This is a genomic window from Kitasatospora sp. NPDC001119, assembly GCF_053598475.1.
This window is the reverse complement of record NZ_JBSFKI010000033.1, coordinates 1-57,529: the sequence shown is the minus strand read 5'-3', so window position 1 is coordinate 57,529 and position 57,529 is coordinate 1. Positions and strand designations below refer to the sequence as shown.

General features: G+C 73.7%; 45 protein-coding genes (1 of these 45 cut by a window edge). 23 read left to right on the top strand and 22 right to left on the bottom strand.

Features of this window, described 5'->3' with window-relative positions; all coding sequences use genetic code 11:
• Positions 1-1,997 carry the 3' portion of an FtsX-like permease family protein gene (locus tag ACWDD9_RS32875; protein WP_449813610.1) on the top strand. The gene continues 379 nt to the left of window position 1, outside the view, so only the last 1,997 of its 2,376 coding nucleotides appear in the window; its start codon lies beyond the left edge, outside the window; it ends in the stop codon at positions 1,995-1,997.
• Positions 1,998-2,087: 90 nt separating this feature from the next.
• Here the strand turns inward: ACWDD9_RS32875 and ACWDD9_RS32870 are convergent, their stop codons facing one another.
• The 4 genes from ACWDD9_RS32870 to ACWDD9_RS32855 form a co-directional block, all read right to left on the bottom strand.
• Positions 2,088-2,588 (bottom strand): histidine kinase, encoded by a 501-nt coding sequence (locus ACWDD9_RS32870; protein ID WP_380780228.1) that lies wholly within the window; start codon positions 2,586-2,588, stop codon positions 2,088-2,090.
• A 316-nt stretch (positions 2,589-2,904) separates the two neighbouring features.
• The gene (locus tag ACWDD9_RS32865; RefSeq protein ID WP_375874844.1) at positions 2,905-3,942 is read right to left on the bottom strand and encodes a JmjC domain-containing protein; all 1,038 of its coding nucleotides are present in this window, start codon (positions 3,940-3,942) and stop codon (positions 2,905-2,907) included.
• A gap of 66 nt (positions 3,943-4,008) precedes the next feature.
• A complete protein-coding gene (locus tag ACWDD9_RS32860; protein ID WP_387966913.1) occupies positions 4,009-5,055 on the bottom strand; it encodes a cytochrome P450 in 1,047 nt (348 codons plus the stop codon).
• Between the two features lie 539 nt (positions 5,056-5,594).
• Entirely contained in the window at positions 5,595-7,874 is a 2,280-nt protein-coding gene (locus ACWDD9_RS32855; RefSeq protein ID WP_449813609.1) for a M9 family metallopeptidase, read from the bottom strand.
• A 399-nt stretch (positions 7,875-8,273) separates the two neighbouring features.
• Between ACWDD9_RS32855 and ACWDD9_RS32850 the strand changes: the two genes are divergently transcribed.
• Both ACWDD9_RS32850 and ACWDD9_RS32845 read left to right on the top strand, forming a co-directional pair.
• Positions 8,274-8,876, top strand: a complete 603-nt coding sequence (locus ACWDD9_RS32850; protein WP_049649981.1) for a superoxide dismutase — start codon at positions 8,274-8,276, stop codon at positions 8,874-8,876.
• A gap of 266 nt (positions 8,877-9,142) precedes the next feature.
• Positions 9,143-10,171, top strand: a complete 1,029-nt coding sequence (locus ACWDD9_RS32845) for a glycosyltransferase family 2 protein (protein ID WP_375874846.1) — start codon at positions 9,143-9,145, stop codon at positions 10,169-10,171.
• A gap of 49 nt (positions 10,172-10,220) precedes the next feature.
• Here the strand turns inward: ACWDD9_RS32845 and ACWDD9_RS32840 are convergent, their stop codons facing one another.
• Positions 10,221-11,696: an aminotransferase-like domain-containing protein gene (locus ACWDD9_RS32840; RefSeq protein ID WP_449813608.1), complete on the bottom strand. Its 1,476-nt coding sequence runs from the start codon at positions 11,694-11,696 to the stop codon at positions 10,221-10,223.
• Positions 11,697-11,841: 145 nt separating this feature from the next.
• Here ACWDD9_RS32840 and ACWDD9_RS32835 point away from each other — a divergent pair, with 145 nt between their 5' ends.
• The 3 genes from ACWDD9_RS32835 to ACWDD9_RS32825 all read left to right on the top strand — a co-directional run bounded on the left by ACWDD9_RS32835 (position 11,842) and on the right by ACWDD9_RS32825 (position 15,055).
• Positions 11,842-13,077, top strand: coding sequence for a Tm-1-like ATP-binding domain-containing protein (locus tag ACWDD9_RS32835; protein ID WP_388045182.1), 1,236 nt, complete (start codon positions 11,842-11,844; stop codon positions 13,075-13,077).
• An 80-nt stretch (positions 13,078-13,157) separates the two neighbouring features.
• Positions 13,158-13,982, top strand: coding sequence for a phosphoenolpyruvate hydrolase family protein (locus tag ACWDD9_RS32830; RefSeq protein ID WP_449813607.1), 825 nt, complete (start codon positions 13,158-13,160; stop codon positions 13,980-13,982).
• Positions 13,983-14,221: 239 nt separating this feature from the next.
• Positions 14,222-15,055 carry a phosphotransferase gene (locus ACWDD9_RS32825; protein WP_449813606.1) on the top strand — a complete coding sequence of 278 codons (834 nt, stop codon included), beginning with the start codon at positions 14,222-14,224 and terminating at the stop codon, positions 15,053-15,055.
• 233 nt (positions 15,056-15,288) lie between these two features.
• Here ACWDD9_RS32825 and ACWDD9_RS32820 read toward each other — a convergent pair whose 3' ends face one another.
• Entirely contained in the window at positions 15,289-16,479 is a 1,191-nt protein-coding gene (locus tag ACWDD9_RS32820) for a methyltransferase domain-containing protein (RefSeq protein WP_449813605.1), read from the bottom strand.
• Positions 16,476-16,646, bottom strand: coding sequence for a hypothetical protein (locus tag ACWDD9_RS32815; protein WP_375874852.1), 171 nt, complete (start codon positions 16,644-16,646; stop codon positions 16,476-16,478). Before ACWDD9_RS32815 ends, ACWDD9_RS32820 begins: the two co-directional genes overlap by 4 nt.
• Positions 16,647-16,956: 310 nt before the next feature.
• On the opposite strand from ACWDD9_RS32815, the gene ACWDD9_RS32810 reads away from it, so the two are divergent.
• The 4 genes from ACWDD9_RS32810 to ACWDD9_RS32795 are packed head-to-tail and all read left to right on the top strand — an operon-like array spanning position 16,957 to position 19,003.
• Entirely contained in the window at positions 16,957-17,112 is a 156-nt protein-coding gene (locus ACWDD9_RS32810) for a hypothetical protein (RefSeq protein WP_449813604.1), read from the top strand.
• An 11-nt stretch (positions 17,113-17,123) separates the two neighbouring features.
• Entirely contained in the window at positions 17,124-17,804 is a 681-nt protein-coding gene (locus tag ACWDD9_RS32805; RefSeq protein WP_449813603.1) for a helix-turn-helix domain-containing protein, read from the top strand.
• Positions 17,805-17,818: 14 nt separating this feature from the next.
• Positions 17,819-18,388, top strand: coding sequence for a class IV adenylate cyclase (cyaB, locus tag ACWDD9_RS32800; protein ID WP_449813602.1), 570 nt, complete (start codon positions 17,819-17,821; stop codon positions 18,386-18,388).
• Between the two features lie 33 nt (positions 18,389-18,421).
• Positions 18,422-19,003 carry an HD domain-containing protein gene (locus ACWDD9_RS32795; protein ID WP_449813601.1) on the top strand — a complete coding sequence of 194 codons (582 nt, stop codon included), beginning with the start codon at positions 18,422-18,424 and terminating at the stop codon, positions 19,001-19,003.
• Positions 19,004-19,076: 73 nt separating this feature from the next.
• Here ACWDD9_RS32795 and ACWDD9_RS32790 read toward each other — a convergent pair whose 3' ends face one another.
• From ACWDD9_RS32790 to ACWDD9_RS32775, 4 genes are all read right to left on the bottom strand, one after another.
• Positions 19,077-20,159 carry a hypothetical protein gene (locus ACWDD9_RS32790; protein WP_449813600.1) on the bottom strand — a complete coding sequence of 361 codons (1,083 nt, stop codon included), beginning with the start codon at positions 20,157-20,159 and terminating at the stop codon, positions 19,077-19,079.
• Positions 20,160-20,395: 236 nt separating this feature from the next.
• Positions 20,396-21,382 carry a methylmalonyl Co-A mutase-associated GTPase MeaB gene (meaB, locus tag ACWDD9_RS32785; protein ID WP_049649993.1) on the bottom strand — a complete coding sequence of 329 codons (987 nt, stop codon included), beginning with the start codon at positions 21,380-21,382 and terminating at the stop codon, positions 20,396-20,398.
• 12 nt (positions 21,383-21,394) lie between these two features.
• The gene (gene scpA / locus ACWDD9_RS32780; protein ID WP_449813599.1) at positions 21,395-23,614 is read right to left on the bottom strand and encodes a methylmalonyl-CoA mutase; all 2,220 of its coding nucleotides are present in this window, start codon (positions 23,612-23,614) and stop codon (positions 21,395-21,397) included.
• The gene (locus tag ACWDD9_RS32775) at positions 23,611-25,479 is read right to left on the bottom strand and encodes a methylmalonyl-CoA mutase family protein (protein WP_449813598.1); all 1,869 of its coding nucleotides are present in this window, start codon (positions 25,477-25,479) and stop codon (positions 23,611-23,613) included. The genes scpA and ACWDD9_RS32775 overlap by 4 nt, the downstream gene beginning before the upstream one ends.
• A 562-nt stretch (positions 25,480-26,041) precedes the next feature.
• Between ACWDD9_RS32775 and ACWDD9_RS32770 the strand changes: the two genes are divergently transcribed.
• On the top strand, positions 26,042-27,127 hold the full coding sequence (locus ACWDD9_RS32770) for a C40 family peptidase (protein ID WP_074002559.1): 1,086 nt from the start codon (positions 26,042-26,044) through the stop codon (positions 27,125-27,127).
• A 108-nt stretch (positions 27,128-27,235) separates the two neighbouring features.
• On the opposite strand, the gene ACWDD9_RS32765 is transcribed toward ACWDD9_RS32770, so the two are convergent.
• On the bottom strand, positions 27,236-27,751 hold the full coding sequence (locus ACWDD9_RS32765) for a MarR family winged helix-turn-helix transcriptional regulator (RefSeq protein WP_380739659.1): 516 nt from the start codon (positions 27,749-27,751) through the stop codon (positions 27,236-27,238).
• 55 nt (positions 27,752-27,806) lie between these two features.
• Here ACWDD9_RS32765 and ACWDD9_RS32760 point away from each other — a divergent pair, with 55 nt between their 5' ends.
• From ACWDD9_RS32760 to ACWDD9_RS32750, 3 genes are all read left to right on the top strand, one after another.
• Positions 27,807-28,883 carry an ABC transporter substrate-binding protein gene (locus ACWDD9_RS32760; RefSeq protein WP_449813597.1) on the top strand — a complete coding sequence of 359 codons (1,077 nt, stop codon included), beginning with the start codon at positions 27,807-27,809 and terminating at the stop codon, positions 28,881-28,883.
• 127 nt (positions 28,884-29,010) lie between these two features.
• Positions 29,011-30,525: an APC family permease gene (locus ACWDD9_RS32755; RefSeq protein ID WP_449813596.1), complete on the top strand. Its 1,515-nt coding sequence runs from the start codon at positions 29,011-29,013 to the stop codon at positions 30,523-30,525.
• Positions 30,522-31,541: an acetamidase/formamidase family protein gene (locus tag ACWDD9_RS32750; RefSeq protein ID WP_049649998.1), complete on the top strand. Its 1,020-nt coding sequence runs from the start codon at positions 30,522-30,524 to the stop codon at positions 31,539-31,541. The genes ACWDD9_RS32755 and ACWDD9_RS32750 overlap by 4 nt, the downstream gene beginning before the upstream one ends.
• Before the next feature lie 171 nt (positions 31,542-31,712).
• On the opposite strand, the gene ACWDD9_RS32745 is transcribed toward ACWDD9_RS32750, so the two are convergent.
• The 3 genes from ACWDD9_RS32745 to ACWDD9_RS32735 form a co-directional block, all read right to left on the bottom strand.
• On the bottom strand, positions 31,713-32,081 hold the full coding sequence (locus tag ACWDD9_RS32745; protein WP_049650008.1) for a BlaI/MecI/CopY family transcriptional regulator: 369 nt from the start codon (positions 32,079-32,081) through the stop codon (positions 31,713-31,715).
• Between the two features lie 215 nt (positions 32,082-32,296).
• Positions 32,297-35,038, bottom strand: coding sequence for an FtsX-like permease family protein (locus tag ACWDD9_RS32740; RefSeq protein WP_449813595.1), 2,742 nt, complete (start codon positions 35,036-35,038; stop codon positions 32,297-32,299).
• Positions 35,035-35,835 carry an ABC transporter ATP-binding protein gene (locus ACWDD9_RS32735; RefSeq protein ID WP_117486990.1) on the bottom strand — a complete coding sequence of 267 codons (801 nt, stop codon included), beginning with the start codon at positions 35,833-35,835 and terminating at the stop codon, positions 35,035-35,037. Before ACWDD9_RS32735 ends, ACWDD9_RS32740 begins: the two co-directional genes overlap by 4 nt.
• A 360-nt stretch (positions 35,836-36,195) precedes the next feature.
• On the opposite strand from ACWDD9_RS32735, the gene ACWDD9_RS32730 reads away from it, so the two are divergent.
• Together ACWDD9_RS32730 and ACWDD9_RS32725 are read left to right on the top strand one after the other, a co-directional pair.
• Positions 36,196-36,930 (top strand): MgtC/SapB family protein, encoded by a 735-nt coding sequence (locus ACWDD9_RS32730; protein WP_449813594.1) that lies wholly within the window; start codon positions 36,196-36,198, stop codon positions 36,928-36,930.
• 113 nt (positions 36,931-37,043) lie between these two features.
• Positions 37,044-37,721: a YoaK family protein gene (locus ACWDD9_RS32725; RefSeq protein ID WP_380777896.1), complete on the top strand. Its 678-nt coding sequence runs from the start codon at positions 37,044-37,046 to the stop codon at positions 37,719-37,721.
• 161 nt (positions 37,722-37,882) lie between these two features.
• Here ACWDD9_RS32725 and ACWDD9_RS32720 read toward each other — a convergent pair whose 3' ends face one another.
• On the bottom strand, positions 37,883-38,539 hold the full coding sequence (locus ACWDD9_RS32720) for an Rv1733c family protein (protein ID WP_380739672.1): 657 nt from the start codon (positions 38,537-38,539) through the stop codon (positions 37,883-37,885).
• 417 nt (positions 38,540-38,956) lie between these two features.
• On the opposite strand from ACWDD9_RS32720, the gene ACWDD9_RS32715 reads away from it, so the two are divergent.
• From ACWDD9_RS32715 to ACWDD9_RS32705, 3 genes are read left to right on the top strand one after another with little or no spacing between them, the layout of a single operon-like run.
• Positions 38,957-39,481 carry a PadR family transcriptional regulator gene (locus ACWDD9_RS32715; RefSeq protein ID WP_049656925.1) on the top strand — a complete coding sequence of 175 codons (525 nt, stop codon included), beginning with the start codon at positions 38,957-38,959 and terminating at the stop codon, positions 39,479-39,481.
• Entirely contained in the window at positions 39,478-40,170 is a 693-nt protein-coding gene (locus ACWDD9_RS32710) for an ABC transporter ATP-binding protein (protein ID WP_074002566.1), read from the top strand. The genes ACWDD9_RS32715 and ACWDD9_RS32710 overlap by 4 nt, the downstream gene beginning before the upstream one ends.
• Complete coding sequence (locus ACWDD9_RS32705) at positions 40,167-42,395, top strand: FtsX-like permease family protein (RefSeq protein ID WP_449813593.1); 2,229 nt, start codon at positions 40,167-40,169, stop codon at positions 42,393-42,395. The genes ACWDD9_RS32710 and ACWDD9_RS32705 overlap by 4 nt, the downstream gene beginning before the upstream one ends.
• A 26-nt stretch (positions 42,396-42,421) precedes the next feature.
• On the opposite strand, the gene ACWDD9_RS32700 is transcribed toward ACWDD9_RS32705, so the two are convergent.
• Positions 42,422-42,955, bottom strand: a complete 534-nt coding sequence (locus tag ACWDD9_RS32700; RefSeq protein WP_117486986.1) for a nucleotide triphosphate diphosphatase NUDT15 — start codon at positions 42,953-42,955, stop codon at positions 42,422-42,424.
• Positions 42,956-42,976: 21 nt separating this feature from the next.
• On the bottom strand, positions 42,977-44,395 hold the full coding sequence (locus ACWDD9_RS32695; RefSeq protein WP_234348576.1) for an SDR family NAD(P)-dependent oxidoreductase: 1,419 nt from the start codon (positions 44,393-44,395) through the stop codon (positions 42,977-42,979).
• Between the two features lie 462 nt (positions 44,396-44,857).
• On the opposite strand from ACWDD9_RS32695, the gene ACWDD9_RS32690 reads away from it, so the two are divergent.
• Positions 44,858-46,297: a GuaB1 family IMP dehydrogenase-related protein gene (locus ACWDD9_RS32690; protein WP_049656920.1), complete on the top strand. Its 1,440-nt coding sequence runs from the start codon at positions 44,858-44,860 to the stop codon at positions 46,295-46,297.
• On the opposite strand, the gene ACWDD9_RS32685 is transcribed toward ACWDD9_RS32690, so the two are convergent.
• Positions 46,258-47,259 (bottom strand): DUF5995 family protein, encoded by a 1,002-nt coding sequence (locus ACWDD9_RS32685; RefSeq protein WP_449813592.1) that lies wholly within the window; start codon positions 47,257-47,259, stop codon positions 46,258-46,260. The two genes, ACWDD9_RS32690 and ACWDD9_RS32685, sit on opposite strands and share 40 nt — an antisense overlap.
• Before the next feature lie 207 nt (positions 47,260-47,466).
• On the opposite strand from ACWDD9_RS32685, the gene ACWDD9_RS32680 reads away from it, so the two are divergent.
• A complete protein-coding gene (locus tag ACWDD9_RS32680; protein WP_449813591.1) occupies positions 47,467-48,306 on the top strand; it encodes a poly-gamma-glutamate hydrolase family protein in 840 nt (279 codons plus the stop codon).
• A 38-nt stretch (positions 48,307-48,344) separates the two neighbouring features.
• Here ACWDD9_RS32680 and ACWDD9_RS32675 read toward each other — a convergent pair whose 3' ends face one another.
• A complete protein-coding gene (locus ACWDD9_RS32675; protein WP_449813590.1) occupies positions 48,345-48,722 on the bottom strand; it encodes a DUF3224 domain-containing protein in 378 nt (125 codons plus the stop codon).
• Between the two features lie 193 nt (positions 48,723-48,915).
• The gene (locus ACWDD9_RS32670) at positions 48,916-50,007 is read right to left on the bottom strand and encodes a PP2C family protein-serine/threonine phosphatase (RefSeq protein ID WP_449813589.1); all 1,092 of its coding nucleotides are present in this window, start codon (positions 50,005-50,007) and stop codon (positions 48,916-48,918) included.
• A gap of 204 nt (positions 50,008-50,211) precedes the next feature.
• On the opposite strand from ACWDD9_RS32670, the gene ACWDD9_RS32665 reads away from it, so the two are divergent.
• Positions 50,212-51,189 carry a pseudouridine synthase gene (locus ACWDD9_RS32665; protein WP_387966943.1) on the top strand — a complete coding sequence of 326 codons (978 nt, stop codon included), beginning with the start codon at positions 50,212-50,214 and terminating at the stop codon, positions 51,187-51,189.
• A 77-nt stretch (positions 51,190-51,266) separates the two neighbouring features.
• Positions 51,267-52,073, top strand: a complete 807-nt coding sequence (locus ACWDD9_RS32660) for an SDR family NAD(P)-dependent oxidoreductase (RefSeq protein WP_449813588.1) — start codon at positions 51,267-51,269, stop codon at positions 52,071-52,073.
• A gap of 83 nt (positions 52,074-52,156) precedes the next feature.
• Here the strand turns inward: ACWDD9_RS32660 and ACWDD9_RS32655 are convergent, their stop codons facing one another.
• Positions 52,157-55,840 (bottom strand): SpoIIE family protein phosphatase, encoded by a 3,684-nt coding sequence (locus tag ACWDD9_RS32655; RefSeq protein ID WP_074002572.1) that lies wholly within the window; start codon positions 55,838-55,840, stop codon positions 52,157-52,159.
• Between the last annotated feature and the right edge of the window lie 1,689 nt (positions 55,841-57,529).

Here is a 57,529-nt window from a genome sequence, read left to right as displayed (position 1 = left end):
ACATCACCCTGGTCCAAGGGAGTTGGCCGCAGCAGCCGGGCGAGGTGGTGATCGACGCCGGGTACCACGACCAGCCGAGGGGGCTGGGCGGCAGCCTGCGGGTGCCCGGCCTGCCGGGGGCGCCGACCCTCAAGGTCGTCGGCCTCGCCCGCTCCGTCAGCCGTACCGCCGACGCCTGGGTGACCCCGGAGACCGTCGCCGCCCTCACCGCGCCCGGCAGCACCCCCGGCTACCAGATGCTCTACCGCTTCAGCGACGCCGGCAGCGCCGACGCCATGGCCGCCGACCGGGCCGCCGTCACCGCCGCCGCCCCCGCCGGGGCGCTCACCGGCGCCCAGTCCTGGCTCACCGCCAAACAGGGCTCGGACCGCAACACCGCGCTGTTCCTGCCCTTCATGGTCGCCTTCGGCCTGCTCGGCATGGCGATGTCCGTGCTGGTCGCGGGCAATGTGGTGGCCGGCGCGGTGGGCACCGCCACCCGCCGGATCGGCGTGCTCAAGGCGCTCGGCTGCACCCCCGCCCAGGTGGTGCGGGCGTACGTCGCCCAGGCGCTGGTCCCGGCCGCCGCCGGCACCCTGCTCGGGGTCGTCGTGGGCAACGCGCTGACCGTCCCGGTGCTCGCCACCACCGGTTCGCTGTACGGCACCGACACCTCCGGCCTCGCCCCCTGGGTGGACGTCGCGGTGGCCGGCGGCACCCTGGCCGCCGTCGCGCTGGTCGCCTGGGCCGCCGCCCGGGCCGGCCGGCTGCGCACGGTGGACGCGCTCGCCGTCGGCCGGACCGCGGGCGGCACCCGGCGGGACGTCCTGGCCGCCCGCGCCGCCGCGGTGGCCGCCCGGCTGCCGCTGCCCCGGCCGCTCAGCCTCGGCCTCGCCCAGCCCTTCGCCCGCCCGGCCCGCGCGGCCGGAACGCTCGCGGCGGTGCTGTTCGGCACGGCGGCGGCCGTCTTCGCGGTGGGCATGGGCGGGACGATGAGCTGGGTGCAGGAGGCGAAGACCCGCGACGCGGGGGACGTCGCGGTGCACCCGGTCCGGCCGGACGGCCCGCCCGGAACGGCGCCGGCCAGGCCCGTCCCGGCCGACCGGGCCGTCGTCACCGCCGCGCTGGACGCCCAGCCGGGCACCGCCGGGTACCTCGGCAACGGCACCGAGGACGTCACCGTCCCCGGGGTGGCCGGCGCCACCACGGTGACCGCCTTCGACGGCGACTCCTCCCGGGCGGGCTACAAGATGGTCAGCGGCCGCTGGTACCGGGGCCCGGGCGAGGCCGTCGCCCCGTCCACCTTCCTGACCGAGGCCTCCGTCAACCTCGGAGACCAGGTGACCTTCACGACCCACGGCCGGGCCGTCACCGTCCGGATCGTCGGCGAGGTCTTCGACCCGCACGTGCAGACCAACGAACTGCTCACCGACGCCGGCAGCTACCCGCCCGGAACGGCCCCGACCCCCGACTTCTGGTTCGTCAAGCTGAAGCCGGGCACCGACCGCGCCGGCTACGCCGCCGCCCTCACCGCCGCGCTCGCCCCGGCACACATGACCGCCGACACCGGCGGGCCGCACGGTTCCAGCGGCTCGATCGCCGCCCTGAACTCGCTCACCGCCACGCTCACCCTGCTGCTGCTCGTGGTCGCCGGGCTCGGGGTGTTCAACACCGTCGTCCTGGAGATCCGCGAGCGCACCCGGGACACCGGCGTCGCCAAGGCGCTCGGCATGACCCCGGGCCAGACCGTGGGCGTCGTCCTCGCCTCGGTCCTGCTGACCGGTGCCGTCGGCGGCGCGATCGGCCTGCCGGTGGGGCTGCTGCTGCACGGCCTGACGGTGCCCGCGATGGGCCTCAGCGCCGGGCTGAACTTCCCGCCCGCCGCGCTGGACGTCTTCGGTACCCCGGCGCTGGTCCTGCTCGGGCTCGGCGGCGTGCCGATCGCCCTGCTCGGCGCGCTGCTCCCGGCCGTATGGGCGGCGCGGGCGCGCACCGTGGACGCGCTACGGGCGGAGTGACGGCGGGGGCCGTACGGGACCGGACGCCCGGTCCCGTACGGCCCCCGCGGCTCAGGAGGCCCCCGCGCGGCTCAGAAGGCCCCGTGCCGCTCAGGAGGCCCCCGCGTCGTCCGCCTTCTGCTCGGCCGCCCGGACCCGCTCGGCGAACTCGCGCGCGTCGATCCGCTCGACCGAGGCCCCGTGCCGGGCGGCCAGCTCGTCCGCCGGGGCGGGCGAGGACTCCCGGAGCTCCACGGCGAGCAGCGCCCCGCCGTCCGGCACCCGGGGCGAGAGCATGATCAGCCCGGCGCCGCCCTCGCTCGCCTGGTGCTCCTCGGCCGCGTTGCCGAGCGCCGCGCCGGCCGCGAAGCCCAGCAGCACGCCGACCGGCCCGCCGAGCAGCCCGATCAGGCCGCCCAGCACACCCGAGCCGACGGTCGCCACCCCCGCGCCCCGGGTGAAGGTGTCCGCGACCTCCAGCAGCCCGTCGGCGCTGCGCTCCATCGCCGCCACCATCCGCAGGCCCGGCAGGTGCTGCGCCTCGTCGAAGGCCGGGCGCCAGGCGGCGGCCTCGGGGAAGGTCAGCAGGACGACGTTGTGCTGGTCGCTCATCGCGCTCCGATCGGACCGGGGCCGGAGGTGGCCGGGCTTCCATCGTGACCCCCGGTGCGGGGCGCTGCCACCCCGGCGGCCCTCAGCAGCCGCACCAGGCCGTCGTGGCAGCTGCCGGGGCCGTGCCCGATGTCCTGCTGGAGCCAGTCCTGCCCCAGCGCTACCCGGACACGCGCCTCCCGGGAACCCGCCTCCCGGAAACCAAACGGCCGTCGGTCCGGGGTGGCTCCACGGTCCCGAAGATCAGTCAGTCGGATCAGGCTTGGCGGTTGATCAGCCCGATGCGGATTCCGTGCGCCGGGCGCGTCGCCGCAGGCTACCCGGCCGCGCCGCGCAGGCGGCGCCAGGTGCGGCCGACGGAGGCGAGCCCGGGGCGGCCGTCGGCGGGGGTGGCGGACTCCCAGGTGCGGGCGGCCTCGGTGAGGGTTTCCGCGGGTTCGGCCGGGGCTGCCGGGGCGTGGGGGGTGCCGGTCCGGGCGGCGCGGGCGGCGCGCAGGAGGTCCTCCGGTCCGAGGGCGTCGAGCCTCGTCCGGGCGTGGGCGAGCAGGGCGGCGCAGGCGTCGGTGATCGCGGGCTCGCCGAGCGGGCGGGCGGGCAGGCCGAGGCCTTCGGCCAACTGCCCTTCCAGGGCGGTGCGCAGGTCCTGGACGGAGAGGTCGCGGACGGTCAGCGACAGGTGGGCGGACAGGCCCCCGGCGCCGACCGCCCGGTGGGCGAAGCCGCGCGGGATGTAGAGCACGCCGCCGGGTTCCAGGACGCCGTGCAGCCGCAGCGGGGAGCGCTCGTCCTCGGGGAGTTCGCCGAGCCGCCAGTCCGCCGTCGTCGGCGCGTCGTGGACGTACCAGGTCTTGCGTCCGGCGGCCTGGAGGACGAACACGTCGGCGTCGTCGCGGTGCACGGCGAGGCCCTGGGCGCCGGCCGGGGTGACGAAGAAGAAGGCCTCCACCCGCCGGTCGAGTTCCTCGGAGAGCCGCGCCACCAGTTCGCCGGTCGGGCGGTGCCACTGGTCGACGCAGCGCAGCAGCAGGGTCGCCCCGCGGCGCAGCTGGGCGAGCACCTTCGCGCGGTCCGCGAAGCCGTGGTGCGCCGTGCCGTTGACGGTGCGCGAGGTGGTGAAGGCCTCCGGCGGGATGGTCACCTTGTCGGAGCGGACCATCTCCAGGTAGGGCGTGCGCAGCAGCCCGCCGTCGAAGGCGGCGTCGAGTTCGTCGAGGTCGAACGGCGAGGCGGGCGCAGCGGGCGAGGCGGGCGCCTCCGGGGCCTTCCGGGGGAAGAGCGCGGGCTCGCGCTGCCACTGGCGGCCGGTGAAGCCGTCGACGTCGCCGACCCAGTCGGCCAGTGTGGGCGATTCCATGGTGTGTCCCGTGGTGTCAGGGGTCTTCCGGGGCGGCGGGGGTGTTCCGGAGGCGGCGCCGGGGCGTCAGGCCCGGACCCGCGCCTCGAACCGTACGGCGAGCAGCGAGCGCAGCGGCACCTGCGCGTCCTGCCGCGGGCTGTGGACGACCAGCCGGTTGTCCAGGGCCGCGGTCAGCAGCTGCTCGGCCAGCGGCACGATCAGGTGCTTGGCCCAGCAGCGGGCGCCGTCGAAGCCGAAGGGCATGAACCCGGGTGTCTTCTCCGGGTCCGCGACCCCGTCCCAGCGCTCGGGGCGGAAGTCCAGCGGGTCGGACCAGTAGTCGGGGTGGCGGTGCATCAGCAGTGGGAAGAGCGCGACGTCGTCCTCGGGCCGGATCTCGGGGTGGAGTTCGGTGTAGGCCGCGCCGCCGTTGCGGTAGAGCATCCAGGCGGGCGGGAGCAGGCGCAGGGTCTCCCAGAGGACGTCGGTGAGCTTGGCGCGGTGCTCCGGCAGGTCCCGTTCCGGGCCCATGAGCCACAGGGCGTTGCCGGCCAGGGCGGCCACGCCGTCGCAGAGGGTGGCCGTCGCCCGCCGGTACATCGCGATGGCCTGCTTGCGTTCCAGCGTCTCGTCGGCGCCGCGGATCAGTCCGGCCAGTTCGGTGCCCCCGTCCTGGTCGGCGGAGCCGGGCCAGGCGGTGACGGCGCGGTCGACGAGCCGGGAGAGGGTGTCGGAGCGGGTGACGCCGCGCTTCGACAGCAGGGAGACCGGCAGCGGGTCGTCGGAGAACAGCCAGCGGCGCAGGTAGGAGGTGCCCGCGTAGGGCCAGGAGCCGGCCATGCCGCGCGCCGGGGGCGGCGGCTTGCGGATGCCCGCCATGGCGTCCTGCCCCAGTGCGCGGATGGTGCGCGTCGCGCTGTCGTGGGGGATGTCGGAGCCGGCGGCGGGCTTGTAGACCGATCGCTCGGTGGAAAGGACGGGGCGGGCCGCGACGATTTCGGCCATCAGCCGGGAGTCCGAGACGCCGACCTTCGACGGGTCGATCCGGAACACCTTCTCGTCCCTGGCCAGCAGCTCCTGAATCCTCGGGGCGAACACGAGGGAACGGCTGCGCGCGGTTGCCGTCGCCATTTCTTCCACGGGAATCCGGCCTCCAATGCGCAATGGCAGGTCAGTGTGTTCGGCGCGGCGCGCGGAGGAATCCCGGACGCGCCGTGGCGCCGGCGGGGGCACGGCCGACCCGGCCCCCGCCAGCGGCTGGACACGTTAGATAACGTGCAGCACCCACGCGTGGTTCGCGAGGTCGTCGTTCTTCTTGAACTTCTTGACGAGCGCCTTGACCATCTTCATGACTAACTCTCCATTCCGGGGATTGGCGGGTGTGGCGAGAATGCCGCACCCGAGCCGTCAGAGATATTCGGCATTCCGTTGCCGGAGGCCGAACCGGTTGATCTGTTCATGGACACTAACCGAAACTTCGCCGCCCGGACACCCCCTCGGCAGAGGAATATGCGATCTCTTACGGGCCGTTGACGGCCTATTCGATGGCCGAATCGTTATAACCCCTGGATATCCCTGGGCGGGGGGGTCGGAACGGGAAAGCGAAAGGGCCCCGCGAAGTCGCGGGGCCCTGCTGCCTGCGGCAGTCGGTCGGTCGTGGGGCGTCGGTGTCAGTTGTAGGTCGTGGTGACCGTGATGCCGCCGAAGCCCTGCTGGGCGTAGAGGCTGAAGAAGACGTAGCCGGCCGGCGGGTTGGTGATGGTCAGGGTCTCACCGTTGCCGCCGGTGGCGGACTTGGCCGTGGCGGAGCCGGTGGTGGCCCAGGAGCCGGCGTTGTAGTAGAGGTCGGCGTTGCCGGTGCCCCCGCTGGTGGTGATGGTCAGCTGCTTCACGCCGGCCGGCAGGTTCAGGAAGCTGTAGCTGTAGTTCCCGGTGGTGGCGGCGACGTTGTCGCGGCGGCAGTTCTTGTCGTACTGCCGGGCGTCGGTGGCGGTGCAGAGCGGGGCCTTGGGCTGCTCGGTGGTGGGCAGCGAGCCGCAGTTGTCGGCGGCGCAGGCCTTGAGCCAGGTGGCGAAGTCGGCGTCGTACGCGGTGCCGATGGTGGTCTTCAGCAGCGTGCGGGCGCCGTTCCAGTCACCGGCGCGGTACTTGGCGAGCAGCGCGTCGACGTCCTGCGGGTGCGACTGGAGCATGTAGCGGACGGCCAGGTAGCCCCAGTTGTAGATCCGGGTGGAGTCCGCGTTGTCGTAGGTGGTGTCGAACAGGGTGCTCAGCGCGTAGGTGCCCTTGCCGGCCTGGGCGACCGCGTCGTCGTAGTGGGCGCCGCGGTAGCTGTAGGAGACGTACTCGGCGAGGCCCTCGACCCACCAGATGGTCGGGGTGGTCATGCCGGCCTCGAAGTCGCCGTACATGTCGTAGCGGCCGTCGAGGTAGTGGGTGTACTCGTGGTTGAGGTTCCAGATCTGGAACTGGGGGCGCAGCCAGGAGGCCTCGTGGGCGATGAAGCGGGCCTGGTTGCCGACCGTGGCCGGGTTGCCCTCCTCGTACATGCCGCCGTTGTCGACGTCGATCTTGTACATCTCCCAGGCGTACAGGCTGTAGTTGTAGTAGTCGTCGAAGACGACGACCTCGAGGTTGGTGTTGTTGTCGTTCGGGACCGGGCCGTTGTCCTTGACCACCTTGTGGAAGAACGCGTCCTGGTTGACCAGGCTGGTGCAGGTGTCGGCGAGCTGCTGCGCGGTCATGTCCTGGGCGCGGATGCGCAGGTTGGCGTTGCAGGTGTGGTCGACGGTGAGCACCAGCGGCACGAGCTTGGCCGGGACGTCACAGGTGCCGTAGTAGGAGCAGTTGCCGGCGTCCTTCTTCTCCGTGAACCAGAGCAGGTTCATGGTGAGCGGACCGGTGTTGCCGACCAGCGGGTAGCGGTTGATCAGGTCCTTGACGATCGGCCGGCCCTGGGCGCGCAGCGCGTCGTTGGCGACCAGGTTGCCGAGCTGGATGCCGATCTTGGTGACGGTGTCGCCGCCGTTGAGCTGGCCGCTGTTGCGGGTGACGAAGGACGACACGGTGGTCGCGAAGGTCGGGTCGGCCTGGAGGGCGGAGACGAACTCCGGCAGGTCGAAGCCGCGCTCGATGACGGTCTCGGTGTTGGCCACGGCGGTGGCCATCGTGGCGGGCCAGCTGCCGGTGTAGTCGTTCAGCAGCCGCTTGACGACGCCGGTGTAGCGGGCGTTCTCCTGGGCGCTGTCGATCAGGGTGACGGCCTCGGCGAGGGTGGCACCGTTGGCGTCGGTGGCGTCCTTGCTGTGCGGGGCGGCGTAGAAGGCGTCCAGCGCACCGCGGATGGCGGTCTGGAGGCCGGTGCCGTACGGGCCCACGACGTCCTTGTTGTACCACTGCACGTAGTAGCCGGCCCGCAGGAAGAGCACCAGCTGCCCGGCGGAGGTGGAGTTGTCGCCGGGGTACGTGGCGGCGGTGTCGCGCAGGGCGTTGGCGACGGTGACCATCTGGGCCTCGTTGAAGGCGCCCTTGGCGTCGTTGCCGGTCAGCGTGAACAGGGTGTTGACGCAGTCGAGACCGGCCCCCTTGACCTGCTGGACCAGCGCGGCACCGGACTTGCCGGTGAAGGCGGAGACGTCGCAGGCGGCGGCGGTGAGCGCCCGTGCCGACCTGGCGGCGCCGACGGTGCTGCCCGCCGTCGGGGCGGTGGCCTTGGCCTGCGGGTCCGAGACCAGCGGACGGGCGTCCTTGGGGGTGTCGGGGGACTTGGGCACCGGGATCGTGCGCGGTGCGGCGGTCTGGCCGGCCGAGGTGGCGGGCTGACCGGCCGGGGCGGCCGCGGGGGCGGCGGCCTGCGCCGCGGGTGCGAACAGGCCGAGCGAGAGGAGGAGGGCGGTGCCGAGCGCAGGGAGTCTGCGCGCGCCGTCCTTCGCTATCGAGGAGGGACGCATCTGTGGGGGCCTCCGGGGCCGTTGAGGGTGGGGGTGGCCGCGCTGCGTGGGGCGCACGGGCCTTGCTGTGTGACATGTAAAATGGCACAACGGCGAACACGGAGGGAAGCCCCGGGAACGGATTGCCGGTCTACGAGACCGAAACGTTGCCGGAGGGGCGCCGGTGCGGCGGAGTGACGGGCCGCCGGGGTGACGGGGCGTACGGGCCGGGCAGGTCGGCCGGGTCGGGCGGGCGGGGCGAGTCGGCTGGGCCGGACGGGTGGTCAGCGGCGGTCATTGTGCCCGACGGGACGTGCGGGAATAAGCAGGAGCCCATGCTTCGTTCTTGCAACTGATACGCAATAGTGTTGTCCCGGCACGATCACCACCGTTCAACCCGCCGAAAGGGGCCGTGTCCTGATGGGCACCTACACGCTTCCCGACCTGCCGTACGACTACTCCGCGCTGGAGCGGGCGATGTCGGCCGAGATCCTGGAGCTGCACCACTCCAAGCACCACGCCGCGTACGTCAAGGGTGCCAACGACACCCTGGACCAGCTGGCCGAGGCCCGCGACAAGGAGCAGTTCGGCGGCCTGGTCGGCCTGCAGAAGACCTTCGCGTTCCACCTGTCGGGCCACGTGCTGCACTCGCTGTTCTGGCAGAACCTCTCGCCCGAGGGCGGCGACCGCCCCGAGGGCGAGCTGGCCGACGCCATCACCGAGCACTTCGGCAGCTTCGACGCCTTCAAGAAGCAGCTCACCACCGCCACCACCGGCGTGCAGGGCTCCGGCTGGGGCATCCTGTCCTGGGAGCCGCTCGGCCAGCGCCTGATCGTCGAGCAGGTCTACGACCACCACGGCAACGTCGGCCAGGGCACCACCCCGCTGCTGGCCTTCGACGCCTGGGAGCACGCCTACTACCTGCAGTACCGCAACGTCCGCCCGGACTACGTCACCCGCCTGTGGGACGTCGTCAACTGGCAGGACGTCTCGGACCGCTTCGCGGCCGTCAAGAGCGCCTGACCCGGTTCGGGTGACGGAGGGCCCCGGACCGGTCGGGCGGTCCGGGGCCCTCCCCTTGCGCCCCAAGGGGCGTCCCGCGCGGGCGGGTTGACGCCGGGCGCGGCCGACGCCCCGGCGGACCGGTGATTGCACCGTTCCGCTCGCTCGATTCAACCCGGCGTTCGCCCGCGGGCCGCATACGGTCCGTATGCTCGGGCCACTGTCGGTGACCGGCGGTCGACGGCCGCCCGGCCCGTCCGCTCGTGTCCTGAGCGAAAGGCCGTGCGATGGCCCCGCGTCTCTCCCTCGTCGTCCCGATCTACAACGTCGAGCGCTACCTCGGGGAGTGCCTGGACTCGATCGCGGCCCAGACGTTCGAGGACTTCGAGTGCGTCCTGGTCGACGACGGCTCGACCGACGACGGCCCCGTCATCGCCGAGGAGTACACCGAGCGGGACGGGCGCTTCCGACTGGTCCGGCAGCGGAACCAGGGCCTCGGCGCCGCCCGCAACACCGGCTGGCGCCACCTCACCCCCGGCACCGAGTACCTGGCCTTCGTCGACAGCGACGACGTCGTGCCGCCGCACGCCTACCAGCTGATGATCAGCACCCTCGACGGGACCGGCTCCGACTTCGCCGCCGGCAACGCCCTGCGGCTGCGCACCTCCGGCCTCAGCCCCTCGCACGCCCACCGCCGCCCGTTCCACGAGACCCGGCTGCGCACCCACATCGGCGAGACCCCCGCCCTCGTCACCGACCGCACCGCCTGGAACAAGGTCTACCGGCGCTCCTTCTTCGACGGCGCCGGCCTGACGTACCCCGAGGGCATTCTGTACGAGGACGCCCCGGTCAGCGTGCCCCACCACTTCCTCGCCGCACGCGTCGACGTGCTCGCCGACCCGGTCTACCACTGGCGGGTGCGCGAGGACGGCGACCTCTCCATCACCCAGAAGAAGACCGACCCGCGCGGTGTCGTCGACCGGGTCCGCTCGATGGAACTCGTCCGCGAATGGCTGCTCGCCCGCCCCGAACCCGCCTTCGCCGAGCACCTGCGCGCCTACGACCGCAACTGCCTGGTCGAGGAGATCCCGATGTTCTTCTGGACCGTCCCGGACGGCGACCGCGCCTACCGCGCCGCCTACCAGCAGCACGTCGCCCGGCTCCTCCGGGCCATCGGCCCCGAGGCCCAGGCCGGCCTCAGCCCCCAGCTCCGCCTCAAGTACCGGCTCACCCAGGCCGACTCCATGCCCGCCTTCGTCGCCGTCCAACGCGCCCACCGCCTCGCCCGCCGCACCCGCCAGGCCCTCCGCCGCTGAGCCGGGGGGCATTGGTCGGCGGGTCGGGCGGTTCGGCGGGTACGGCGGCTCAGCGGACCGGGCCGGCGCGGTCGGCGCTGTGCAGGAGGACGGGCAGGGCGGCGGCCAACCGGTCGTACTGGTCGAGCGGGTCGAGCGGGTCGTGCCGGGCGGCGAACGGCAGCCGCAGGCGGCTGCGGAAGCCGTCGACGGCGGAGAAGGCGGGCCCGGGCACCACCAGGACCCCGGCCCGGCGAGCCAGTTGGGCGGTGGCCTCGGCGTCGGTGCCGGGGAGCTCGACCCACAGCGCGGAGCCGCCGGCCGGCCGCTCCCAACGCCAGTGCGGCGCCTGCGCGGTGAGCAGCCGCTCGGCCGCGGCGAGGCGCTCGCGCAGCTGCGCGCGGCGCCGGGCCCGCGCCTCCGGCAGCCCCTGGAGCAGCCGCACCGCGAGCAGCTGCTCCACCACCGGGCAGGAGAGGTCGACGGACTTGCGGAGCTCGGCCAGGCGGTGGATGACCGGGCGGGAGGCGCGGATCCAGCCCAGCCGCAGGCCGCCCCAGTAGAGCTTGGAGAGGGTGCCGATGGTCGCGGTCGTACCGTCCGGCAGTTGTGCGGCGAGCGGGGGCGGCGCGCCGTCCTCGGACAGGGACAGCTCCGCGTACGCGTTGTCCTCGACGGTGTACAGGCCGCGCTCGGCCAGGACGGCGGCCCAGGCCCGTCGGGTCGGCCCGCTCATGGCGCGCCCGGTCGGGTTGTGCACGGCCGGCTGGAGGTACACCAGGCGCGGGCGGATCCGGCCGGTCAGCCGGGCCAGGGCGGCGGGCCCGTCGTCGTGCACGTCGGTGGCGCGGGCCGCGCCGGAGCGGGAGCCGTACGCGGGCAGCGGTACCAGGCGTGCGCCCCGGGCGCGCAGCGCCTCCAGGGCGCCCCGGTAGGTCGGGTCCTCGACGACCACGGTGTCGCCCGGCTCGACCAGTCCCTGGGTGATCAGCCAGAGCGCCTGCTGGGACCCGGCCGTGACCAGGATCTGGTCCGGCGAGGTCGGCAGGCCGGCCGCGCGGTACTGCTCGGCCAGCAGCTCGCGCAGCCGCGGCAGCCCGTACGGGAGGTAGCCGTCACCGGCGAGTGCGGCGGCGAGGTCCCGGCCGGACAGCGAGTCGAGGGCGTCCGCCACGGCGGGCAGGCCCTCCAGCGCCCCGCTGGAGAGGTCGACGACGCCGTCCCGGGTGCCGAAACTGGCGAGCCGCCCCTCGCCGACGGGCTCGCCGACCGCCCCCGAGGCGCGCAGCCGCGAGCCGCTGCCGTGCCGGCTCTCCAACCGCCCCTCCGCCTCCAGCAGCCCGTACGCGGAGGTGACGGTGGAGCGGCTGACCCCGAGGGCCGAGGCCAGCGCCCGCTGCGAGGGCAGCGCGGTGCCGGGGGCCACGTCGCCGCGCTCGGCCAGTTCGCGCAGCGCGTCCGCGAGCAGCCGCGGCAGGGCCCCCGGGCCGTCGGCGGCCCAGCCGGTGAGCAGGCGCGACAGGCGGGTGGCGGGGATCCGGTCCATGCCGTCCATGATGCCCCGGTGGCCCCGGCCGCCATCCGGCCCGGTGACCGGCGCCGATGGCAGGCCACTTGCCCGCAAGTGGTCTTGGCCGCCGTCCCGGCCCCGCCGGATGATCGGGGAACCGTCCGTTCAAAGGAGCAGGGACATGGCGACCGTCGTACTGGTCGGGACACTGGACACCAAGGGCGCGGAGTACGCGTGGCTCGCCGAGCGGCTGCGGGAGGACGGCTGCGAGGTGGTCATGGTCGACGCCGGCGTGCTGCCGCCGCCCCCCGGCACGCCCGCCGCCGACCTCGGCCCGGAGGAGGTCGCCCGGGCCGCCGGGCACGACCTGGCGGCGCTGCGCTCCGCGGGCGACCGCGGGGCGGCCGTGACGGCGATGGCTCAGGGCGCCGAGCGGCTGGTCGGCGAGCTGTACCGGTCGGGCCGGCTGCACGCCGTCCTGGCGGTGGCGGGCAGCGGCGGGTCGTCCATCGCGGCCCGCGCGATGCAGGCGCTGCCGGTCGGCGTGCCCAAGCTGCTGGTGTCCACCATGGCGGGCGGGGACGTGGCACCGTACGTGGGCAGCAGCGACGTCACCCTGATGTACAGCGTGGTGGACGTCGCGGGCATCAACTCGGTGTCCTCGCTGATCCTCGGGAACGCGGCGGCGGCCGCCGCGGGCATGGCCGTCCGGCACGAGCGGGTGCTGGCCGCCCCGCGTCCGCACGGCCGCCCGCTGGTCGGCGCCAGCATGTTCGGCGTGACCACGCCCGCGGTCGACGCCGCCCGCGAGCGCCTGGACGAACTCGGCTACGAGGTCCTGGTGTTCCACGCCACCGGGGCCGGCGGCCGGGCGCTGGAGAAGCTGGCCGCGGGCGGCTTCCTGGCCGGCGTCCTGGACCTGACCACCACCGAACTCGCGGACGAACTGGTCGGCGGCGTGCTCAGCGCCGGGCCCGACCGGCTGACCGCGGCCGGACGGGCCGGCATCCCCCAGGTGGTCGCGCCGGGCGCGCTGGACATGGTCAACTTCGGCCCCCGGGAGACCGTTCCGGAGCGCTTCGCCGAACGTCGGCTGCTGGTCCACAACCCCACCGTGACCCTGATGCGCACCACCGCCGAGGAGATGTCCGCCGTCGGCGCCGACCTCGGGCACAAGCTCAACGCGGCGCGCGGCCCGGTGACGGTGCTCTGGCCGCTCGGCGGGGTGTCCGCCGTGGACGCGCCGGGCGGGCCGTTCCACGACCCGGCCGCCGACCGGGCCGGCCTGGCGGCGCTGCGCTCGGCGCTGGCCGACGGCCCGGTCGAACTGCGCGAGCTGGACGCCCACCTGAACGACCCGGCCTTCGCCGTCGCGGCCGCCGACCGGTTGCACCAGCTGATCACCGCGCACGCCTGACCGTTGCCGTTACCCCCCACCGAACGACACCCACCGAACGACACCCACCGAACGGCACCCACCGAACGAGGAGCCCACCCGTGAACCGCACCGAAGCCCTGGCCCGCCTGACCGCGCAGATCACCGCCGGGAAGCCGGTCATCGGAGCCGGCGCCGGCACCGGCCTGTCCGCCAAGTGCGCGGAGGCCGGCGGCGTCGACCTGCTGATCATCTACAACTCGGGCCGCTACCGGATGGCCGGCCGCGGCTCGCTGGCGGGCCTGATGCCGTACGGCGACGCCAACGCCATCGTGCTGGAGATGGCGGGGGAGGTGCTCCCGGTGGTCCGCGAGGTGCCGGTGCTCGCCGGGGTGTGCGGCACCGACCCGTTCCGGATCATGGGCAACTTCCTGGACCAGCTGAAGGCCGTCGGCTTCACCGGGGTGCAGAACTTCCCCACGGTCGGACTGATCGACGGCACGTTCCGGGCGAACCTGGAGGAGACCGGGATGGGCTTCGGCCTGGAGGTCGACATGATCCGCCAGGCCCACGAACGCGAACTGCTCACCGCCCCCTACGTGTTCGACCCGGAGCAGGCCGCCGACATGGCCCGGGCCGGCGCGGACGTGCTCGTCCCGCACGTCGGGCTCACCACCAAGGGCTCCATCGGCGCGGCCACCGCGCTCACCCTCGACCAGGCGGCGGCCGCCGTACAGGAGATGCACGACGCCGCGAAGCGGGTCAACCCGGAGATCATCGTGCTCTGCCACGGCGGCCCGATCGCCGAACCCGAGGACGCCCGCTACGTGCTGGAGCACACCACCGGGATCGCCGGGTTCTTCGGCGCCTCCTCGATGGAGCGGCTGCCCACCGAACGTGCCATCACGGAGCAGGCCCGCGCGTTCAAGTCCCTGCCGCTCGACTGAGCGCGGCGGGCGGTGGTCGGACGGCGGCGTACCCGGGAACGGGAGCGCCGCCGCCCCGCACCCCCGGCGGCGGGAGATCCCGGCGACAGGAAGTCCCGGTGCCGGCGCGGTCCGCGTCCCGACCGACGACCGGTCGGTCGAGGACCTCGCCCAGGACGTCCTCCGGGCCGCCGCCTGGTAGCGGCGGGACCCCGCAAAACGGTTGGCAGGCTGCCGCCCGCCCCGGTGAGAATGGGCGGATGATCGCCGCCGCGCCCCAGGGCCCCGTCCAGCCGCCACCCGTCGTCACCGAGCTCGCGGCCGGACGGCCGGTCCGGGCCGTCTGGGAGAACGAACTCGGCGGACTGACCTTCCAGCTCGGCCACGGCGACACCCGGCAGTTCGTGAAGTGGACGCCGGCCGGCAGCGGCAGCGGCAGCGGCAGCGACACCGGCACCGGCATCGACCTCGCGGCGGAGGCGGTCCGCCTGCGTTGGGCCGCGAGGTTCGCCGTGGTGCCACCGGTCATCGGCGAGGGCGCCGACGAAACCGGATCCTGGCTCGTCACCCAGGGCCTGCCCGGCCGGTCGGCCGTGGACGACCACTGGAAGCGCGACCCCGCCACCGCCGTCCGCGCCATCGGCGCCGGCCTGCGGGCCCTCCACGACGCACTGCCCGTCGCGGACTGCCCCTTCGACTGGTCCGCCGAAACGCGCCTGACGAACGCCCGGGCCAAGGCGGAAGCAGGCCGCACCCACCCGGCCGACTGGCCGGAGGAACTGCGCCACCACGGCACCGTCGAACGCGCCCTGGCCACCCTCGCCGACATCCCCCCGATCGACCACCTCGTCGTCTGCCACGGCGACGCCTGCGCCCCCAACACCCTGATCGGCGACGACGGCACCCACACCGGCCACGTCGACCTCGGCACCCTCGGCCTCGCCGACCGCTGGGCCGACCTCGCCATCGCCACCTGGAGCACCCAGTGGAACTACGGCCCGGGCTGGGAGCAGCCGCTGCTCGACGCCTACGGCATCGCCCCGGACCCGGAGCGGACCGCCTACTACCGGCTGCTCTGGGAACTGACGGACTGAGCCCCGCATCGGCCAGGAGGTAGCCGCTGCGATTCTCGAACAACCGGGGCCTGGCGAGATCCCGTACCGCATCCGCGCATGAGCGATAGGTGGTGGCCGTCCTCTCGGAGTGGCCGGACATGGTCGAGTTCCGGCTCACTGCCGTCCAGGCGGACGCGCTCAAGGGGCACCAGCTGCTCCGGAACCCAGAGCCGAGGGGGCGCGCAGGGGTGTGCCCGGGAGCGGGTGCGGTCCTACCGGAAGGGCCACCCGTTCGCCGGGTCGTCGAGCCAGGCGGTGTGCCCCTCGGGCGTGACGGTCAAGCCGAACCGGTCCGGCCCCGGGCGGTCGTTGTCGAGCCACCAGCGGTGAGCGGCCTCGACCTCCTCCCAGAGCCGGCGCCGGCCGTGCTGCCACACCGTGTAGCGCTCGGTGTTCTCGCGGCCGTCCCAGTCGACGGCCGCCCAGGAGCCGCCGTCGGTCGTTGCCACCCAGAGGCGGGTCACCACGCCTTCGACCTCGGGGCCGTGGTGCCAGGCGTACCAGAGGTCGCCGAGGCGGTGGCCGAGGGCGAACTGGGTCTCGAAGGCGGAATCCGCGACGGCCCACGGGTCGAGGGCGGTCGTGGACTCGGTGGGCACGTGCTCGTCCAGGGCGACGTCCCGGAAGAGCCGGAGGTCGAGGCGCTGGGTACGCATCAGCATGAAGGCGCTGTCAGGGGTGTAACGGCCGCTGGCGGTCCCGTCGTCGCCGACGGTGAGGCGGAGCAGTCCGCCGTGACTCCAGTCGTTGCACCACGGGGTGAGGATGACTCCGCCAGGCTGACTCTGGCGGATCCAAGCGTACGGAACCCGCCGTACCGAGCACGTGGCCACCACACGGTCGTATGGCGCTTGGACGCCCCATCCGAGACCTCCGTCACCCCGGACCACGGTGGGGGCGTAGCCGGTGGCCTTGAGGTTGGAACGAGCGAGTTCGGCGAGGACGGGATCGATCTCGATCGTGGTCACGTTGGCGTCACCCAGCCGGTGGGACAGGAGAGCTGCGTTGAACCCGGTGCCCGTGCCGATTTCGAGGATTCTCATCCCCGGTTCGACGTCCAGGAGTTCGAGCATCCGGAAGACGATCGACGGGGCGGAAGCCGAGGAGGACGGAAGGGCGTCGGACAGGTCCTTCACCTCCTGCCCGTCGTTGATCTGCGTCACGACCGGCTCGTCCGCGTAGGCGGCGGCCAACCACCGGTCGGGCTCGCGTCCACGGTCGCACGGTGTGAGGGAGCCGCCGTCGGGCCCCAGCCAAATGTGGTCAGGGAGGAAACGGTGGCGCGGGGCCGCTTCGGCCGCCTTGCGCCACTCCGGGGCCACGTCGTGGCCGAGCTGGCGGGAAACGGCCTGCAGCAGGCCGGTCGTTCCGGCCTGCCGCAGACTCTTCTGGCTGGTGGTCACTTCTTGTCGTTGTCCTTGCCGTGCTTGCTGGTGGACTTTCCCGACTGGTGATCCTGGTTCTGCGGCGTCGTGTTGAAGTCCTTCTTGCCGGCGTGCTTGCCCTGACCGCCGTCGTTGGCGCCGCTGCCGCCGCCGGAGCTTCCGCCCTTGCCGAGGCCCCATCCCATGGGAGTCTCCTACCTGGTCGTGGTGGTCGTCGTGGAGTTGCGGCCGGTCGGCCCGCTCACCGGCATGTCCGGCCCGGGGCCGGGAGGCGCCGGCGGCCTCGGGGGTTTGGGCTGCGGGGTGGTCATGTGTCCGCTCCTGTCGTTCGCCGCGTCCGTGTGTCATGGCCGTTCTGGGACTGCCGAGTTCGATCCGGTGCGCCCTCGTCCGCACTGTCGGCCGCGCATCCAGAATCGCGTCACCGAACGCAGTCGGCGATATCCAGACGGTAATCTCACGGTGGAATGGATCGATTGACGAGGGGTTCGCCTCATGGGCACTGCGCTCGAACCGATCAGGCTGGCCGACCTCGCCTGGCAGAACGAGCAGGTGCGGTGCGCGCTGCGGGACCGCGATGTCGCCGCGCTGTTCCGCTATGTGCAGCACCACAGCGGCGCGAGTCAGGCCCGGCGGTTCAGGTGGGTATGACGCAAGGCCGGGTGAACGAGATCCTCAACGGCCGTCGGCTGGTGACGAAGCTGAACGTCTTCGAGCGGATCGCCGACGGGCTCAACCTTCCCGACGATGCGCGGCGGCTACTCGGGCTGGCACCACGGTCGACCTGCCGACGGACGTCCGGATCCGCCTTTGATCTGGCGGCGTTTCCCGAGATCGTCCGTGTGTACGGCGACCAGGAATCGGCCTCCGCCGAGATCCAGTGTGCGGCGGGATCGGCAGCCGAACTGGACGTCCTGGCCGTGCGTGGCCTTGGTCTCCTCGCCCTGCGCGATTCTCTGTTGCGTCAGCACCTGCGCCGCGATGGCGGCCCCGCCCCCCGTCTGCGGGTGTTGCTCCTTGATCCGGAGTCGCCGGCTGCCGAGTTCCGTGCCGCCGAGATCGGAGAATCCACGGCTTCGCTGGCCGGAGGTATCCGACTGGCGGAGGCCCGGCTGCGGGAGCTGTCCGACTACGGACAGGTCGAGGTCTACCGGTACCGCACGATGCCTGTGTGGCGGATCATCCGGCTGGACCGCACCCTGTTCGTCGGAGCCTTCGACGCGGATTGGGAAGGGCACGAGTCGGCAACCTATAAGGTGCTGCCCACTCCGCACGGCCCCTTGTACCGGGGCTGGTGCCGGCAGTTCGATGCCATGGTGGACAGTGCCGAGCGTGTGATCTGAGGGAAGGCAGAGGGATGGCGATCGAAGCGGAGCTCAAGGCGATCGTGCGGGACCCGGAGGGCGTGCTCAAGCAGCTGGAGGAGCGGTACGGTTCCGGCCGGGCCGAGGTCTACCGGGACACGTACTATGACGCGCCGGACGGCAGTCTGATGGGCGCTGACCGGGAGCTGCGGATCCGTACCGTGCACAGCCGGGACGACACGCGCACCGTGCTGACGTACAAGGACGCTCGGGTGGACGAGGCGTCCGGGTCGAAGCCGGAGGCCGAGACCAGGGTCGCGGATGCCGACGCGATGCACGAGATCGTCCGGGGCCTCGGCTTCACCCCGCGAATCGCGTTCGAGAAGCGGTGCCGCAACTACAGCTTCCAGCAGGACGGGTGGCCTGTGCTGGCCACGCTCGTTCGCGTTCCGGAACTGGATGGCGCGACGTTCATCGAGGTGGAGACATCGGTTGCCACGGCGGCCGAGCTCACCCCCGCCCTCTCCCTGGTCCGTGCCGTACTCGGAGAACTCGGCATCGGCGAGGACGACTTGACCACCGAGTTGTACACCGATGCGGTTGCGGCGGCGCGGCCCGCTTGACCTCGGTCGTGGCGTGTGTGAGAGGAGTCGGCAGTGACGGACGATCTGGGCTCGGTGGCGAGGTTCCTGTTCGAAGCCGGGACGCTCAAGCAGACCAAGCGCACGGGCTGGTGGATGGCCGGTGTCCGTGACCCCGAGTCGGTCGCCGAGCACTCCTGGCGGGCCGCGTTGATCGCCTCGGTCATCGCCAGGCTCGAAGGCGCCGATCCGGCGCAGGCCGCGTTCCTGGCGGTCTGGCACGACTCCCAGGAATCGCGCACCGGGGACGTCAACCACCTGGGCAAGAAGTACGCGTCGAGTGCGGATCCGGTGGCGGTGACGGCCGACCAAGTCGGGGGAATGCCGGACGTCCTGGCCTCGACCATTCGGGACCTCGTCGCGGAGTACGAGGCGAAGGAGTCGTTGGAGGCGGTCTGCGCCCGGGACGCGGACAAGCTGGAATGCCTGATCCAGGGCGTCGAGTACAAGGCGCAGGGCTATGCGAACGCCCAGCGGTGGATCGACAACAGCCGCGGCCGGCTCACCACGAAGACCGCGAACGACCTCGCCGATGCCGTCCTGGCGACCGATTCTCTCGACTGGCTGCGGGCCGCTCTCGGCGAGAAGCCGATGTGACGCGGTCAGCGGCGGGCTCCCTCCGGCCAGATCACCCCGACCGGGACGCCTTCATGATGCGGAGGCTCATGGCTCACGCGGCCTTCTGCTGTGCGACCTCGCGGGTGCGCTCCCGGAGGCGGCGTACCGTGCCGTTGGCGGCGTGGGGCGGGAGGGCGGTGTTCAGGGCGCGGAAGTGTTCGTCGCCGCGGACGGAGCTGAGCGTGACATAGTCGTCCAGGAAGGTGTCCCAGGTGGCGCAGGCGGCTTCGACGTGGCCGAGTTCCATCTGCCGCCGGGCGAGCAGGCCGTTGCCGTGCACGCGGCCCTGCTTCTCGTTGGCGGGGCGGGCCCGGTTGGAGAACTGGAGTTCCTTGATCGCCCCGGGGAGGTCGCCGAGTTCGTACAGCACGTGCGAGACGTGGAAGTGGTACGCGCTCTGGTCGTAGCCGCCGATGGAGTCGTTGCGGCCGTCGGCCTGGGCCAGCGCCGTCTCGGTCTCGGCGAGGCGTGCGAAGGCCTGGCGCCGGTCCTTCACCATGGCGGCGCCGTGCGCCTGTTGGCCGGTGAGGAAGGCCCGCAGGCGGGGGCCGGAGGCCGGAGCGGCCTCGGCGGCCGAGTCGGCGAGTTCGAGGGCTTTTGGACCGTAGCCGAGGTTGGACGCCTGGAGTGCCATGCCGCGCAGGGTGCGGCAGTACGTCACGTGGTCCTGGGCCTCCCGCGCGAGCTTGAGGGCCTGGACGTAGTACTTCTGGCCGAGGCCGTGGGCGGTCTCGTACATCGCCATGCAGCCGGTGAGGTAGGTGAGATCGGCGGCTGCCGACAGCAGGTCGGCCTTCACCTGGGTCGTGCCGGACGCCTGGAGCCAGGGCCCGACCGAGTTGACCAGGAACGCCGCAGCCATCGGGCGGGCATGGGCGGCACCGAGCTCGTCGAGGATGCCGGAGATCCGGTCGGTCACCGTCCGTACGGTCTGGACCTCGCCGTTGCCGACACGCACGGTTCGGCCCGCGGCGGCACGGGTGATCCGCTCGGGGCTCTCGTCGAACTCCGGCAGAGTCAGGGTCAGTGAGTAGAGACCGGCGGTCAGTACGCCACGGCGTGAGGGGTCCATGTCGGACCTGCCGATCGACCGGGCGGCGAGCTCGGGGTTGGGTGTGCGCGGTTGAGGGGTCATCGCGGTCCCGTCCTCTGTTCGACCGGTTCAACGGCTGCGTCAGCATCTCCGGTTCTCCACGTCGATGTACCCGTGTTGACTCATTGTCAGCCGTTCGGGCGACGGAAGAGGGCCAGAACGGGCCTGGCATGGCGTGGAGTTGTCGGGCTGCGACCGGATGGGATTCCCAGGAGAACCCGAGAAGTGCCGTGCCCCACGCGGGGGTGGGGCACGGCGCTCGGCCTCAGCAGTGCGGGTCAGGCGAAGAAGGCGTCCAGGATCTGCTGGGCCGCCAGCCCTGCCGGGAGGGTGCCGGCGCGGACCTGGGTTTCCAACTCGGGGGTCAGGCGCCGTACTTCGGGGTTCTCGTGGAGGCGGGCGTAGAGCTGGTCGTGGACCATGGACCAGGTCCACTCGACCTGCTGGTCGCGGCGCTTCGCCGCCAGCGCGCCCGTGGCGTCCAGCACCTTGCGGTGCTGCTGCAGCCGCTCCCACAGGACGTCCAGGCCCGCGCCATCGAGGCCGCTGCAGGTGAGCACCGGCGGCGTCCAGGCGGCGTCCGGAGCCTGCAACAGCCTTAGCGCGCCCGCGAGTTCGCGGGCCGCCGCCTTGGCGTCGCGCTCGTGCGGGCCGTCGGCCTTGTTGACGGCGATGACGTCCGCGAGTTCCAACACACCCTTCTTGATGCCCTGGAGCTGGTCGCCGGTCCGCGCCAGGCTGAGCAGCAGGAAGGTATCGACCATCCCGGCCACCGTCGTCTCCGACTGGCCGACGCCGACCGTTTCGATGAGGACGACGTCGTACCCCGCCGCCTCCATCACCACCATGGACTCACGGGTGGCCTTGGCGACTCCGCCGAGGGTGCCGGATGTGGGGGAGGGTCGGACGAAGGCGGCAGGGTCGACGGCGAGGCGCTCCATCCGGGTCTTGTCGCCCAGGATGGAGCCGCCCGTCCGGCTGGAGGTCGGGTCGACGGCGAGCACCGCGACCCGGTGGCCCTGGCCGGTCAGCATCGTCCCGAAGGCGTCGATGAAGGTCGACTTGCCGACGCCGGGCACGCCCGTGATGCCCACCCGGACCGCGCCACCGGCATGCGGCAGCAGCCGTTGGAGCAGCTGCTGCGCGAGTGCGCGGTGGTCGGGCCGGGAGGACTCGACGAGGGTGACGGCGCGCGCGATCCAGGCGCGCGAGCCGTCGAGTACGCCCGTCACATAGCTGTCGAGGTCGATCGTCCGCGGAGGCATGCGTTCAGGCAATCACAGCTCGTGGCCGAGGTCGGCCGCCAGGGACTTGAGCAGGTCGTACGCCGCGTCCGGGATGACCGTTCCCGGGGGGAAGACCGCCGCGGCGCCGGCCTCGTACAGGGCGTCGAAGTCCTGCGGCGGGATGACTCCGCCGACCACGATGGTGATGTCCTCCCGTCCCGCCGCGGCGAGTTCGGCGCGCAGCGCGGGCACCAGGGTGAGGTGTCCGGCGGCGAGCGAGGACACGCCGACGATGTGCACGTCGGCCTCGACGGCCTGGCGGGCGACCTCGGCCGGGGTCTGGAAGAGCGGGCCGACGTCCACCGTGAAGCCGAGGTCGGCGAAGGCGGTGGCGATCACCTTCTGGCCGCGGTCGTGGCCGTCCTGGCCCATCTTGGCGACCAGGATGCGCGGACGGCGGCCCTCGGCCTGCTCGAACCGCTCGACCAGGTCGCGGGTGCGCTGGAGGGAGGCCGACGGGCCCGCTTCGTCTCGGTACACACCGGAGATGGTACGGATCTGGCCGGAGTGGCGGCCGTAGACCTTCTCCAGGGCGTCGGAGATCTCGCCGACGGTGGCCTTGGCCCGGGCCGCGTTGACGGCCAGGTGCAGCAGGTTGCCGTCCAGTGAGCCGCCGCGCTGCGGGCCGGCCTCGGCGGCGGCCGTCAGCGCGCGCAGCGTGTCCTGGCACGCGGCCTCGTCGCGTTCGGCGCGCAGCCGGCGCAGCTTCTCGACCTGCCGTGCCCGCACCGAGGAGTTGTCGACCTTGAGCACGTCGATCTGCTCGTCGTTCTCCACCCGGTACTTGTTGACGCCGATCACCGGCTGGCGGCCGGAGTCGATCCGCGCCTGGGTGCGGGCGGCGGCCTCCTCGACGCGCAGCTTGGGGATGCCCGCGTCGATGGCCTTGGCCATGCCGCCGGCCGCCTCGACCTCCTGGATGTGCTCCCAGGCCCTCGACGCGAGGTCGTGGGTCAGCTTCTCGACGTACGCGGAGCCGCCCCACGGGTCGATCACCCGGCAGGTGCCCGACTCCTGCTGGAGCAGCAGCTGGGTGTTGCGGGCGATCCGGGCGGAGAAGTCGGTGGGCAGGGCGAGGGCCTCGTCCAGGGCGTTGGTGTGCAGCGACTGGGTGTGGCCCTGGGTCGCGGCCATCGCCTCCACGCAGGTGCGGGTGACGTTGTTGAACACGTCCTGGGCGGTGAGCGACCAGCCCGAGGTCTGCGAATGGGTGCGCAGCGACAGGGACTTGGGGTTCTTGGGGTCGAACTGCTTGACCAGCTTGGCCCACAGCAGCCGGGCCGCGCGCAGCTTGGCGACCTCCATGAAGAAGTTCATGCCGATCGCCCAGAAGAACGACAGCCGCGGCGCGAAGGCGTCCACGTCCAGGCCCACGTCCAGGCCCGCGCGCAGGTACTCCACCCCGTCGGCCAGGGTGTAGGCCAGCTCCAGGTCGGCCGTCGCACCGGCCTCCTGGATGTGGTAGCCGGAGATGGAGATCGAGTTGTACCGGGGCATCTTCTGCGAGGTGTACGCGAAGATGTCCGAGATGATCCGCATCGACGGCTGCGGCGGGTAGATGTAGGTGTTGCGGACCATGAACTCCTTGAGGATGTCGTTCTGGATGGTCCCGGCGAGCTTCTCCGGTGGTACGCCCTGCTCCTCGGCCGCGACGATGTACAGCGCGAGGACGGGCAGCACGGCGCCGTTCATGGTCATCGACACGGACATCTTGTCCAGCGGGATGCCGTCGAAGAGTTGGCGCATGTCGTAGATCGAGTCGATCGCCACGCCCGCCATGCCGACGTCGCCGGTGACCCGCGGGTGGTCGCTGTCGTAGCCGCGGTGGGTCGGCAGGTCGAAGGCGACGGACAGGCCCTTCTGGCCGGCCGCGAGGTTGCGGCGGTAGAAGGCGTTGGACTCCTCGGCGGTGGAGAAGCCCGCGTACTGGCGGACGGTCCAGGGCTGGTTGACGTACATGGTCGGGTACGGCCCGCGCAGGTACGGGGCGATGCCCGGGTAGGTCTCCAGGAAGTCCAGCCCGGTGAGGTCGGCCCCGGTGTACAGCGGCTTGACGCCGATGCCCTCGGGGGTGTCCCAGAGCAGCTCGTCGACGTCCTTGCCGGTGGACTGGCGCCAGGCGGCCCGCCACTGCTCGTCGGTGACGCCAGGGCCGCCCGTGAGGCTGCCGCCGGCGCCGTCCAGCCCGATTCCGGTGAAGTCGGGGATCATCGAGCGGCTCCGATCTGGTCCAGCAGGGAGGTCAGGACGGCGACCGCGTCGCCCCCCGCGAAGATGAACTCGTCCACGCCGTCGGGTACTTCGGCGGGTCGCCCGGCGAGCAGCACCCGTTCGGCGCCGGCCGCCTTCAGGGCGCCGGCGACCGGGGCGGCGTGCTCGGCGTACAGCGCGTCGCTGGAGCAGAGGCAAGCGACGGTCGCGCCGGAGGCCCGGAAGGCCTCGGCGAAGGCCGCCGGGTCGACGGACTCGGCCGAGACCGTCGCGATGCCGCCCGCCTGGAACAGGTTGGCGGCGAAGGTGGTGCGCGCGGTGTGCGCGGAGGCGGTGCCGATCGAGGCGAGGAAGAGGTTCGGGCGGGCGCCGTGCGTGGCGGCGTGGGCGTCCGAGCGGTCCCGCAGGGCCTCGTAGGCCTCGGCGCGGCACACCTGCGGCAGCCCGCCGCCGGGTGCGGCCGGGGCCGGTTCGCGGACCAGCGGCTGCTCGTCCAGGTGCGGGAACTCGCTGACGCCGGTGACGGGTTCGCGCCGCTTGGCGAGCCGTACCGAGCGCTCGGCCCAGGTCGCGGCGATCCGCTCGCCGACGAGACCGGACTCCAGGGCGGCCCGCTGTCCGCCGGCCCGCTCGATCTCCTGGAACCAGGCCCAGGCGGCCCGGGCCAGCTCCTCGCTCAGCTGCTCGACGTACCAGGAGCCGCCGGCCGGGTCGATCACCCGGGCCAGGTGGGACTCCTCCAGCAGGATCGCCTGGGTGTTGCGGGCGATCCGGCGGGCGAAGGCGTCCGGCAGGCCGAGCGCGCTGTCGAAGGGCAGCACGGTGACGGCGTCCGCGCCGCCGACCCCGGCGGCCAGGCAGGCGATCGTGGTGCGCAGCATGTTCACCCACGGGTCGCGGGCGGTCATCATCACCCGGGAGGTGACGGCGTGCTGGCGCTGTGCCGAGGCGGCCGCACCGGCCCCCGAGACCTCGGCGACCCGGGCCCAGAGGCGGCGCGCGGCACGGAACTTGGCGATGGTGAGGAACTGGTCGCCGTCGGCGGCGTAGCGGAACTCCAGCTGGCCGAGCGCGTCGTCGACCGGGAGGCCGGCGGCGGTCAGCGTGCGCAGGTAGGCGACGCCGGTGGCCAGCGAGCAGCCCAGCTCCTGGGCGGGGGAGGCGCCCGCCTCGTGGTACGGCAGGGCGTCCACCGTGAGCGCCCGCAGGCCCGGGTACCCGGCGGCGCAGCGGGCGGCCAGCGCGGTGGCCTCGGCGAGCAGCGCCCCGGTGCGGTCGGTCCGGCCGGTGCGGGCCTGGAGGCCGAGCGGGTCGGCGCCGAGGTTGCCGGCGGCGGCACCGGGGGAGACCTCGCGCTCCTCGTACAGGTTGAACAACTGCTCGGCGGCGTCGGTGAATTCGGCGCCGGCGTCGAGCGCCACGGCGGCCAGGTCCAGGTACACGCCGGTGAGTGCCTCGGGCAGGGCGTCCACCGGGAGGCCCGCGCCGCCCAGCTCCAGCCAGAGCGAGCCCACGCCGTGCTCCAGGTCGGCCAGGACGGCCTCGTTGGCGCGCCGGCGGTCCGGGTCGGCGTGCCGCTGGCGGACGTCCCAGCCGGCCACGGCGGAGCCCTGCGGACGGCCGCCGCGCACGAACGGCGGGAAGCCCGGGTAGCCCGGGTCGGCGTCGGTGTCCTCGGCGGTGTACAGGGGGCGTGCGCTCAGCCCGTCCTGGAGCCGGGTGGTGAGCGCCTGCTCGGCGGCGGGACCGTCCTCGGGCTGGGCACCGGACTTGCGCAGCACGCCCTGGACGAGCTGCTGCCACTGCTCTCGGTGCGCGGCCGGGAACTCGGCAGCGAGGGGGAGCCCTTCGGGCGGGACCTTCATGTGCGCAGGTTAGCGCCCGTGCGCGGGGCTGCAGGAGAGGAATCTCATGTGACCTTTCCCTCGGTTCGGCCGCTCGCGAGCACTCTCCGGGGCGGGGGGTGCCATGGCGTGCGGGGACGGCTGGCACCCGCGGCCGATAGGGGTGTCGGCAGGGGGTCGGAGGTCAGGGGGTCGGAGGCGCCGGGTGGGGTCGTCCGGGGTGTCCGCGGAGGCGGGCGGCGCGGTCATCCGAGCGCGTCGTCCGGGGGGCGTCCGGGCCGCCGTCGGTGGTCCGCCCGGCGGTCGTCGGGTGGTGGGAGGTGTCCGCGGTGTCCGGAGGTGTCCGAGGTCAACGCCGATGGCACGGAACGCGATCGATGTCCTGTCATGCTGTCAAAACGTCATGATCAGGGGGATTGCGGAACCCGGCCCCTCATCTATTAAGTTACTTCGAAGAAGGTGGGCGGGGCAGCACCCCCCCGTTGCTCGTCCTGCCCGCCTTCGTCGTCCCCAGGCACCGGCCGAGCCGTCCCCCCGCTCCGCCCGGACCGTCCCGAGATTCCCCCGAAGGAGAGCGACCGCCATGGGAAAGCGCCGCAAGCCCAGCCCCCCGAGCCGGGCCCGCATGGCGGTCCTCACCACGGCCATGGCGGCCGGCGGCGCGGTCCTCGCCTCCGGTACCGCCCACGCCGAGCCGACCCCGAACCTCGCCACCGTCAAGGAGCAGGTCGACCAGCTCAACGAGGACGCCGAGCAGGCGATCGAGAAGTACAACGGCTTCCAGGCGAAGCAGCAGAAGCTCCAGGGCGAGGCCAACCAGATCCAGGAGAAGGTCGTCCGGGGCCAGGAGGCGATGAACGAGCTGCGGACCCGGCTCGGCGCGGTCGCCGCCGACCAGTACCGCACCAACGGCATCGACCCGTCGGTCCAGCTGATGCTCGACTCCGACCCGGCCGCCTACCTGGAGCGCGCCTCGGTGCAGAACCAGGTCTCCGACTCCCAGGCGAGCCTGCTCAAGCAGGCCCAGGACGAGCAGCGCAAGCTCGACCAGGACCGCGCCGAGGCCACCGCCACCCTGGCCGCGCTCGACTCGGTGGGCACGCAGCTGGCGGAGCAGAAGAAGGACATCCAGACCAAGCTGGCCCAGGCCCAGGGGATGCTGAACAAGCTCAGCGCCGAGGACCGCGCCAAGATCAACGCCCAGCAGAACGCGGAGAAGGCCAAGGCCGAGGCCCAGCAGGCCGCCGCCGCGGCGGCCAAGGACCGCGCCTCCCGCTCCAGCGACCGCCCGGACATGAACGCCCCGGTGCCGTCGGCCAGCGGCCGGGCCGGCGCCATCATCGCGTTCGCCCAGGCCCAGCTCGGCAAGCCCTACGGCTGGGGCAAGACCGGCCCCGCGACCTTCGACTGCTCCGGCCTCACCAGCCAGGCCTACCGCGCGGCGGGCGTCACCATCTCCCGGACGTCCGAGGAGCAGTGGAAGGACGGCCCGCACGTCGACCGTGCCAACCTCCAGCCCGGTGACCTGGTGTTCTTCTACGACGACCTGCACCACGTCGGCCTGTACATCGGCGACGGCAAGATGATCCACGCCCCGTACACGGGCAAGAACATCGAGGTCCTGCCGATCTCCGTGATGCCCTACAAGGGCGCGGTCCGCCCGGCCTGACCGCGTCCGATCGCGTGCCGCGACGGCCCGCTCCCGCTTCGGCGGGGGCGGGCCGTCGTCGTCCGTGGGTGCCGTTGTCGTGTGCCCGGGGCGGCCGGGGCGGGCCGGTCAGAGCGCGGCGAGCCGCCGCAGCACGTGCGCCGGGTCGGTGAGGCCGCAGGCCCGGCGCACGGCGGCGTCGTGGGCGGCGGCGAGGGCGTCCAGCCGGGTCAGCCGGGTGCGGCCCTGGCGGGAGAGGTGGGCGGTGATCCGGCGGCGGTCCTGGTCGTCCTGGCGCCGGTAGACCCAGCCGGAGTCGGCCAGCGAGTCCACCAGCCGGCTCAGGCTCGCCTGCGGGATCAGCAGGGCCTGGGCCAGCTCGCCCATCGCGTGCCCCCGGTCGTCCGCGAGGACGCGCAGCAGCCGCCACTGGTCGACGGTGCAGTCCTCCTCGGCGAGGGCGGCGGCGAGGCCGCCGGAGAGCCTGCGGTGGGCCAGGGTGACCAGCTCGACCAGCAGCGGCTCCGGGGCGGCCGGGGGGCGCGCCGCGGCGCCGACGGTCTGCTCGGCGGCCGGGGCGGCGGTCCGGGCGGCGGGATCGCCGGGACGGCCGTCGACCCCCGGTGCGGCACCAGCTGCGGTCATCGGACCCTCCCGTTCCGGCCTTCCCCGATATCGGCGGTACGACGATACTCGCACCGTGAGCATCGAGGTGAGGGTGATCGATCCGCTCGATGCGCTGCACTCGGCTCGGGACGGGGCGGCGTTCCGGGTGGGCCTCGTCGTGCCGCAGTCCGGCCCGCTCGGGCTCACCGGCCCGTCCGCGCTGGACGGCGCGCTGCTCGCCGCGCACGAGGTCAACGCGGGCGGCGGGGTCCTCGGCCGCCCGCTGGAGCTGGTGCTGGTCGACGGCGGCGGCGCGCCGGGCCCGGTCGCCGGGGAGGTGCGGCGCCTGCTGGACGCCGGGGCGCTGGACGCGCTCGCCGGGTGCCACACCAGCGATGTGCACCGGGCGGTCGAGACCGTTGCCGCGGGCCGTCTCGCGTACGTCTTCACCCCGCCGCACGAGGGCGGCTCCCGGCTGCCCGGCGTGCTCTGCACCGGCATCGACCCGGCCCGCCAATTCGGTCCGGCGATCCAGGAGTTGACGGATCGTCACGGGATCGGCCGGTGGGCGCTGATCGGCAACGACTACATCTGGCCGCGCTCCGTCCACCGGGCTGCCGAGGGGCTCGCGGCGCGGGCCGGCGCCCGGGTGGTGCTGGAGCGGCGGGTCCCCTTCGGGGCGGTCGAGGAGGCGCTCGACCCGCTGCTGGACGCGCTGCGTTCGGCCCGCGCGGACGCCCTGCTGCTCAGTCTGATCGGGCGCGACCTGGTGCAGTTCAACCGGGCGCTGCGGCGCAGCGGGCTGGACCGCGGGCTGGTGCGGCTCTCCGGCTCCCTGGAGGAGAACGGCCTGCTCGCGCTCGGCGGCGACGACACCGGGACGCTGTACGCGGCGATGCCCTCCTTTGCGACGCTGGCCGAGGAGCGCCGGCAGCGCCTCGCCGAGCGGCACCGGGCCCTGTGCGGTCCGTGGGCGCCGGTCCTGGACGCCTACGCGGTGGGCCTGTACGAGGGCCTGCGCCTGCTCGCCGACCTGGCGGCCCGTCGGGCCCTGGCCCCGGACGGCCTGCTGGCGGCCGCGGGCCGGCTGCTGCACGGCGAGGCCGCGGGCCGGGCGCCGATCCACCTGGCCCGGGCCGAGGGCCTCGGCTTCGCCGTCCTGCCCCGGTAGGTCCGGCCGGCTCCCGGGTGCTCCGTTCTCGTCAGGTGGAATGTCGGAACGAAACCCTTCCATCTGGAAATAGTTCCCTCTACAGTCTCCCCACACCCCCTCAGGGTCGTCACGGAGAGAGAGCACCATGGCCGACACACCCGCACCCCAGGGCATCGAGAGCTACGGCTACCAGCAGGAACTGCGCCGTTCGCTCGGCTTCACCGACCTGCTCGTCTACGGGCTGGTGTTCATGGTGCCGATCGCACCGTTCGGCATCTTCGGCGGCGTCTTCCAGGGCTCCGGCGGCATGGTGGCCCTGGCCTACGTCCTCGGCATGGTGGCGATGATGTTCACCGCCCTGTCGTACGCCCAGATGTCCCGGGCCTTCCCGATGGCCGGCTCGGTCTACACCTACGCGGGCCGTGGCATCGCCGCCCCGGTCGGCTTCCTGTCCGGCTGGATGATCCTGCTCGACTACGTGCTGGTGCCCGGGCTGCTGTACCTGATCGCCGGTGTCGCGATGAACTCGCTGGTGCCGTCGATCCCGGTCTGGCTCTGGCTGATCGGCTTCGTGCTGCTCAACACCGTGGTCAACTACCTGGGCATCGAGACCACCAACCGGGTCAACAAGGCGATGCTGATCGGCGAACTCGTCGTGCTGGCCCTGTTCGTGGTGGTCGGCGTGATCGCCCTGGCCAACGGCAAGGGCCGGGGCTTCGACTTCACGCCGCTGTACAACGGGCACACCTTCTCGTGGAGCCTGGCCTTCGGGGCGGTCTCGATCGCGGTGCTCAGCTTCCTGGGCTTCGACGGCATCTCCACCCTCTCGGAGGAGAACCGGGACTCCGCCAAGGCCATCGGCCGGTCCATGGTCGCCGCGCTGCTGCTCGCGGGCACACTGTTCATCGTGCAGACCTGGGTCGCCTCGCTGCTGGTCGCCGACCCCGACGCGCTGATCCGGGACGGCGACCCGAACGGCACCGCCTTCTACGACGCGGCCCGCACCGCCGCCGGCGGCTGGCTCGCCACACTGACCGCCGCCTCCACCGCCGTGGCCTGGGGCTTCGCCAACTCGCTGGTCGCCCAGGCGGCCACCTCCCGGCTGCTGTACGCGATGGCCCGCGACCGCCAGCTGCCCGCCTTCCTGGCCCGCATCCACCCCACCCGCCGGGTGCCGGTCAACGCGACCCTGCTGACCGCCGGGATCTCGCTGGTGCTCGGCCTCTACACGGCCTCGCGCGAGGACGGCATCACCCTGCTGAGCACCCTGGTCAACTTCGGTGCGCTGTCCACCTTCCTGGTCCTGCACGTCGCCGTGGTCGTCCACTACCTGGTCCGCAAGCGCAGCAAGGACTACTGGCGGCACCTGATCGCCCCGGCGCTCGGCTTCGCGATCCTCGCGTACGTGGTGGTCAACGCCAACATCGCCGCCCAGCGGCTCGGGTTCGTCTGGCTGCTCGTCGGCGGGATCGTGCTCGCCGGGCTGGTGGCGACCGGGCGCAGGCCCCGGCTGGCCGTCGCCGAGACCGAGGCCGATGCCGAGGCCGCCGCCACCGATGCCACGGCCGGGAACGCCACCACCACGAACACCACTGCTACGACCACCACTGCCGCGAACAGCACCGCCATGAACAGCACCCCCGCCGAGGAGAAGCAGTGAGCCTGCCCGAGACCGTCCGGCTGTCCCCGACCCCGGAGGACTACGCCTACACCTTCGGCGGCCGCGCCCCGCTGGTCACCGTCCAGCCCGGCACCGTCGTCGAGTTGACCACCGAGGACTGCTTCGGCGGCAAGGTGCGCGGCACCGGGGACCTGCCCAGCCAGGTGTGCGTCTTCCCCTACCTCAACCCGGTCACCGGCCCGATCGCGGTGGCGGGCGCCGAGCCCGGGGACGTCCTCGCGGTGCACTTCGCGGAGATCACCCCGGCCCGGGAGTACGGCGTCTCCAGCACCTTCCCGCACTTCGGCGCGCTGACCGCGACCCACACCACCGCGATGCTGCACGCGCCGCTGGAGGAGCGGGTCTGGGTCTACGAGCTGGACGCCAAGGCGGGCGTCTGCCGGTTCCGGGCCCGCAACAGCGGGTTCACGGTGGACCTGCCGCTCGACCCGATGCACGGCACGGTCGGTGTCGCCCCGGCGGCCGGCGAGGTGCTGGCCTCGATCACCCCGGGCGCGCACGGCGGCAACCTGGACACCCCCGAGATGCGGGCCGGCACCACCGCCTACTTCCGGGTCAACGTCGAGGGCGGCCTGCTCGCCATCGGTGACGGCCACGCCCGCCAGGGCGAGGGCGAGGTGTGCGGCACGGCGGTGGAGGCGGCGATGCGCACCACCGTGATCGTCGACCTGGTCAAGGGCGGGGGACCGGCCTGGCCCCGGCTGGAGAACGACGACTTCCTGATCAGCACCGGCTCCGCCCGTCCGCTGGAGGACGCGTTCCGGATCAGCCAGCACGACCTGGTCGGCTGGACCGGCGAACTGCTCGGCCTGGACCAGCTGGACGCCTACCAGCTGGTCAGCCAGGCCGGCTTGGCCCCGGCGGCGAACGTCTGCGACACCAACTACACGATGGTCGCCAAGCTGCCGAAGACCCTGCTCGGCCGGGCCCGCGCCTACGACGGGCTGCACGACCGGCTGCGCCGGACGGCGGAGGCGTACCTGCGGCACCGCTGACGACGAGGCGCCGCCGGCAACGCGGGCCCGGGCGCGCCGGTTCAGGCGCGCGGGTCAAGGCCACGGCAAATCCCACGAACCCCCACCCCCCACCCCCACCCGGGGCCCGTCGGTACCCCCACGCCGACGGGCCCACGGGGGTGTGTTCGGGGACGGATCCGAGCGCGAGGACTACCCGGCCTCCCGGGACCTCGCGTGTTCGAGGGCGGCGAGCAGGGCCGAGGCCTCCGCCCCGCTGATCCGGTCGACGAAGTGGAGCAGCGCGCCCGCCCGGTCGGGGGTGGTCTCCAGCGCCCGGTGCATCAGCCGGGCGGTGTACTCCTCGCGGGTGCAGCTCGGCCGGTACACCCAGGCGCGGCCGACCTTGTCGCGGCGCAGCCAGCCCTTGGTGTGCAGGATGTCCGCGACCGTGGTGACGGTGGTGTACGCGACGGCCCGGTCCCGCTGGAGGTCGTCGACCACCTCGCGCACCGTGGCGGGCCGGTCCCAGGACCAGAACCGGTCCATGATCTCGGCCTCCAGGTCCCCGAACCCCCGCAGCACCGCCCTCTACTCCCTCTGCTCCCTCGCCGAACCGGACGCCGACGCCCTTGGCCCGCCGGATCGCGGCCCATGGTACGGCGAGCGCCGGGCGCCCGCCCCCGGGTGAAGGGGACGGACGCCCGGCGCGTAACGGTCGGTGCCCGGGTGGTGCCCAAGCGGTGTCAGCCGGTGGTCGGTACGTGTGCAAGACGTGTCCGAGGCCGACGGGGCCGTCAGGACAGCCGCCGCCCGAGCGGGATGCGGGAGCGGGTGAAAAGCGCCGCGAGCAGCCCCGCGACCACCGGCAGCACCAGCACGATCAGCAGCAGCTCGCCCCAGGGCGCGGTGATCAGCGCCGGCTTGGCCCCGAAGCCGCTGGCCCGGGACTTCAGCAGCCCCACCGCCGGCACGAACCCGTTGACCGCCCCGAGCAGCGCGCCCAGCAGGGCGATCAGGGTGCACTGGAGGCCCGCCATGCTCCGCCGGATCCGCGGCGGCGCGCCGACCGCGGCCAGGGTGGCCTGGTCCTGCCGGGAGTCGGCGGCCGCCAGGCCGGTGGCGATCCCGGCCGCGCCGAGCACGACCAGCGCGGCGAAGCCGGTGAGCGCCAGGCTGAGCGCGTCGCCCGTGGGCTGGTAGCCGCGCTCCACCTCCAGCGTGGCGAAGCGGTCCAGCCGGACGGCGGCCGCCGCGGCGCGCTGCTGGGCCTTGCGGTCGGGCGGCGTGGCGGGCAGCCAGACCGAGCCGGACGGCCGGGACGTGAGCCCGAGCGCGGGCAGCGCGGAGGGCAGCGCCAGGCCCTGGGCGAAGTCGGCGGCGGCCGGGTTGTCGACCAGCACCGCGTCGACCGGGACCTCCTGGACATCCGGCTTGGGCACCTCGCCGGGCTGCAGCGGAGCGCCGCCCCCGCCGCGCAGGACCATCACGGCCTTGCCGTCGGCGCCCACCAGGGACCGGTCGAAGACCAGCAACTTCCCTGCTGCCAGCGCCTGTTCGGCGGCCGGGTCGTGGACGGCGAACAGGTTGTGCAGCACGGTGACGTCACCGGCGGCGATGTGCGGCGGCGAGCCCAGGCCGCGGCGCTCCGGCGGGCCCTGGAGCTGGACGACGCTGGAGCAGTTGTCGCAGAAGCGGTACTCCACCTGGCCGAGGTCGCCGCGCGGGCCGAGCCCGGACAGCTGCTTCTCCAGCTCGGCCCGCTCCTCGGTGAGCCGGGGCCCGTCGACGTACGTCATCAACTGGACGGCGCCGTACGGGGCCTGCGGCCGGTAGTCGCGCCGGTCCTCGGCGTCGGTGCTGGTGGAGTAGACGCCGATGGCGACGGCGCCGGCCACCGCGGCCATCACCGCGGCCACCGCCGGAGCGGTGCGCGAGCGGTGCCGGGCGGCGTCGCGCAGCGCCAGCCGGGGGCCGAGCGGCAGCCGCCCGGCGGCCCGGCCGATCAGGGCGACCAGCATCGGGGTGCACAGCAGCAGGCCGATCTCGGCGGTCACCGAGCCGCCCAGCACGGTGAGCGTACGGGTGTCGTAGCCGCCCGCGCCCGGCTGGTCGCGCTTCACGGCGCCCGCGCCGTACATCGCGAGCACGGCGCCGAGGACGAGCAGTCCCAGGCCGGCGAAGGTGACCAGCCGGCTGGGGGCGCGGACGGTGTCCCGGCCGGTCAGCCCGGCGGTGACGCTGCGCCGGGCGGCCTGCAGCGCGGGCAGCGCGGCGGCGAGCAGCGCGGTGGACAGGCCGATCCCGGCGATCGCGAGGAGGTCCAGCGGCGGCACGGCGAAGTGGCCGAAGCGTACGCCGCCGAACTGCTCGATCCGCGGCCGCAGCAGGGCGACCACCGCGGTGCCGAGCACCACGCCGACCACCGCCCCGGTCGCGCCGAGGACGACGCCGCCGCCGAGCACCACCGCGCCGACGTGGGCCCGGCTCCCGCCGGCCGCGCCGAGCAGGGCGAGCTGGCGGCGGGAGCGGCGGGCGCCGACCGCGAAGGCGGGCCCGGCGAGCAGCGCGATCTCCAGCAGCGCCATGCCGCTGACGACGGCGACGACCATCTTGGTGTTGTTGGCGGCCGTCGGGTCGTGGTAGCGGTACGCGTCGCGGTAGTAGGGGACGGCCTGCTCGGGCGGCGGGGCGATCGCCACCGAGCGCGCGGTCAGGGTGTAGCCGTGGGCGTTGAACCGCTGGACGGCGGCCCAGTCGAGGGAGGCCCCGGACGGCAGCCGGACCAGCCAGCCGGACCGGGTGGCCGAGGGCTTCTCCGCGACGGGCCCGCCGGCCGCCAGCGCGGTGTTCAGCGGCTCGATCAACTCGCCGGGCCGGGCGACGAGTTCGACCCGTCCCAGCTCGCTCGGGTGCTCCACCACACCGGTGATGGTGTAGGTGGTGCGCTCCAGGCCCTGGAGGGTGGTGGTGGCGCCGGTCTTGAGCCCGGAGCGGTCCAGGAAGGCCCGGGTGACGGCGACTTCGTGCGGGGCGCTCGGGGCGCGGCCCTCGACCAGGTCGAGTCGGCTGCGCCAGATCGGGTCGCCGAGGTCGGCCTCGGTGGTGAGGGTGCGGACCAGGCCCTCGGGCGAGTCCGCGCCGGCCTCCGGCCCGGGCCGGGCCGGGGTGAGCGCGCTGCCGGGCGGCAGCAGCGCGGCGACCAGGGCGGCCGGGTCGGTGCTCGCGCCCTTCTCCTGCTCGGCCGTCGGCTTGTCGCCGGGGCGGGCCGGGACGGTGAAGGCGCCGTCCTCGGCGATCGGGGCCTGCTCGACCGGTGTGCCCGGGGCGAGCGAGGTGACCAGGGCGTCCGCGCCGCCCACCACCCGCTCGACCCGTTCGGCCGGGGTCAGCTGCCCGCTGCGGTGGACCACGTCGGCGCCGGTGACGCCGAGCACGGGCAGCGCGATCATGGCGGCGATCAGCGCGCTGCGGCCCTTGGCGCGCAGCGCGTCGCGGCGGGCGATGCGCAGGGCGACCCGCCAGGCTCCGAACCTCACTGCGCCACCTCGCCGACCGCACCGGAGGGGTGCACCGCGGCGAGGCGGGCGGAGGAGCGGCGGCCGGGGGCCTCCGAGGCGACCGCGCCGTCCCGCAGGTGGACCACCCGGTCCGCCCAACTGGCGTGGGCCGCCTCATGGGTGACCATCATCGCGGCGGCGCCGGCGTCGCAGCGGGCGCGCAGCACGGCGAGCACCGCCTCGCCGGTGGCCGAGTCGAGGGCGCCGGTCGGCTCGTCGGCGAGTACCAGCCGGCGCTCGCCGATCAGGGCGCGGGCGATGGCCACGCGCTGCTGCTGGCCGCCGGACATGTCGTCGGGGAAGCGGTCGGCGAGCTCGCCGATGCCCAGCTCCTCCAGTGCGGCCAGCGCCTCCCGGCGGGCCCGGCGGCCCGGGACGCCGTCGAGTTCGCGCGGCAGCGAGATGTTCTCGGCGGCGGTCAGGGCCGGGATCAGGTTGTAGTCCTGGAACACGTACCCGATCGAGCGCCGCCGGAGGTCGGCGAGCCGGCCGCGGCCGAGGCCGCCGAGGGCGACCCCCTCCACCAGCACCTCGCCGTCGCTGGGCTGGTCCAGCCCGCCGGCCAGGGTCAGCAGGGTGGACTTCCCGGAGCCGGACGGGCCCATGACGGCGACGAACTCGCCCGGGTGGACGGCCAGGTCGATGCCGCGCAGGGCGTGCACCTCGGCGGCGCCCCGCCCGTGCACGCGGGTGACGTTGGCCAGGCGCAGGACGGGTGCGGGCCGGTTCGGATCGGTGTGGGACACACTTCCCCCTCGTGAGCTGCTCAACTGCATATGTCGGTGAACTATATATGCCGGAGGACGTGACGCAAGGCGGGCCGGTTCCCGGGCGGCGGTGATCGGATTCGGTCAAACTTCTACAAAGCTGTCGAGGAAGAGCGGGAAACCCCTGCCCCGGTCGTTCGGAGGCGGTCTATGCTCGGGACGGCTCACGGCTCCGGAGGCGCCCGAGACCCCCGATGCGCCGACGCGCCGTCACGTTGTCCGGGGCCGACCGCACGGCCGGCCCCCGCGCCCTGCGCGCCTCCCCGCCGACCACCGTGGCGATGGCCATCATCGAGGTCGCCCGGCCTGCCGGGAGCATCGACCGCGTGCCACCGTCCGTACCCCTCCTCCCGTGAAGGAGGTGCCGTCGTGCACACCCTGACCACCGTCGACTTCCTGGTACGGCTCGCCACCGGCGTCGCCTGCGGCGCGCTGATCGGCGTCGAACGCCAGTGGCGGGCCCGGATGGCCGGCCTGCGCACCAACGCCCTGGTCGCCGCCGGCGCCACCCTGTTCGTGCTCTACAGCGAGGCCGTCGGCGACGCCGCCAGCCCCACCCGGGTCGCCTCCTACGTCGTCTCCGGCATCGGCTTCCTCGGCGGCGGCGTCATCCTGCGCGACGGCGCCGGCGTACGCGGCCTCAACACCGCCGCCACACTCTGGTGTTCGGCCGCCGTCGGAGTGCTCGCCGCCTCCGGCAAACTGCGGTTCGCCGTCCTCGGCACACTCGCCGTCCTCGTCGTCCACCTGGTCCTGCGCCCCGCCGGCCGACTCCTCGACCGGGCCCCACAGGCCGGCAGCGACCCCGACTCCACCACCCGCGCCACCGTCCACCTGGAATGCGACCGCAAGTCCGAGACCCACATCCGGGCCCTGCTGCTCCAGGCCCTCGCCGGCTCCGGACTCGCCCCGACCGGCCTGCGCGCCCGCCGCACCGACAACGGCGACGCCACCAGCCTGCGGGCCACCGTCGCGATCACCGGGCAGGTCGCCCCGGCGCTCGAACAGGTCGTCACCCGGCTGTCCTTGGAGCCCGGCGTACGCGACCTGCACTGGCACCTGGAGGACGAGCCGGAGGACCCCGGCAACCCGGCGCTCGCCTGACGGGCGGCGCGGACGTACCGTCACCACCGGGACCGCGTCGCCGGACCGTGTCACCGGACCGCGTCACCCGGACCGGGTCACCCGAACCCCCGCCCGAACCGACTGGAGGCAGGATGCCGACCCCCGATCCCGAGCACGGGCCGCTGGTGCCGATGCTGCTGGTGCTGACCGTGGTCACCGGAGTGGTGGACGCGGTCAGCTACCTCGAACTCGGCCACGTCTTCGTCGCCAACATGACCGGCAACGTGGTGTTCCTCGGCTTCGCCCTGGCCGGCGCGGCCAACCTCTCCGCCACCGCCTCGCTGGCCGCCCTCGCCGCCTTCCTGCTCGGCGCCCTGGCCGGCGGCCACCTCGCCCGCCGCCTGCCCGGCCACCGCGGGCACCTGCTGACCGCCGCCGTCGCCGTCCAGTCGGCGCTGGTCGCGGCGGCCACCGTGCTGGCGGCCGTGGCCGGCCACACCTCCGAGCCGGCCCGCTACACCCTGATCGGGCTGCTCGGCTTCGCCATGGGCGGCCAGAACGCGGTGGTCCGCGCCCTGAAGGTCCCCGACCTCACCACCACCGTGCTGACCATGACCATCACCGCCCTCGCCGCCGACCGCACCGGCCCCCGCCGGCTGGCCTCCGCCGTCTGGATGTTCGCCGGCGCCCTCCTCGGCGCCCTCCTGGTCCTCCACGCCGACATCCCGCTCGCCCTGGCCCTGGCCCTCGCGCTGCTCCTCGCCGTCGCGGCCCTCACCCACCGCGCCGCCAGGACCGTCCCCGCCCCCGCCTGGACCCACCCGCGCTGACCGGGCGTCCGGTGATCCGCCGCCCGCCCATGGCCGGTGCCGGGTGCGGGCCGCGTCGAATTCCCGCCCCGCCCCAGGGGGTTCGGGATGCCGCACGGTCACCGACGGCCCGGAGGGCGCCCCTGGCGGCGTCGACTTCCGGGGTGTCACCGGTGGCCGGCTCAGTCCTCGCTGCGGTGGCCGGCGCGGCCGCTCCAGAGGGGTTCGAGGCGCTCCCACTCGGTGCTCCAGGCGGCCTCCGCCCGGCGGTCGAGCGCCTGGAGGCGCAGGCGGAGGGCGAGGGCGAGCAGGGCCAGCAGGACGAGGAGGCCGCCGGCGCCGGTGCAGGCGGCGGAGACGGCGAGGGCCACCCGGTCGGCCGGGGCGACGGAGACGGTGCCGGCCGCGTCGACCCAGACGGGGATCCGGCTGCCGGTGACGGCGGAGTGCGGGGCCTGGACGGTGCCGTGGCGCGGGCTGCCGTCGGGGGCGGTCCAGTCCGCGTCGACGTCCACCTGGTTGCTGTAGCCGCCGGCGAAGCGGCTGCCGGTGGCGGTGGTGCGGTCCGGGACGCCGCTGACCACGGCGTCGACCTGCTGCAGCCGCCCGCGGTCGGCGTCGGCCCGGTGCGCGGTGGCGCGGTAGAGGAGCAGCGAGCCGCCCGCGCACAGGGCGAGGGCGAGCACCGCGCCGAGCACGGCGGACAGCCAGGCGCGGGCGCGGGAGCGGTCGAGGGGGCGGGCGAGCGGCTCGTGCCGGGCACCGAGTGCCCGCCGCAGCCGCCGGCCGGTGCGCCGCGGGAGCGACGCGGGCAGGGCCGGACGGGGAGTGCTGGACACGGTGAGGGCTCCTCAGGGGCGCGGGGACGCTGGGCGGTTACGCCCCAATGTCCACCCGGCGGCCCCCCGCGCACAAGAGTCGTGCGCGTTCGGAGGACCGCCGGTACCTACCGGTCAGGGCCGGTCGGCCCAGTGGCCGGGACGTTCGGCCCTCGGCATCCGCACCCGGTCCGGGCAGGCTGGGGTGTGGCGGCGTCCTCCCGGTGCTTGGGCGCGGCCGTGGCCCGGTCGGCCGTGGGGGCGCCGGGCCGAGGTACGGGGCAGGGGGTGGTCGTGGGGCCACCCCCTGCCTGTGCCGTGTCCGGCTCCGGCCCGTTCTCCGCCCTTTCCTCGCCGATGGACTGACGATGTCCCAGGTCGGGGCCGTATTCTGCCCAGATATACACTCGGGGTATACGCCGGGTGTATGTTTCCCCCATGAGTGTTCCTTTGACCCTTCTGGGGCTGCTGGAGCGAGAGCCGAGCCACGGCTACGACCTCAAGCGCGACTACGACGCCCTCTTCGGCCGCGGCAAGCCCCTTCCGTACGGCCAGGTCTACTCGACCCTCGGCCGGCTGGCCCGCGACGGCAAGGTGGTGGCCGGCGAGGCGGAGCCCGGCGACGGGCCCGAGCGCAAGCGGTACGTCATCACCGAGACCGGGGCGACCGAGTTCGAGACCTGGCTCCAGGAGCCGGTCGCGCCCGAGCCCAACCTCCAGTCCGTGCTGTTCACCAAGGTGGTGCTGGCCCTGATGCTGGGCCGGGACGCCGAGCACTACCTGGACACCCAGCGCGCCGCCCACCTGCGCCGGATGCGCGAGCTCACCGAACTGCGCCGCACCGGAGCCCTGGTGGACGCCCTGCTCGCCGACCACGGCCTGTTCCACCTGGAGGCCGACCTGCGCTGGATCGACCTCACCGCCGCCCGCCTGGACGCGCTCGCCGCGGAGGTGAACGCGTGACCGCCGTGATCGAGGCCCGGGACATCGCCCTCGCCTTCGGGGAGACCCCCGCCCTGCGCGGGGCCAGCCTGTCCGTCCAGGCCGGCGAGGTGCTCGCCATCATGGGCCCCAGCGGCTCCGGCAAGTCGACGTTACTGCACTGCCTGGCCGGCATCCTGGTGCCCGACGCGGGGGAGGTGCTGTTCGACGGGCAGCGCCTGGACACCATGCCGGAGGCCCGGCGCAGCGCCCTGCGCCGGGACAAGTTCGGCTTCGTCTTCCAGTTCGGCCAGCTGGTGCCGGAGTTGACGGCCGAGGAGAACGTCGCGCTGCCGCTGCTGCTGAACGGCGTGCGCCGCTCCGCCGCGCTGGCCCAGGCCCGTCCCTGGTTCGCCCGGCTCGGCCTGGACGGCATGGAGCAGCGCCGCTCCGGCGAGCTGTCGGGCGGTCAGGCACAGCGGGTCGCGCTGGCCCGCGGCCTGGTGGCCCGGCCGCGGGTGCTGTTCGCCGACGAGCCGACCGGCGCGCTGGACTCGCTGACCGGCGAGCAGGTGATGGAGCTGATGGTCGCCTCCGCCAAGGAGCAGGGCACCACCGTCATCCTGGTCACCCACGAGGCCCGGGTCGCCGCGTACGCGGACCGCGAGGCGGTCGTCCGCGACGGCCGGGCCCGTACGCTCTCGGCCGGCGCCGGAACGGTGGCCCCGTGATCGCCTTCTCGCTCCGGCTGGCCGTCAGCGGTGGTCGGGAGGCGGTGGCCCGGCTGCTGATGATCGCGGCGGCGGTCGCGGTCGGCGTGGGGCTGCTGCTCTCGACCTTCGCCGGCGTGAGCGCGATCGACCGGGCCAACGAGCGGCAGCTCTGGATGAACACCGGCGTCAAGGGCGCGACCGCGGTCACCTCGGCGGACCCGCTCTGGTGGGGCGCCCGGATGGACTACTACCGGGGGAGGACCGTCTTCCGGGCCGATGTCGCCCCGACCGGTCCCACCTCGCCGCTGCCGCCCGGCCTGAGCCGGCTGCCCGCGCCCGGCGAGTACTACGCCTCGCCCGCGCTGGAGAAGCTGCTGCGCGACACCCCGGCCGTCGAACTGGGCGACCGCTTCCCCGGACGGCAGGTCGGCACCCTCGGCGAGGACGGGCTGCCCTCCCCGGACACCCTGGCGCTGGTCGTCGGCCGCACCGCGGACGAGGTCAAGGCCCTGCCGAGGGCCACCACCGTCACCAGCCTCGCCACCGTCCTGCCCCACGACTGCGAGTACGACTGCTACGGCGCGGGCGTGCACGGCGACGCGATGGTCCTGGTGCTCACCGTGGTCGCCGCCGCGCTGATCTTCCCGGTACTGGTCTTCATCGGCACCGCGACCCGGCTCTCCGCCGCCACCCGGGAGCAGCGCTACGCCGCGATCCGCCTGGTGGGGGCGACGCCCGGCCAGGTGTCGGTGATCTCGGCGGTGGAGTCCACCCTGGCCGCGGTGATCGGTACGGCCCTCGGCTTCGGCCTGTTCGCCGCGCTGAAACCGGTGGTGGCCGACGTGCCGTTCACCGGCGACCGCTTCTTCGCCTCCGACCTGACCCTGACCCTGCCGCAGGCGGCCGGGGTGGTGCTGGGCGTGCCGGTGGCGGCCGCGCTCGCCGCCCGGCTCGCGCTGCGCCGGGTCACCGTCTCGCCGCTCGGGGTCTCCCGCCGGGTCACCCCGAAGCCGCCGAGTGCCTGGCGGCTGGCACCGCTGGTGGCCGGCCTCGCCGAACTCGGCTACTTCGTGGGCAACCGCCCGGAGACCACCGACGGGCAGTCCACGGCCTACCTGACCGGTTTCGTGCTGGTGATGCTCGGGCTGGTGGTCTCGGGGCCGTGGCTGACCATGGCCGCGGCCCGGGCGGTGGCCCGGCGCACCCGCCGTCCGGCCGCCCTGATCGCGATGCGCCGCCTGGCGGACGACCCGGGGGCGGGCTTCCGTTCGGTCGCCGGCGTGGTGCTGGCGCTGTTCGTGACCACCGCGACCCTGGCCATCATGAGCACCATCAACGCGAACCAGGGCATGCTCAACGGCGCCCCCGAGGTGCGCAAGGCGATCGTGGACGCCCCCTTCGGCAACCGGAACGACGCGGCCCTGCTGCCGTCGGTGCCCGATCGCGTGCTGGCCCGGGCGCGGGCCGTCCCCGGGTTCCAGGGGATCGCCCTGGTGCACGAGGACCCGGCCGGTACGGGCCAGCGGAGCGGGCGGGGCATCGTGCCCGGCCTGGTGAGCTGCGCGGACCTCGCGCAGATCCCCGTGGTCGGCCACTGCGCTCCCGGCGCCGCCGTCGCGGCCGTCGACCCCTACCAGCTGGTCGGCCTGGTGGACGCCTCCGACCGCGAGTGGCCGGCCGCACCGGTCTCCGAGGCCGAGGCGGCCGGGCTCCCGGTGCGGATGCTCTACGCGACCACCGACGGCTCCAAGGCGGCCAAGGAACAGCTGCGGACCCTGTTCATGAAGGAGTTCCCGCACTACGAGGCGCGGCTGGCCGAGGACTGGTCCTCCGCCGGGCAGAAGAAGCTCCAGGGCTGGCGGCAGCTGGCGAACGTGGTGCTGCTGACCACCCTGCCGATCGCCGGGTGCAGCCTCGCGGTGAGCGTGGTGGCCGGACTGTCCGACCGCCGGCGGCCGTTCGCGATGCTGCGGCTGACCGGCGCACCGCTGCGGCTGCTGCGCAGGGTGGTCGGACTGGAGAGCGCGCTGCCGCTGCTGGTGGTCTCGGCGCTCGCGATCGGGACGGGCTTCGCCGCGGCCGCGATGTTCCTCAAGGCGCAGAAGGACTACGACCTGGTGTCCCCGGGCCCGGCGTACTACGGGCTGACCGGTTTCGGGCTGGCCGCCTCGCTCGGGATCATCGCCTCGACGCTGCCGCTGCTGAAGCGGATCACCGGACCGGAGGCGGCCCGCAACGGCTGAGCGCCGTCAGGCGGTCGGCTGCCCCGTCACCCGTTCCAGCGGGCGACGGGGTAGCCGTGCGTTCCGGCCAGCAGCCGCGGGGACAGCCGCGGCAGCCAGCTGCCGAGCACCAGCGCGGACGGGTAGAACATCGGCTCGGGCAGCGCGTCCACCGGGACGCGCTCCCAGCCGCCGCACGCGTGCGGCTCGGTGACCACGGCCTCGGCCAGGCTCGGCGGCGCCAGCACGGCGGCCGTCAGCCGGGGCCGGCCGAGCTCGTGGTCGAGGTGGACGGCGAGCACCCGCATCTCCTCGGCGGGCAGCACGATGCCGGTCTCCTCGGCGAGTTCGCGGGCCGCGGTCCGCTCGAAGGACTCGCCGGGGTCGACCTTGCCGCCGGGCAGGCTCCAGGTCGGCGGCTCGCCGGCCGTGGTCCGGCGGCCGATCAGCACCCGGCCGTCCCCGGTGGGCACGATGACCCCGGCACCGAGCAGCGGCGCGGTCGGCGGGACCGGTGCGGCGGGCCCGGCGGGTCCGGTGGGCGCGGTCGGTCCGGTCGGCCCGGACGGTGCGGTGCTCAACTCGCCATCCCCTTCGGCTGGTTACCAGTTGGAGCGGTCGTAGTCCTTGAGGAAGCAGCCGTACAGGTCCTCGCCCGCCTCGCCGCGCACGATCGGGTCGTACACCCGGGCCGCGCCGTCGACCAGGTCGAGCGGGGCGTGGAAGCCCTCGTCGGCGAGGCGCATCTTGTCCGGGTGCGGCCGCTCGTCGGTGATCCAGCCGGTGTCGACGGCGGTCATCAGGATGCCGTCGGACTCGAACATCTCCTGCGCGCTGGTGCGGGTGAGCATGTTGAGCGCGGCCTTGGCCATGTTGGTGTGCGGGTGGCCGGCGCCCTTGTAGCCGCGCGAGAAGACGCCCTCCATCGCGGAGACGTTGACCACGTACTTGCGGCGGGACGCGGAGGCGGCCATCGCCGGGCGCAGCCGGCTGATCAGGATGAACGGCGCGGTGGAGTTGCAGAGCTGGACCTCCAGCAGCTCCATCGGGCCGACCTCGCTGACGGTCTGCACCCAGCTGTTGGTGTCCGCGAGGTCGGGCACCAGGCCGCCGGCGTCGATCGCGGTGCCGGCCGCGATCCGGTCGGGCGTCGCGGAGCCGGTGACCAGGGCGAGCGAGGTGACGTCCTCGGCGGTGATCCGCTGCGTGTCGCCGCCCGCCTGGTGGGGGAGGGCGGGCAGGTCGACGCTGCCGCTGCCGAACCGGCCGATGGTGGTGGCCTGGGGCAGCTCGCCGGCCGGCAGCGGGGCGGACTCGGCGTTGACCAGCTCGCGGTAGGACTCCGGCGGGCGGCGCACGGTCTGCGCGGCGTTGTTGATCAGGATGTCCAGCGGGCCGTCGGCAGCGACCTCGTCGGCCAGGGCCATCACCTGGGCCGGGTCGCGCAGGTCGATGCCGATGATCTTGAGGCGGTGGATCCACTCGGCGCTGTCCGGCATCGCCGTGAAGCGGCGGATCGCGTCGTTGGGGAAGCGGGTGGTGATGGTGGTGTGGGCGCCGTCGCGCAGCAGCATCAGCGCGATGTACATCCCGATCTTGGCCCGTCCGCCGGTGAGCAGTGCGCGCTTGCCGGTGAGGTCGGCGCGGGCGTCCCGGCGGGAGCGGTTCTTGACCGCGCAGTCCTGGCAGAGGTTGTGGTAGAAGGCGTCGACCTCGATGTACCGCTGCTTGCAGGTGTAGCAGGAGCGCGGACGCTCCAGGATGCCGGCGATCTCGGTGGTGGTGACGGTGGTCAGGCCGAAGGCGCCGGCCGTCTCGTCGTCGATCCGGGTGGGCGCGCCGGTGGCGGTACGGGCGGTGACCTCGCGGTCGTTGGCGGTCTTGCGGGCCCGGGTCTCCTGGCGGCGGCGCTGCTTGAGGGTGCGGAATATGCCGCCGACGGCCTTGCGGACGGTGATCGCGTCCGGGTGGTCCACGTGCAGCTCGTCGAGCTCGGCCAGCACCTCCAGGCAGAGCCGCAGCCGCTCGGGGTCGAGGCCGGGACCGAAGTCGGTCTCCTCCTCGGCGCCCTCGACCGGGTCCTGGCCGAGGTCCGTCCGCCCGGTGCCCGTCTGCTCGATGCCCGCCTGTCGGAGGTCCGTCTGGTCGATGTCCGTCTGACCGATGCTCACGCCTGCTGCCGCTTTCCCGATTCGCCACGCCCACACGCGTGAAGCCAAGCCCCTTACCGCGTGAATGCTACGGGAGCGGTCCGGACCGGGGCGAAAAGCCGACGTCGGAGGGGGTCTTTGGATGATCCTCCATGTCTACGCGCGGAGTATTGATCACGGTTTGTACGCAGCCCCAGCAATGCCCGTCGAACTGGCTTTTGCCCCCACCCTCACGGAGAATCGAACGCTGGGTGCCGGGCGCCCGAGTGCGCTCCGGCGGCATCGCCGCAACCGCACCCGAGGTGTATCCCCCCAGCCAGAGAGCCCTCCTTCATGCGCTTCCTGAACGACCTCAAGCCCTCGTACGACCTGACGTACGACGACGTCTTCATGGTCCCCAGCCGTTCCGCCGTGGGCTCCCGGCAGGGCGTCGACCTCTCCTCGAACGACGGCACCGGCACCACCATCCCGCTGGTCGTGGCCAACATGACCGCCATCGCCGGCCGCCGGATGGCCGAGACCGTCGCCCGCCGCGGCGGCCTAGTCGCCATCCCGCAGGACATCCCCACCGAGGTCATCGCCGAGGTCGTCTCCTGGGTCAAGCAGCGCCACCTGGTGTTCGACACCCCGATCACGCTCGCCCCCGGCGCCACCGTGGCCGAGGCGCTCTCGCTGCTGCCCAAGCGCGCGCACGGCGCCCTCGTGGTGGTCGAGGACGGCAAGCCCGTCGGCGTGGTCACCGAGTCCGACTGCCAGGGCGTGGACCGCTTCACCAGCCTGGCCGACATCATGTCCCGCGAACTGCTGCTGCTGGACGAGGGCATCGACCCGCGGACCGCCTTCGAGAAGCTCACCGAGGCGCACCGCAAGCTCGCCCCCGTCGTGGACGGCGAGGGCCGACTGGTCGGCATCCTCACCCGCAAGGGCGCGCTGCGCGCCACCCTGTACACCCCGGCCGTGGACGAGGCCGGCAAGCTGCGGATCGCCGCCACCGTCGGCATCAACGGCGACGTCGCGGGCAAGGCCGCGGCGCTGATCGAGGCCGGTGCCGACGTGCTGGTGGTCGACACCGCGCACGGCCACCAGGAGTCCATGATCAGCGCGCTGCGCGCGGTGCGCGGCCTGGACCCGCGGGTCCCGATCGTGGCCGGCAACGTGGTCTCCGCCGCCGGTGTCCGCGACCTCGTCGAGGCGGGCGCCGACATCCTCAAGGTCGGCGTCGGCCCCGGCGCCATGTGCACCACCCGGATGATGACCGGCGTCGGCCGGCCGCAGTTCTCCGCCGTCCTGGAGTGCGCCGCCGAGGCCCGCCGGCTCGGCAAGCACGTCTGGGCCGACGGCGGCGTGCGCCACCCGCGCGACGTCGCGATGGCGCTGGCCGCCGGCGCCTCCAACGTGATGATCGGCTCCTGGTTCGCCGGGACCTACGAGTCCCCGGGCGACCTCCAGACCGCCGCCGACGGGCGCCAGTACAAGGAGAGCTTCGGCATGGCCTCGGCCCGCGCCGTCAGCAACCGCACCGCCCAGGACTCCTCGTACGACCGGGCCCGCAAGGCGCTGTTCGAGGAGGGCATCTCGCACTCCCGGATGTTCCTCGACCCGACCCGCCCCGGCGTCGAGGACCTGATCGACTCGATCATCGCGGGCGTCCGCAGCTCCTGCACCTACGCGGGCGCCGGCAGCCTGGAGGAGTTCCAGGAGAAGGCGATCGTGGGCATCCAGAGCGCGGCCGGCTACGCCGAGGGCAAGCCGCTGCACTCCAGCTGGGCCTGACCGGCTCCGGCGCCCGCTGCGCCTGTTGTGCCTGCCGGGCCCGCCGCGTCTGGGCCCGCACCGTCGGCCGTCCGGTTCCTCGCCTCGGGGAGCCGGGCGGCCGCGGCCGTCGCGGGGGCAGCCGCGGGGGCCGTTACGGGGGTGCGGTGCCCGGGGGCCTGGCCGCTGATCCGGCCGCCGGCCGCTCCGGTGTCGCGCCCGTCCTCCGGTCCGCCGCCCTGCCTCCCGCCCTGCCTCCCGCCCTGCCTCCCGCCCGGCCCGAGCGGGAGCAGCAGGACGCGGCCGAGCAGCCCGACCGAACCGTCCAGCGCCGTGGCGAGGGCCCGGGCGGCGCCCGGCAGGTGCCGCAGCTCCCAGAGCGCCTCGACGGTGCCCCAAGCGCCCTCGCGGGCGGCCCCGACCGACCAGGCGCCGAGCAGGTGGGTGAGCGGCTCGGCGCGCTCCAGGAGGTCGGGTCCGGGCATCAGCTGCTCCCGGACGGCCGTCTCCACCTCGGCCAGCACCCGGTCGATCCGGTGGTAGTCCGGCTCGACGTCGGACGGCTGGCAGCCCCGGCGGCGGCAGGTGTCCACGACGGCCAGCGGCAGGTCGTGCTGGATGTGGGCGGCCATCCCGGCCAGCGCGAACTGCAGCGGGTGCACCCCCGGGTGGGCGCGCAGCGCGAACAGCGGCCGCCAGCAGGCGGGCGGCTCCTGCCCGGCCGCGTCGGCGGCCACGGCCCGCAGGTACCGCCCGGCGAACACCACGTCCAGCTCGGCCACCGCCGACGGGTCGGCGAAGCGCCCGCCGTCCAGCCGGTCGCGGACCGCCTCCGTCACGGTGAGGTAGAGCCGGTTGAACACCCCCACCCCGTCGGCCGGGGGCAGCCCCGCCCCGATCTCCCGCAGCCGGCCGACCACCTGCTCGACCGTCCGCGCCTCCACGACCACTGACGTCGTACGATCCACCGCCGTGTCGGGCATGCGCCACCCTCCGATGTCGATCGTGCACTGATCGCATCATCGTGACAGCGCTGCCCGTGCCCCGACGGATGCGGCACGCCTCCGTCGGGCCGGTGTCGCACGGTCAGGCCGGTGTCGCACGACCGGGCCGGTCCCGTCGTGACATGGCGTCGACTTGGCCAAAGCCTTGCCGGTACTTTTCCGATCCCCCACCTCCTGTCATGATCCGTGACCGTGATTAACCGTCGTACCCTGATCGCCGCGTTCGCCGCGGCCCCGGCCCTCAGCACCCTCGGCGCCGCCGTGGGCAGCACCCCCGCGAGCGCCGCCGCCGACCTGTTCCCCTCCAACACGGCCCTCTACGCCAACCCGACCGTGGTCGAGGGCGTGGACTACGGCCGCCGCTACCGCCGGCACCTGGTCGACGACCAGAGCCCGCAGGGCCGTACGCCGTTCGTCCGGACCACCGTCATCGCCCCGCACGGCGGCGGCATCGAGGGCGGCACCTCCGAACTGTGCCTGGCCATCGCCGGCTACCACCCGGCCGACCTCGCCCCGGCCCCGGCCGCCGGGCCGACGCACGACTTCTGGATGTTCGAGGGCCTGCGCTCCTCCAACAACAGCGAGCTGCACGTCACCTCGACCCACTGCGACGACGGAGTGGCCCGCGCGATGTGCGCCGGCAGCCGCAACGTGCTGTCGCTGCACGGCTGCACCGCCGCCCAGGCCGGACTGGAGGCCGGCGCCCAGGCCGTGCTGGTCGGCGGCCTGAACCCCACCTTCCGCCAGTATCTGATGGAGGAGTTCGCGGCTGCGGGCATCCGGGCCGTGACCGCCTCCGGCGAGGAGGAGATCGCGGGCATCTCCCCGGAGAACATCTGCAACCGCAGCCTGCTCGGCATGGGCGCCCAGCTGGAGATGACCACCGAGCTGCGGGCCGCGATGTTCGCCCCGGGCAAGAACACCCGCACCGAGCGGGCGGCCAACACCCTGCCGCTGTTCTGGGCCTACGCGACCGCGGTCCGGACCGCGATCCAGCGGCTGGAGGCGACCCAGCCCATCCTCTGACGGACCGGGGCCGCCGGCCGCGCGCGCCGCGGCCGGCGTCAGCCCAGCCCGTACTCCAGGACGTAGGTGTGGGTGCCGGACCCGTCGACGGTCAGGTGGAACTCGCCGGTGATCCCGGCCAGCTCGCCCGTGCCCGTGCCCGGCACCACGCGTATCGTCGTGCCGGTGGTGTCCCAGGCCGCGTGCTGCAGCACGAACGAGCCCTTGCGCCCGTCCAGTTCACCCGTCACGTGCTCCACCGCGACGTACGAAGCCGGGCTGCCGGAGGGGCCCGCGACGGAGAGCATCCGCACCTCGCTCTCCCCGCTCAGCCCGCCCGTGAAGGTCTTGGCGATCCGGACCCGCCCGAACGCCGCGCCCTCCCGCTCCTCCGTCTCCACCGGCTCGAACGCCGTGACCTCGAAAGACCCGCTCACCCTGCTCCCGCTCCCCATGGCACCGTCCCCTCGTCGATCCGCGACCACCCTGCGGCCGGCTCCCCGCCGACCGTGGACCGAGCCTTGCACACACCACTGACAATCGCGGCCGGGAAGCTCTCCGGAGCTGCTCTCCGGGCAGTTCTCCGGACGGCTCTCCGGACCACCCTCCGGAGCCGTCGGCGCGGCCCGGTCACGGCTCCCAGCGGATCGCCAGCACCGCCGCGTCGTCGGCCAGCCCGGTGTCGCCGACCCAGCCGCCGACGTCCGTCAGCACGGCGTCCAGCAGGTCCGCCGGGGTGCCGCCGTGCAGTCCGGGCAGCCGCTCCGCGATCGGGTAGAACCGGCCCGCGGCGTCCCGGGCCTCCGACACGCCGTCGGTGTGCAGGAGCAGCAGGTCGCCCGGCTCCGGGTCGAACCGCCGGTCCGGGTAGCTGTCGTCGGTGAGCCCGAGCAGCCCCAGGGGAGGCGCCGGAAACGGGGGCTCCAGCTCGCTCACCCGGCCCGCCCGGCGCAGCAGCGGGGGCGGGTGGCCGCAGTTCACCAGCCGCACCGGCCCCCGGTCCGGCGCCACGTTGAGCAGCAGCGCGGTGGCGAACCGCCCCTCCTCCGACGGCCGGGCGGCCAGCGCCGCGTCCAGCCGTTCGGCGAGCCGCCCGGGGTCCGGCTCGGTCCGCGCGGCCTCCCGGAACACCCCGAGGACGTCCGCCGCCGTCTCCACCGCCGGGAGGCCGTGCCCTTGGACGTCCCCGAGCAGGATGCGCAGCCCGAAGCGGGTCTCCACCACGGCGTACAGGTCCCCGCCGATCCGGGCCTCGGCGGCCGCCGCCACGTACCGCACCGCCAGGCGCAGCGGCCCGATCCGCTCCGGCGGCGGGCGCAGCAGGGCCCGCTGGGCCGCCTCGGCCACCGTCCGGACCTGGAACAGCTCCCGTTCGCGGGCCGCCACCAGGACGACGCTGGCCGCGCTGGCCAGGGTCGAGGCCAGGACGGTGACCGGAACGCTGATCCGGACCGAGAGCGGCAGCTGCGCGTTGGCCGACTCCAGCAGGCCGACGGCGACCACCGCGGCCGCGCCGACCAGCAGCGGCACCCGGGCCCGCCGGGTGGTCGCACCGGCCAGCACCGGGGCTACCGCGAGCAGCGGCGCCAGGGTGGTCCCGGGCCCGATGGCCAGCGCGGCCACCACGGCGGCGACCAGGAGCAGGAGCGAGCCGTAGAGCAGCAGCCGGGTCCGCCTCGGCAGGTGCAGCGGCGGCACCCCGTCCGGGCCGTCGGCGGTCACGCTTCCTCCAGTGGTGCCGACCGGTCGGTCCGGCGGATCGGTCGGTTGCTCGGTTCGGCCGGTGGGGCGGCTGGTCGGCCCGGTCGGCGGACGGTCGGAGGCCCCCGGCGTCACGAGGGCCTCCGGTCCACTTTCCCTGCCCGGCCCCGGGTCAGCACCTCGGCCGAGGGGCGCGCGCCGGCGCGCACTAGGCTGGGCCTGGAGATGAGACGCAAGAGCCGCCGCCCGGCCTCCCCCCTCCCGCAGCGCCACGGTGTGGACCCGGTCCACCTCCGGCTGCCGCTCGAAGGCCCCTGGCCGACCGTGCGGGACCACCTGGTGGACCGGCTGCCCGCCGTCCCGGCCGAGCGGGTCGACGCCGCGCTGCGGGACGGCGAGATCGTCGGCGAGCAGGGCCCGATCGCCCCGGCGGAGCCGTTCCGTCCCGGTGCCCACCTGTGGTTCTACCGGGACCTCCCCGAGGAGGTGCGCGTCCCGTTCGAGCTGGTCGTGCTGCACCGCGACGAGCACCTGGTGGTGGTCGACAAGCCGCACTTCCTGGCCACCACCCCGCGCGGCCGGCACGTCACCGAGACGGCGCTGTCCCGGCTGCGGCACGCCCTCGACCTGCCCGCGCTCAGCCCCGCGCACCGCCTGGACCGGCTCACCGCGGGCCTGGCCATGTTCGTCGTCCGCCCGGAGGACCGCGGCGCCTACCAGACGCTGTTCCGGGACCGCCTGGTGCGCAAGGAGTACCAGGCCGTCGCCGGGTACGACCCGGAGCTGAGCCTGCCGCGCACCGTGCGCAGCCACATCGTCAAGGAGCGCGGGGTGATCGCCGCCCAGGAGATCGACGCGCCGCCGAACAGCGAGAGCCGGATCGACCTGCTGGAGCGCCGCGACGGCCTCGCCCGCTACCGGCTGCGGCCGCTGAGCGGGCGCACCCACCAGCTGCGGCTGCACATGTGCGGCCTCGGGCTGCCGATCCTCGGTGACCCGGTCTACCCGGTCGTGCTGCCCGAGCCCGCCGCCGACGACTTCCGCCGCCCGCTGCAACTGCTCGCCTCGACGATCGAGTTCACCGATCCGCTGACCGGCCGGGAGCGCCGCTTCGAGACCCGCCGCACACTGACCGCCTGGACCGACCCGCAGGGCTGGGCCGACGACGCCGGTCCCGGGCCCCAGGACCTCCGAACGATCTAGCTAGGGCCAACGTCCGAGCCGGTTCCCGTTCCGGTGGCCGATCCGCCGACCGGCCCGGCGGCGGGATGGTGTGCGGCATGAACGCAGGCACCAACGCAGACAACAACGCGGGCAGGAGCGCAGGCACGACGAGCGCAGGCACCGGCGGGGCGGGCCGCGCAGCCGTACCGCGGAGCGCTCCCGTCGCCCTGGTCACCGGAGCCTCCCGCGGCCTCGGCCTGGCCCTCGCGCGCGCCCTCGCCGCCGACGGCTGGCAGCTGGTGATCACCGCCCGGGGAGCGGCCGAACTCGCCGCCGCCGCAGCCGATCTGGCCACCGTCACCAGGGTCGTCGCCCTGCCCGGCTCCGTCGTCGACGACGACCACCGCGCCCACCTGGCCGGGGCCGCGGAGGAGCTCGGCGGCGCGAGCCTGCTGGTCAACAACGCCGGAACGCTCAACGGCGCCCCCGGCCCCGGCGGGCAACCGCTGCCCCGGCTGGCCGACTTCCCGCTGCCGGGCCTGCTGGAGACCTTCGAGGTCAACACGTTCGCCCCGATCGCCCTCACCCAGCTCGTGCTGCCCCAGCTGCGCGCCCACGCCGGCGCCGTCCTCAACGTCAGTTCCGAGGCCGCCGTGGTGCCCTACCGCGGCTGGGGCGGTTACGGTGCCAGCAAGGCCGCGTTGGACCTCGCCGGCGACGTACTCGCCCGGGAGGAGCCGGAGTTGCGGGTCTGGTCGGTGGACCCGGGCAGCATGCGCACCCGAATGCTCCAGGAGGCCGGCCCCGGCGAGGACGTCTCCGGCGCGCCACTGCCCGAGCGGGTGGCGCCGGCCCTGCTCGGCCTGCTCCGCGACCGCAGGCCCTCCGGCCGCTACCGCGCCGAGGACCTGGCCGGCCGCTGACGACACCCCCCGATCTCGGTGTCCCGCCCCAACTCGCCGCCCGCACACCGGCCGAGAGGCGCGGTGCGAAAGCCGCCGGTCGTTCAGGCGGACGGTGTTGCCCCCGGGGGCAACTCCAGCTCGAACCAGACCACCTTGCCGTCCTTGGTCCGGCGGCTGCCCCAGCGGTGCGCGAGCTCGTTGACCAGGTGGATGCCCCGGCCGCCCTCGTCCTCGCTGCGGGCGCGGCGGATCCGCGGCACCTCGGACTCCTGGTCGGCGACCTCGACGGTGAGCACCCGGTTGCAGTACAGCCGCAGTTGGGTGGGCGATCCGGCGTGCACCAGCGCGTTGGTGATCAGTTCGCTGGTGAGCAGCTCGGCCCAGTCGATGAGCGCGTCGAGTCCCCAGGAGGCCAGCGTCTCGCGGGTGAAGCGGCGCGAGTGGGCGACCATGGCGTGGTCGCCGGTGAGCCGCAGGGTGGCGATCCGGTCCGCGCCCTTCGGGCGGACCTGCGCCATGATGACGGCGATGTCGTCCTCGCCCGTGGTCTCGGTGAGCCGCTTCAGGACGGCGTCGCAGGTCTGTTCCAGCGAGCCGCGCCGGTCGGCGACCGTCCGGCACAGCAACTGCAGTCCCTCGTCGAGGTCCTGGCCCCGGCGCTCGACCAGCCCGTCCGTGTAGAGGGTCAGGATGCCCTCCTCGGGGAGGGTGAACTCGGCGCTCTCGAAGGCGACTCCGCCCACCCCCAGTGGGGCGCCGGTGGGCAGCTCGACCAGGTGCGCCCGCCCCTCGGTGTCGGCGACCACGGGCGGTAGGTGCCCGGCGCTGGCCGCGGTGCACTGGCGGTCCACCGGGTCGTAGACCACGCAGACGCAGGTGGCGAACTGGCCCTCGCCGATGCCCGCGGTCGCCTCGTCCAGCCGGTACAGCACCCGTTCGGGATCCAGGTCCAGGGTAATCAACGTCCGTGCTGCCGTGCGGAGTTGTCCCATGGTGGCGGCGGCCCGGATGCCGTGGCCCATCACGTCGCCGACGATCAGCGCGACCCGCCCGGAGGACAGCGGTACCACGTCGAACCAGTCGCCGCCGACCTCGCTGACCACGCTGCTCGGCAGGTAGCGGTAGGCGAGGTCCAGCCCGAGCGTGCGGTGCACCTCCTGTGGCAGCAGGCTGCGTTGGAGGGTGAGCGCGGTGTCCCGTTCGCGGCGGTAGAGCCGTCCGTTGTCGATCGCCAGCGCGGTGCGGGCGGCCAGCTCCTCGGCCAGCGAACGGTCCGCCGACCCGAACGGCACCGGGTTGCGGGAGCGGACGAACTCCGCGCCGCCCAGCACCTGTCCGCGCGCCACCAGCGGCACCATCAGGTACGAGTGCACCCCGGCGTCCAGGCTCGGCTGCACCCGGTCGGGCGAGGCGACGATCCGGCTCAGCTCCTCCTCGGTCACCTCGGAGACCAGGATCGAGCGCCGGGTGCGCAGGCTCTGCGCGTACAGCCCGGCCGACTGCGAGGTCTCGCCCACCTGGTCGGCCGCCCCGAGCATGCCGCCGTCCGGGCCGGTGTCGCCGACCGCCACCGCCCGCATCAGCACCGGGCCCTCCGCCGGGACCGCCCCGGGCTCCTCGCCGCTGAGCACCGCCTCGCGCAGGTCCACGGTCACGAAGTCGGCGAAGCGCGGGATCACCACCTCCACCAACTCCCGGGCAGTGCGGTGCAGATCGAGCGTGGTGCCGATCCGGTTGCTGGCCTCGTTCAGCAGCGACAGCCGCTGCTGGGCGGCCCACGCCTCGTCCAGCGCCCGCTGCCGGGCGGCGGCCGCGTCGCGCTCGCGGGTGAACAGCAGCGCGTTGTCGATCGAGACGGCCGCCCGCACCGCCAACTCCCCGGCCAGCGCCACGTCGTCGTCATCGTACGGGCGCTCGACCCGGGTGCGGTAGAAGCCCGCCACGCCGACCGGGGTGCCGCGCGCGATCAGCGGGACCACCATGAACGACAGCACGTTCTGCTCCCGTACGGCGGCCCGCCGCACCGGGTCGTCCGCGAACCAGGCCATGCCCTCCTCGTCCATCCTGGGCACCAGCACCGGCTTGCGGTGCGCCAGGCACCAGGCGTACGGCGAACCGGGCACGAAACGGTGCAGGTTGCCGGTGCGGGCGATCGGCGCCAGCGTCGAGCCGGGCACCGAGTGGAAGGCCATCCGCCGCAGCAGCGCCGAACCGTCCACCGGGGCGGTCGCCTCGCGCTCGCCGCGGACCAGCTCCTCCAGCACCTCCACCACCACCGTGTCGGCCAGCCTCGGTGCCGCCACCTCGGCCAACTCCTGCGCGGTCTGGGCGAGATCGAGCGTGGTGCCGATCCGGGCGGAGGCCACGTTGACCAGCGCCAGACGCTCCTGCGCGGCCCTCGCCTCGCGCAGCGCCTGCTGCCGGGCCAGCACGGTCTGGTGCTGGCGCAGGTACAGCCGGGCGTTGTCGATCGCGACGGCCGCGCGCGAGGACAGCTCGTCGCCGAGCGTGATGTCGGCCGCCGCGAAGGACTCCCGCGCGCCGCGCCGCGAGTACACCACCATGCCGAGCGTCGTACCGCGCGCCACCAGCGGGGTGATCCGCACCGAGCGCGGGCGGTCGCCCAGGTAGGCCTGGCGGCGGCTCTCGTGGACGGGCTCGCTCAGCATCGGCAGCTCCCAGGAGGGCACCACCACCGTGCGCCCGCCGGCCAGCGCCCGGGCGTACGGGGAGTCCGGCCGCAGCTCGTACACCGCGTCGACCGGCAGCGAATCGGCCGGGTAGACGGCGTCGGCGGAGGCGATCGCCAGGCGGCGCACCAGCAGCGGGACGTCCGGCGCGGGCGGCTCCACGTTCCGGCCGGCCACCAGTTCCTCCAGCCCGAACACCGCGCTGATGTCGGCGACCCTCGGCACCATCGCGTCGACCAGCTCCCGGGCGGTCTGCCGCAGGTCCAGCGTGGTGCCGATCGAGGCGGTCGCGTCGACCAGCAGGGACAGCCGCTCCTGGGCGCGGGCCGCCCGGGCGTCGGCGTGGAACCGCTCGGTGATGTCGATGACCGTGGCGCACACGCCGAGCACCCGGCCACCGCGGTCCCTCAACCGGAAGTACGAGGCCGACCAGGCGTGGTCGTGGCTCGGGTCGCCCGGGGTACGGCCGTGCGCCAGGTCGTCCACCACCGGCTCGCCGCTCTCCAGCACCCGGCGCATCACCGCCTCGGACTCCGGGGCGTTGATCCCCGGCAGCACCTCGGTGAGCCGACGGCCCAGCGGCTCCTCGACGCCTAGGCCGTTCGCGTCCGCCAGCGCCGCGTTCAACCGGACGAAGCGCAGGCCGGTGTCGAACACCGCCATGCCGACCGGGGACTGCGTGAAGAACCCGTCGAGGAGCGCCAGGTCGGCCTGGAGCCGGCGCAGCGTCGTCACCTCGGAGGCCACCGCCAGTACCATCGGGGCGCCGCCCGGGCCGCGGATCGGATACGTACGGAACTCCAGGTTCACCAGGTGCCCGTCCCGGTGCCGCACCGGGAACACCCCGGACCACGACCGGCCCGCCAGGATCTGCCGGAACAGCTGGAGCACCTCCGGCCGGTGTTCCTCGGAGGTCAGCAGCGTCGCCGCCCGCGCCCCCACCGCCTCCTGCGCAGGGTGCCCGAGCAACGCCTCCGCGTCACCGCTCCAGTGCAGGATCCGCCCGTCGGCGTCGATCAGCGCCGTGGCGATCGGCACCATCAGCAGGGCGTCCTGCCGAGGCTGCCCCGCGCGCTGCGCGTATTCGTCCACCATGGCCAGAGAACCGTCCCAGAAACCGTCCGGAGATCGTTCCCACCAGCCCTGCCATCTTCGCACGCACCCCCACCCACCGCAGCCGCCCCAGCCCCCACACCCTGCCCTCAAGCGCTGCCCACGGAGGCAGGGCCTCCACCACCACCTCTCGAACCGACAGCTCCCGCACGAGAAGTCGGCCCAGTCGACTTCTCGCGTCCCTACCCTCAGGCGCCGCCCACGGCGGCGCGGCCTTCACCACCTCTCGAGCCGGCAGCTCCCGTGCCATCCGTCGGCCTCGGAGCGACTGCCCCGAGCCCCTCACCCCGGTTGTGCGCAGGAAGTCGACCGGGCCGACTTCCTGCACCCCGCACCCTCTGGCGTTCTCCATACCGGTGCGGCCTCCCACTGCCGCGACGAATCGACGGGTCCCGTGCAGGAAGTCGGTCCAGTCGACTTCCCGTGCTTCGAGTCCGAGTGCGGTTCCTGCCGGCGAGGCTTCCAGTACGCCCCCCAAGCGGTGCCCGCGTAGGAAGTCGGCTTGGCCGACTTCTCATGTCCTGCTCCAGTGACCCTGCTCGCCAGGCAGCGTATTGCCAGGGCTTGCTTCGCTTGTGCCGCGCTATCTGTTGGCCTTGGCGCGAGCGTCCGGAAGCCCACCCCGGCTGCGCGCAGGAAGTCGACCGGGCCGACTTCCTGCACCCCATTCCCAGGTGTTGTCCATGGCGGTGTGGCCTTCACTGCCGCGACGGATCGGTGGGTTGCGCGCGGAAAGTCGATCCAGCCGACTTTCTGGGCCTCCCGCCCGAGCGTGGTTCCTGTCGGTGAGGCCTCCACCATGCCTTCCGAGAGGTGTCCGAACAGGAAGTCGGCGGAGCCGACTTCCTACGTCCTGTTCCGGTGACGCTGCTCGTCAGCGAGCCCCTTGCCAAGGGCTCGCTTTGCCTGTGTCGAGCCGCAGCAGCGCGAGCAGCCGCCGGTGCCATCCGTCGGCCTCGGAGCGACTGCCCGGGAGCCGCTGACCCCGGTCGTGCGCAGGAAGTCGACCGGGCCGACTTCCCACGCTCCCGCGACGAACCGGCGAGTAGCGCATGGGAAGTCGATCCAGCCGACTTTCCGTGCTTCCTGCCCGAGCGCGGTTCCTGTCGTTCCGGCCTCCGCCAGGCACCGAGCCGGTGTGTGCGCGAGAAGTCGGCCCAGTCGACTTCTTGCGCCTCGCCCAGTGACGCTATTCAGTACGGGGCGTTTGGTCGGGGGGCCCGCTTCGCCGGTGTCCGGCTCGCACTTCAGGCGGGCGAGCCCCGGTTGATGTCGGTGGAGCCGGGGGTCCTTCCGCCTGGGTGTGGGTGGGAAGTCGATTGAGCCGACTTCTCGTGCGCTTGGAGGGTGGGATTTCCGTGTGTGGGCTCCCGGTCTGCTCGCGAATTGTCCGTCGGCGTCGGCGCGGTCGTCCGGAGGCCTGCCGCGTAGGCCTTGGGGTGGTGGTTCGGGCGGACCGGTTGCGCGGTGCTGGCGCCTGAACTGGCCCCGGCGGCTCCGGGGTTCGCTGCTTCAGGCCACATGGTGCGGCAAATGGCATCGGCAGCGGCTCAATTTGGGTTCTGGGTCACGGAAAGGATGCTGTTGGTGATCTTCATGAGTGACGGGTTCGAGTCCCGCCATCCGGTTGTTGGCAGAGTTGCTGGAATCGGGTGGTTGGGCCTGTTCGAT

Bases quoted from the DNA above. Each gene is read 5' to 3' on its own strand.
- ACWDD9_RS32870 (WP_380780228.1), bottom strand. From the start codon at position 2,588: ATGAGCGACCAGCACAACGTCGTCCTGCTGACCTTCCCCGAGGCCGCC.
- ACWDD9_RS32865 (WP_375874844.1), bottom strand. From the start codon at position 3,942: ATGGAATCGCCCACACTGGCCGACTGGGTCGGCGACGTCGACGGCTTC.
- ACWDD9_RS32860 (WP_387966913.1), bottom strand. From the start codon at position 5,055: ATGGCGACGGCAACCGCGCGCAGCCGTTCCCTCGTGTTCGCCCCGAGG.
- ACWDD9_RS32855 (WP_449813609.1), bottom strand. From the start codon at position 7,874: ATGCGTCCCTCCTCGATAGCGAAGGACGGCGCGCGCAGACTCCCTGCG.
- ACWDD9_RS32850 (WP_049649981.1), top strand. From the start codon at position 8,274: ATGGGCACCTACACGCTTCCCGACCTGCCGTACGACTACTCCGCGCTG.
- ACWDD9_RS32845 (WP_375874846.1), top strand. From the start codon at position 9,143: ATGGCCCCGCGTCTCTCCCTCGTCGTCCCGATCTACAACGTCGAGCGC.
- ACWDD9_RS32840 (WP_449813608.1), bottom strand. From the start codon at position 11,696: ATGGACCGGATCCCCGCCACCCGCCTGTCGCGCCTGCTCACCGGCTGG.
- ACWDD9_RS32835 (WP_388045182.1), top strand. From the start codon at position 11,842: ATGGCGACCGTCGTACTGGTCGGGACACTGGACACCAAGGGCGCGGAG.
- ACWDD9_RS32825 (WP_449813606.1), top strand. From the start codon at position 14,222: ATGATCGCCGCCGCGCCCCAGGGCCCCGTCCAGCCGCCACCCGTCGTC.
- ACWDD9_RS32815 (WP_375874852.1), bottom strand. From the start codon at position 16,646: ATGGGATGGGGCCTCGGCAAGGGCGGAAGCTCCGGCGGCGGCAGCGGC.
- ACWDD9_RS32810 (WP_449813604.1), top strand. From the start codon at position 16,957: ATGGGCACTGCGCTCGAACCGATCAGGCTGGCCGACCTCGCCTGGCAG.
- cyaB (WP_449813602.1), top strand. From the start codon at position 17,819: ATGGCGATCGAAGCGGAGCTCAAGGCGATCGTGCGGGACCCGGAGGGC.
- ACWDD9_RS32790 (WP_449813600.1), bottom strand. From the start codon at position 20,159: ATGACCCCTCAACCGCGCACACCCAACCCCGAGCTCGCCGCCCGGTCG.
- meaB (WP_049649993.1), bottom strand. From the start codon at position 21,382: ATGCCTCCGCGGACGATCGACCTCGACAGCTATGTGACGGGCGTACTC.
- scpA (WP_449813599.1), bottom strand. From the start codon at position 23,614: ATGATCCCCGACTTCACCGGAATCGGGCTGGACGGCGCCGGCGGCAGC.
- ACWDD9_RS32775 (WP_449813598.1), bottom strand. From the start codon at position 25,479: ATGAAGGTCCCGCCCGAAGGGCTCCCCCTCGCTGCCGAGTTCCCGGCC.
- ACWDD9_RS32770 (WP_074002559.1), top strand. From the start codon at position 26,042: ATGGGAAAGCGCCGCAAGCCCAGCCCCCCGAGCCGGGCCCGCATGGCG.
- ACWDD9_RS32765 (WP_380739659.1), bottom strand. From the start codon at position 27,751: ATGACCGCAGCTGGTGCCGCACCGGGGGTCGACGGCCGTCCCGGCGAT.
- ACWDD9_RS32755 (WP_449813596.1), top strand. From the start codon at position 29,011: ATGGCCGACACACCCGCACCCCAGGGCATCGAGAGCTACGGCTACCAG.
- ACWDD9_RS32735 (WP_117486990.1), bottom strand. From the start codon at position 35,835: ATGCAGTTGAGCAGCTCACGAGGGGGAAGTGTGTCCCACACCGATCCG.
- ACWDD9_RS32725 (WP_380777896.1), top strand. From the start codon at position 37,044: ATGCCGACCCCCGATCCCGAGCACGGGCCGCTGGTGCCGATGCTGCTG.
- ACWDD9_RS32715 (WP_049656925.1), top strand. From the start codon at position 38,957: ATGAGTGTTCCTTTGACCCTTCTGGGGCTGCTGGAGCGAGAGCCGAGC.
- ACWDD9_RS32690 (WP_049656920.1), top strand. From the start codon at position 44,858: ATGCGCTTCCTGAACGACCTCAAGCCCTCGTACGACCTGACGTACGAC.
- ACWDD9_RS32685 (WP_449813592.1), bottom strand. From the start codon at position 47,259: ATGCCCGACACGGCGGTGGATCGTACGACGTCAGTGGTCGTGGAGGCG.
- ACWDD9_RS32665 (WP_387966943.1), top strand. From the start codon at position 50,212: ATGAGACGCAAGAGCCGCCGCCCGGCCTCCCCCCTCCCGCAGCGCCAC.
- ACWDD9_RS32660 (WP_449813588.1), top strand. From the start codon at position 51,267: ATGAACGCAGGCACCAACGCAGACAACAACGCGGGCAGGAGCGCAGGC.
- ACWDD9_RS32655 (WP_074002572.1), bottom strand. From the start codon at position 55,840: ATGGTGGACGAATACGCGCAGCGCGCGGGGCAGCCTCGGCAGGACGCC.